This window comes from Providencia sp. PROV210 (assembly GCF_028479445.1).
GTDB lineage: Bacteria > Pseudomonadota > Gammaproteobacteria > Enterobacterales > Enterobacteriaceae > Providencia > Providencia rustigianii.
This window is the reverse complement of sequence record NZ_JAMPNQ010000006.1, coordinates 115,344-173,014: the sequence shown is the minus strand read 5'-3', so window position 1 is coordinate 173,014 and position 57,671 is coordinate 115,344. Positions and strand designations below refer to the sequence as shown.

Genomic DNA, 57,671 nt, shown 5'->3' with positions numbered 1-57,671 from the left:
GGTGAAACAGATAAAGCTATTTTCAATCAAGATGATGATGGCGATCTAAAGCACGTTTAACCCTTCGCAAACACTAACACTCATTGAAACCTGCCCATCAAACGGCAGGTTTTTTTGTGACTAAAACTCGCTAATCGTTTTTTCGTTATTCTCTCTAGTAAAATTGTTCGATTTTAACGCTAAAAATAATTGCCAATATGTGAATTTACGTAACATAATAATATTTGAGTGGCATTTTCTTAGGCTTCCTGCCTGTGTCGCGGATCCCGTTTCCTACGGGAATTATCAACTTCATTACGGTGATTTTTATATGGGTAATATTCATATACTAAAAACTGATCCTTCAAATAACCCTTGTGTCAGCTGTGGTGCATGCTGTTCCTACTTTCGCGTATCGTTTTATTGGGCTGAAGCAGAAGATGGTGGAGGAACTGTTCCTCAGCATTTAACTGAAAAAATCACGCCGTTTGTGAGTTGCATGCAAGGAACAAATCAAAAAATTAATACCCGTTGTACTGCACTAACTGGCACAGTAGGTGAGTGTACGTCTTGTTCTATTTATGAACAAAGACCCACTCCATGTCGAGAATTCGAACAGTCTTGGCACAATGGTATTCATAATGAGGCATGCGACCGTGCTCGTGCTGCCCATGGGCTTCCCCCGCTCGAGCAACAACAACCGCAAATCGCGTGCTAAACGTCAATGACCCAGAGATATTCTGGGTTATCTCTCACTTAATTAGTGTCTGATTTTTGACTATTTTGTTTAAATCAAAAAGAAACAACTTCTGTCTTTTCAAAACTATGAGTAAAGAAAGGACAAAAAGTGCAGGAATTATGAAGCTTCAGTCAATAGAGGTAAAAGCGATTGCCTGTACAACTCAATTGATGAATTATCATCTCATCGCACATATGAGGAGATCGATATGAAAAAATTAAATCAAGGTTTGTTAGCGGCTGTTTTATTAACTGCAGGTTTTGCTGCGATGGCAAATGGTGTAAATAATAAATCACCCCGCCCTTACGCAGGTAATCACCACAATATGGTATACAGCGTAACAGAGCAAACAACCCAACCGAATGAAACAATAAAAAAATTAGTCAATAACGTGCCAAAAATAGAAGATGGTAAACGCTACATGATCCGTGTTTCAGTGGTTGAAATACCGGAACAAGCACCAATGAAACAACCAATGGCTCCCGTGTCGATTCCAGCACCAGCAGCTAAATAAAAGCATCAAATACGTTAAACATAGGTTGTGCCTGTTACAGCGATAACTAAAACCATATCGCATTGTTGGTTAAAAATCAGTATCTTACTCGCACACAATAAAGTTTAGATATATCCCTAATTTTGCCCCTACGCCCTAGGGGCTTTTTTCTTTATAGCGAAAACAATAAACGTAGAAGTGCTGTCACAATTGCAGCAGATAACACAATTACAATGAAAGGCTGACGATACCAAGTCAAAATACCGGCAACAACCACGCCAATCACTTTCGCAATATCTGAGATTTGCTCACCGGAAAATAGCGTTGATGTTATTGCGACCGAGAATAAAATCACAATAGCTGCCGCAGAAAATAAAGCCTTGCTGCTTTCAGTTAAAGCAACTTTCCCTTTCAGGATTGCACCAGATGCGCGCATTAAATATGTTCCAATTGCCAAGATTAAAATACCACTGACAATCAGCCATGGATTCTCCATCATAATTGTTATTTCCTGATGTAAATAACTAAGCTCAATAATGCCAATAACACCGGGATACCCGCTGGTAAATAAGGTGTCGCTGCCACGGCGATCACTGCTCCAATAATCGCGGTTAACCGTAAGCGTTTATCCTTTAATGCAGGAAGTGACAATGCCAGAATAATGGCTGGGAACATCGCATCCATGCCTAATCGATGAGTATCTTGAATAAAACTACCTAATACTTCACCAATAATCACACCAACAGGCCAACAAATCAGTATTCCCAACCCACATAACCAAAATGCCGCTTTTTTCTCGTTTTCATGCTCCTGAGCCAAGCCAAAAACCACACTTTCATCATTCATGATGTGGTAGCCAAGCAATGCGCGAGGACCTTTTCCTGTCAATTCACTCACTGCAAAGCTGAAAGGAATATGTCGAGAGTTCACTAATAAACCAGCTAATGCAGCAGAAATCGGGCTTCCTCCCGTAAAAATAACACCAATAAATAAAAACTCTGACGCCCCAGCCAATACAAGAATGGATAAAGTAAGTGGAACCCACCAGTCAAATCCTTGAGAGTGAGCTAAAGCGCCATAAGAAATACCGACAATTAAGTCTGCAATACACACCAGTGCAATGTTTTTCACTGTGCTATTATTGAGAATAGAAAATTGGAGCTTAGAAGTAAGCATATTTCAACCGTTCGATATAAAAAACATTCGTTCATTATGTCGGTGATTTATGTTCAGTGCAATCAAAACAGGATATTAAAATTGACCCTATTTACGCCGCCTATTGAATTAATATCAAAAGCATTGGCTGCCGAAAGACAAAAGAGTGGGCTTTCTATTTCTGAACTCTCACGTAAAGCGGGTATTGCCAAATCCACACTATCCCAATTAGAGTCTGGAAGTGGCAACCCAAGTATCGAAACCTTGTGGGCGCTGTGTGTCGCTTTAGATATTCCGTTTTCTCGATTAATTGAAGAAAAACGCGCCGCTGTCACCGTTATTCGTCATGGAGAAGGCACGCCGGTTAGCGCGGAGCACGCCAATTATCTGGCTTATTTATTATCATCTGCCCCAGCCAACTCCTTGCGTGACATCTACACCGTCGTCGCACAACCGGGTAGAGATCGTATTTCAGAACCCCATATGCACGATGTGACTGAGCATATTATTTTAATGTCTGGCCGAGCGCTAGTCGGTCCACTGGATAACCCCATTGAATTGAACGTTGGTGATTACATTCATTACCGTGGTGATGAACCCCATATCATGCGAGCTTTAGAGCCGAATACCATGGCCGTCATGGTGATTGATAAACAGAATTAACCACCATAATATTGATACGTTAACCCATTTTGAAATGGAGAAAACTCATGAGCCATTATGATGAAATCGCACAAAAAGTCAGTTTACTATTAGATGAAAACTCCGTTCACAACATGAACGAAATGCTGATGCAGCTTTCCCACGATGAGCAGCTCACCCAAGAACAACGCTTTAAATTACAGCAAAGTCTAAGAGAAGCTATTTTTGTGCATCATAACCAATAAACCGCAGCTAACTAATTTGCTACTGATACCTTACGTACCAGTAGCAAACTCCTTCTCACTTAGAATTTATCCTGTTGTAAATATGACCATGCATATTGCGCATATAACTCTGCCCCTGTCGCCATCGCATCTTCATCGATATTAAAACAGCCATGGTGATGAGCCCATTGCGTATCTTTTTCTGGATTACCCGACCCCAATAATGCAAAACATCCCGGTATATTTTCCATATAGAAACTAAAATCTTCACCGCCTGGTGTTGGCTTTTCGAACATTAATGTTTCTTCGCCAAATGCATCAGTGATCACCGATTGTGCCAGTAACGCGCTGTGCTCTTCATTTATAACGGGTAAGGTTCCATAAATATAATCCACTTCCACGGTCGCACCATACATAGCCGCAGTATGCGCGGCATAACGACGGATAGCGGCTTCAATGCGCGTACGCGTTTCGATATCAAAGCAACGAACCGTTCCATCTAATATCGCATTCTCAGCAATAACATTAAAACGGGTTCCCACATCCATTTTACCAATACTCACAACGGCTGAATCCAGTGACGACGTTTCACGGGAAACAATAGATTGCAAATTCATCACAAAAGATGAGGCAACCACTGCGGCATCAACTGTCGCTTCTGGCATAGAGCCATGACCGCCACGGCCCTTAAATTTCACCACCAATAGATCTGCGGAGGCGAAAGTTCCACCGACATTACACGAGACTTTACCTGATGGTGTCGTGGACCAGATATGCATTCCAAATACATTATCTACATTATCCACTGCACCTTGCTTCACCATCGCTTTTGCACCTTGTGCAATTTCTTCAGCGGGTTGAAATATCAATCGAACATTACCCGAAAGCTGATCACGAATTTCATACAATGCTTTAGATGCTGTCAACAACATGGCAGTATGAGCATCGTGGCCACAGGCATGCATTTTTCCATGTTGAGTAGATTTATACTCTAATGAATCGTTAAGCTCCTGCACCGGTAACGCATCAATATCTGCACGTAATGCAACGGTTTTTCCCGGCTTACCACCTTTAATTTCAGCAATAATGCCGGTCGGTTCAGTAAGTCGATATTCTATGCCAATTTTGGCTAACTCTTCTGCGATACGTTTAGTGGTTCTGACCTCTTCAAAAGGAAGCTCGGGATGAGCATGAAGGTCACGTCGAAATGCAATCATATCTTGAGTATGATGCTTAATTGCTGCTGTAACTGCTTTATTGACCATATTTTTACCTTTGTCCTTTCAATCGGTACTAATGTCCCATTAATCTATTATTTTTTATGTTATATCAATTTGTTATCGTAATATCTGTCGACAATAATTATGCGGGTACCAGATAAGCAACCATAATGCCTGCCAGTACCACCGACACCATTGTGACCGAAATAAAACCACCGACTAACATTGGACCTAACATATGGCTGGTCAGTATTTGACGTTCTTTTTCATCTTTGGTTAACGCATTTATTGCTTCGTTTGTGATGATATAGTCCGCAGGAAAGCCATACAGTGCTGTTAATGAAACCGCAAATGCCATCTCTTTGGAGACGCCTAAAATTTTGCCCATAATCCAAGAAGCAATAAACATCCCGACAACCGCCGCAATTATCAACACAACCATTGGATACACTAACCTCAACAACATATCTGGTGTCGCATGATTTAATGTATCGAAGATAAACAGCATTAACGCCATGATAGCGAAACCAAATCCGTTGGCTTTTTGCAAAGGTTGCCTCTCTAAAAAGCCCAATGACGATGCAATAACTCCGAATAATAAACATAAGACAAACGGGCTAATACTGACGTACGGCGCAGCTACAGAAGAAGCCAAATAGGCTAAATATCCGACAAATGCTAATCGTAAGAATTTGAAATAACTGGTATTATAGTGATTAGGTATTCGCTTAAACATTTTGGGCATAGCATCTTCAGAGGATAATGTTTTCACTTCAACATCGTCTGCCCCTTCAACGGCTAAAGACTCTTTCCATGACCCATTTCGATATTGTTCAAGTACTCGACGCCCTTCTCGTTTCAACATAATGGCTGTTAGCGGATACCCAGCGAAACCTTGCATTACATAAATTAAAATGGCAAAAACAGATAGATCCATTAAGCCAGCTTCCGCCGCACCTTTTGACATAATCAAGGATGAAACAATTCCTCCGACTAACGGTGGGATTGCTACCAACACAGTATTTAAATCAAAGAGCATCATCCCGATAGCATAAATAAAGACAATAATTCCTAGAATCCCGGATAAAGAAATTAAAATTGTTTTCCATTGCCGTAATAATTCTTTTAAAGATAATAATGTTCCCATATTGGTGATCAGTAAATACATCAGTGTTACCGCAACAACTTGAGGAATACCCGCAATACTGACAATATTCTTAGGAAAAAATGTCCAATATCCAAAAAGAAATAACACCGCACAAACAAACACTGATGGGATCCATGCTTTGGTTCTCACCGCAATAGCATCTCCGATATATAATATCGAGACGATCAGAAATAGAGCTAACATCTGCGACATAAGATTTTCCCCGCATTTATTATTCTTAGTAATTTATATTTTAGTTTTTTAAATCAAAAATATTGTATTGTTAGATGGATAATCTTCCGGAAAGGATGGAATATGACCAAATAATAGATAATTTTAGCGCGCGCTACATTTACGCAACAAATTCATCATATCATTGAAAATACTGTTGTATAGATAAGAGAAAGTCTTGAACGCTGAATGGAATGATGGAGAAACAGGCAATTAGATAGTGATAAATCATCTTAATCTTTAATAATTCCTTGTCATCATCTAATAATGACGCAGAAGCTTAATATAAAATAATACTTAGCTTAATTTCTATAATTATAAATTCTTGTGGTTCATAGAAATGAGTATCAAATTATATTCTTTCGACTAGGGATATATTTTTGAAAATTCCCAACACGGTAGCAATCTATTCCCTATAAAAACATTTTCATATCCATCTAGGTAAAATAATCTGCTTTATTGTTTAACATGGATAACTTTCCTGATAAGGCTCGTTGATTCTCTGATATTTTTCTATTTTCATAGTCCTAAAAATCAAAAACCACCCACTAATATAACTAAGTAGGTGGCAGTAGATATCTTATGAGCTCATCACCCTTGAGCCAAAAAGTTATGGCATAACATTCCCAATAATGTAAACAGCAATGCCCCAATAACATGAATAGCGATAGTACTAAATGCAACCATCAGCTTTCCCTCTTGTAGCATAACTAGCACTTCCAGTGAAAAAGTGGAAAACGTGGTAAATGCACCACAAAAACCGGTCACAATAAAGAGTTTATAAGCGGGATTGATATTGGCACTCGCAAAATAAGACACAGCAAAACCGATGATAAAACCACCGATGAGATTAACAAACACCGTACCAAATGGAATATGCGGATGTAGGTTATTCAGTTTTAAACCAATTATCCATCTTAACCAGCCCCCCAAGATGGAGCCTAGCGCAATAGAAAAGAGAGATGCATACATAGCTGCTTTCCTTACCAGTTAGGGGGAATAAATGCAAGGAAAGAGTCCTAACTAGACATTTATGCCCTAAAATTTGGGCACATAAAACCTACGCGCCCATTCTATTGAAAAGGTTTACGTAGGCATCATCAGTCCAATATGGACGGTTTGGGTAGGAGGAATGCCATCTCCCAAATAAATTTCTATTGAAATGATAATCCAACCCTTTTTTCCATGCAAACTCAATTTATATAAAATTACCATTGATAACCTTATGTCAATTTAGGCTAAATTAGCGCATAATAATCGTTATATTAGAATGGAGTTGACCCTGAAATGGATACAAAAAACGTACTTTTACAACTCAAAAATATTGGTTACCAGATTAACCAAAAAACTATTTTAGATAATGTGCAGATTGACCTATATCCTGGAGAATTTAAACTGATTACTGGGCCGTCTGGTTGTGGAAAAAGTACCTTATTAAAAATAGTTTCCTCACTTATCTCACCAACCCAAGGGGAGATTCTCTTTTTAGGGGAGAATATTAATAACATTCCTCCTGAAAAGTATCGCCAACAAGTCTCATACTGCACTCAAACGCCAACTTTGTTTGGATCCACAGTCTATGAAAATCTATTTTTTCCTTATCAAATTCGCAATTTGCCATTCAATAAGGAAAAAATTATCCAAGACTTGGCGTATCTATCATTACCTGAGTCGATTCTGGATAAAAGTATTAATGAGCTTTCTGGGGGGGAGAAACAGCGTATATCCCTAATTCGTAATCTACAGTTTTTACCTCAGATCTTGCTATTAGATGAAATAACCAGTGCTTTAGATGAACAAAATAAACTCAAAGTGAACCAACTTATTCATCAATTAGCAGTAGATAATAAAATTGGTGTGTTATGGGTAACCCATGACCAAGATGAAATTACCCACGCCGATGATATTATTTCCCTGCCCGTTCATCATAGTGAAGAATAGGAATTTAACGTGAATCATCCAACTATTTCTAATGAGTCACTCGCTTTTTCTATCATGCTAGTTTTAGTAGCGATTTTTATTAGTCATAAAGAAAAATTATCCTTAGAAAAAGACATCATCTGGAGTACTTGCCGTGCAATTGTTCAGTTATTAATTGCTGGCTATATCCTCAAATATATTTTCCATTTAGATAATAAAATTCTTACTGTCGCACTCGTTTTATTTATCTGTTTTAATGCTGCCTGGAATGCCAAGAAGAGAAGTAAATACCTCGATAAACTATTCCCGACGGCGCTAATTGCCATTACATCTGGAACATTTATTACTTTATGTGTGCTGATTGTCACTGAAGCCATTGCTTTTACCCCTATGCAAGTGATCCCAATTACTGGCATGATTGCAGGTAATGCGATGATTGCGGTAGGCTTATGTTTCAATAATTTAGGGCAACGATTTAATAGCCAGCAACAACAAATTCAAGAAATGCTGAGTTTGGGAGCAACACCTAAAGTTGCTTCCGCTGCAATTATTCGCGAAAGCATTCGTGCATCATTAATTCCCACCGTAGATTCAGCAAAAACAGTAGGAATAGTTAGTCTACCAGGGATGATGTCCGGATTAATATTTGCTGGAGTTGATCCATTAGAAGCCGTTAAATACCAAATAATGGTGACTTTCATGCTATTAGCTACCGCTAGCCTTTCAACTATTCTGGCCGGTTATCTGACCTATGTTAAATTTTATAACCAGCGTCATCAGTTACGCTTAGAAGCCTTAAATAAATAGTTCTCGCTACGGTTTGAAATATAAATTCAAACCGTATTTTTCTGCACTTGCTATGTAACTTTGTTATTTTATCATTTTGGAGTAAATACCATGGCTATCTTATTGGAAAATAAAGTTGCTGCAATTACCGGAGCCGCTTCTGGTATAGGGCTTGAGTGTGCTAGAACACTCATTAATGCAGGTGCGACGGTAGTTCTGATTGATCGTGATGAAAATAAATTAAACCACGCTGTTGCAGAACTGGGTCAGAATGCAATTTCTCTCGTTATTGATTTAATGGACCCCATTCAAGTTAATGGAATATTAGATGCTATCCTTGAGAAAACAGGTCGTTTAGATATTTTTCATGCTAACGCAGGCGCTCATATTGGTGGTGCCATTGCTGAAGGTGATCCCGATATTTGGGATAGGATATTAAATTTAAATATTAACGCAACCTTCCGTTGTATTCGAACAGTTCTACCTTATTTTATTGAACGAAAATCTGGCGATATTTTATTTACTAGTTCAATTGCTGGCGTAATTCCAATGGATTGGGAACCTATTTATAGCGCCTCTAAATTTGCTGTACAAACTTTTGTGCATGCCACTCGACGCCAAGTTGCTCAGCATGGTATACGTGTTGGTGCAATATTACCCGGTCCCGTTGTAACGGCTGCACTTGATAGTTGGTCAAAAGAAAAAATTGATGCAGAACTGGCCAGTGGAAATATTATGTTGCCTATTGAAGTTGCTGAAGCGGCGCTATTTATGCTAACACGCCCAAGATATATTACTATACGCGATCTGGTTATTTTACCTAATGCTATTGACCTTTAATAAAATATAATAGAATCCCACTCATGATTTATATATTTAAAATGGTGATAGAGATAATTGAAAATAAATTTAAATAAATAGATTTTATTTATTTAAATTTAAAGTATAGATATTAATTAAATAAAGACCCTTACTTGCTTAAATATAAAATTTCTATATTTAAACCAAAAAGTCACTTTCTTATCTAATATTTATATTATTTTTGATAAAGTGGCAAATAGCTCATAAAAATCAACAACTTAATGCATCTTGTTGATTTCATTAAAATTCCTTTAATTTCATCTATTTATGAACATGAATGACATTTTACAATATTTAATTTGGAAATTAAAAAACAAGGTTAATATTATTTATTTTATCTAAAAAGCATATTCTCTTATCTTGACGCTCAAGAATTATGATTATCCGTTAACATAATGATATACTAAGAATTATATTTATAGGGGTAATATAAAAACTAAAATATAAAATTATCCGACTATTTTTGACAAACTGTTTTTTTTAACTCATGTAATATTCAAAAAAACAAAAATAGGATCCAACATGACAAACATCCAACTGCTGCTGCTTGCAACTAATAATATCAAAAATAATACCGAATTAAGCCATTCTCAAGAGTCCTATGTATACCAGTATTACTATACTAATCTTGCAGAAAAACACCCTTCAGTTGAAGTTTTCATGAAGGAATTCATTAAGTTAACATCTACCGCTTTACATAGTGACCCAGAAGTAAAAATGTTAAGTTCGCAAATTTATTCCGCAATTGAATCCTACTTGGAAATAGCTCAAGCTCGCTATATTCAACGCCAAAAATTACTGAAAACAAGCTAGTATATCAAGCTAATATCGAAAATGGTCTTACGATAAGACCATTTTATTCTGAACTTAATTTAGCCACTTTGGCGAGCCTCGAATTTATATGGGAATACTATTTCTTCTTGAATATTCTCATAATTTTCTTCCGTTCCTTCCAGCCACCGCTGTAATCTTCTCGCAGTTTCTCGTGCCATTTTACTGTAATCAATACGAGCAGAAGTTAAAGATGGGTGTATGTGATCACAATTTTCTGACCCTTCTACACAGACCACCGCCAACATTTTAGGAATTTTAATTAATCTCCGCTGACATTCAAAAATGACGCCTAATGCAATCATCTCATGGCTACAAATCACCGCTTCCAATTCTGGTTGGCGAGTTAGCATTTCACTAATTGCTTGTCGACCAAAATCCATTGTCGCCACATAAGGTGTCGTAATACTCTGCTCAGCACTCAAATTGTGACTAAGCAATGCTTTATTCCAACCACTTAGTTGCTGACTTTGCATTTTGCTATCCATTTGCGCACCAATATAGCCGATACGCTGATAGCCTTTTTGCAGAAGATAGTTTGTCAGAAAATTAACCGCTTCACCGCAGTGACTTTTAATATTCAACGTAAACGGATAATTTGACTCCCCCGCAACATTAATCACTGGAATAGCAATATTCTTTAATGTACTCAGCACAGATTCAGAATTGATAGCACCAAAAATTACCAGTGCCGCAGGGCTACTTTGCAGTAACGTTGTCAGAACCTCTGATTCTTTTTTATGCTGGTAATCATGGCTGCCTATAACCACTTGGTAACTATTTTTATTCAATACTTCCTGCAGAGACTGCAAAAAAGCCGAACTTGCATTATCTCTTAATGAGGGAATTAATACAGCAATTGTTCTGCTTTGCCCTGAAGCAAGAATTCCAGCCGCTAAGTTAGGAATATAGCCGAGCTCCTCAACCGCCTCATTAATTTTTTCTCTGAGCTTATCTGAAACAAGTTCTGGGGTTCTTAAGGCTCTTGAAACCGTCATTGACCCGACGCCAGCATATTTTGCTACATCTTGTAATGTCACTCTTCCAGTATTTTTTCTTTTTCGGGTTTTCTGCATGAAGTTATCTGGTTTCATCTAAACTTATTAATCAACGCCTATAACTTACCACAGGTTTAATTTGTTAATTAACCCACAAACAGCCTAAAAAGGATTTAAAGTAGGATTATTAGTCAAAATGATAGCGCTATCACGAAAATGAACAATTCAGCTAGATAGCGCTACCATAGATCACTACTATTCATGCAACTAATAAAATATCTAATATAAATTGTTATTTTTTACCAGGAGCCAAGCCAATGCTAACAACATTACTCACCCCGAATGTGATTCAGGTGGTTGAAAGCGCCACCGACTGGCGTGACGCGATTAAAATCGCCTGTAACCCATTAATTAATAATAAATTCATCGAACCTCGCTATATTGATGCAATCATTCAATCTCATGAAAAAATTGGCCCTTACTATGTATTAGGTCCAGGAATTGCGATGCCTCATGCCCGCCCTGAAGATGGCGTCAACCAACTTTCTCTGGGCTTAACCGTACTCAAGCAAGGTGTAGAATTTGGTTCAGAGGGCAACGACCCTATTAAATTATTGATTGTTCTTGCCGCAACAGATAGTAATAGCCATATTGGTGCTATTGCAAAATTGGCTGAACTATTTGATAACCAAGAAGATATTGATAGCATCATGCAGTCAGAAAACGTAGATGACATCCTTCAAATCATCGCTAAATATAAATAATTCAGTAACAAGGTAAATATTATGAAAATCACTGTTGTTTGTGGAAATGGTTTAGGTACAAGTCTGATGATGGAAATGAGCATCAAGACAATTTTGAAAGATCTTCAAGTCACGGCTGATGTTGACCACGTTGACTTAGGTTCTGCTAAAGGCACTGTGAGTGATATTTTCGTTGGAACAACTGATATTGCGGAGCAATTAGTCGCTCAACAAGTTGGCGGTGAAATTGTTGCTTTAGCAAACATGATCGACAAAGTCGCGATGAAAGAGCGTCTGAGCGCTGCTTTACAAAAACTCGGCGCGCTGTAACCAACCGGAGGCTACATGGAATTCTTTCGTTTTCTGATGCAAGATGTCCTATCCGAACCGGCAGTTCTGGTCGGTCTGATAGCGCTAATTGGCTTAATTGCTCAAAAAAAACCTGTCACTGAATGCATCAAAGGCACCATCAAAACCATTATGGGTTTTGTGATTTTAGGTGCAGGTGCTGGTTTAGTCGTCAGCTCGTTAGGTGATTTTTCGGCGATTTTCCAACACGCGTTTGGTATCAACGGTGTCGTACCAAATAACGAAGCTATTGTGTCTATTGCACAAAAAAGCTTTGGTCGTGAAATGGCGATGATTATGTTTTTTGCGATGTTAATCAATATCTTGATTGCACGCTTAACACCATGGAAATTCATCTTCTTAACAGGTCACCATACTTTATTTATGTCGATGATGATTGCAGTGATCTTATCGACAGCTGGTATGGAAGGAACCATGTTAGTGGCAGTCGGTTCACTGATCGTCGGCTTCTGTATGGTATTTTTCCCTGCCATTGCACATCCATACATGAAGAAAGTGACTGGCTCCGATGACGTGGCAATTGGCCACTTCTCTACTATTTCCTATGTTTTAGCAGGTTTTATCGGTAGTAAATTTGGTAATAAAGAACATTCAACAGAAGATATGAATGTACCAAAAAGCTTGTTATTCCTGCGTGATACACCCGTCGCTATTTCTTTCACTATGTTCATTATTTTCATCATTACCTGCTTATTTGCAGGGGGTGATTATGTTCGTGAAGTCAGTGGTGGCAAAAACTGGTTTATGTTCTCCTTGATGCAATCCATTACCTTCGCTGCGGGTGTCTATATTATCCTGCAAGGTGTACGTATGGTTATTGCTGAGATCGTACCTGCATTTAAAGGTATTTCAGACAAATTAGTCCCTAATGCGAAACCCGCATTAGACTGCCCAGTAGTTTTCCCTTATGCACCAAATGCAGTTTTAGTTGGCTTCTTAAGCAGCTTTGCCGCAGGTGTATTAGGTATGTTCATTCTGTATGCATTAAATATGACCGTGATTATTCCAGGCGTTGTTCCACACTTTTTCGTGGGTGCTGCTGCGGGGGTATTCGGTAATGCGACAGGTGGACGTCGAGGCGCAATCTTAGGTGCATTTGCTCAAGGTTTGTTAATCACATTCTTACCGGTATTCTTACTGCCAGTCCTTGGGGACATCGGTATCGCAAATACCACCTTTAGTGATGCAGACTTTGGCGCTATCGGAATTTTATTAGGGATTATCGTTCGCTAATCTCTCAACCCTCTGAGCTAATCACTCGGAGGGTTTTCTTTTTCGCACTAATTTACTTTCCCAGCCAAGCACCATCCTTAAATAAGAAGTCTTGTAGTAACAGTAAATCATCAGGCGTGACATGAATGACCCCTTCTCCTGGTATATCGATCTCCGCAATCATAAATAATGCCAATGTCGTTAATGACGGTAAGATAACAATTAACCAGTTTTTTCCTTTCGTCCCACGAATATTGTAACCAATTAAGATATTCGAACAGATAGCAAAGAATATCAGTAAGAACCACGCCGCATTTGGAATTTGATGCCGCCAACTTGCCATCGTTTTTTGCTGAGAAACATATAGATCACCAAATGCCGTCAGCACTGAGGACACAACAGGATTCGGTGACTCCTGCGCTTGCTTTACGCCGATTTCCCATAATTGCCCTTGCTTAGCCAATGATGCCATACGCCATTGATTATTTTCATCACTCACTCCAGATCTAAAAAATTCAATACGCGCATCCAGATATTGCTGGATCAAAAGTGAAGCATCCGCTCGCTCATCACCACTGAGTAATTGCGCCCTTTGGTATGCATTACCGATAGCAATCGCTTCATTTTCTTCTGTTTGTTGGCGGTTGTTATATCCATTAATGGAGATCGATAATACAAATCCGATTAGCAAGCCAAGAAGAGAGAGTATGGCACCTAGAATGATTTTTGCTTCGTCATCCGCAATTTCTTCATGAGTGCTACGCCGTTTAAAAATATATTTACCAATATAAGCAGACGTAATTAGAAGAACAAAAGTAATTATAAACAATAAGATAGAGTCAATCGGAGAATCATTAAATAATTCAGAGAGATTAAACATAGATTAGCCTAATAAATTCATTTGCAGATATATAGCACATCCAAAGTGATAATATCTACGGGCTTTCATGTTTTACACACATTAAAGTTTTTGAATCTCACAAATATTTTCCTGCGGGAAACATTATTTGACATCTTAATTCGACTATTTGCTGATTATCTTAGTTACAGTTTGGTTTTTTCCTGCTAAATTATTTATAGATATATTTTAAATTCATTGATTTATTAATAGGTTACTTCTCTAAAATCGATAATTAGCCTTTAACTATCATATTTATCATGTTGAGGGATAAAATGAAAAAATACTTATTGGGTATTAGTATTAGCATCAATATGATTCTCTTAGCTGCACTCATTATAGCTTTAGTTATGTTTTTTGATTTAAAAGCTAAAATTGATACTGTCGTTCAGCAAGTACAAGATGGTGATTACGTTACGCTAGCAACTGAAAATTTAATTCCAGAATCCCTGCAAAATCTATCGAAAATTGATATCTCTGAAAAACCTTGTGATTATTTCTATCAGAATGTTGAGGTCTTTATTGAATATCTTAAAGATAATCCAGATATCGCTGGAGCCGAGATTTATGCAAATCAAATTGATACGTTAAAACGAAAAATAGAAAAAACACCTTCGGTATTTCAAAATACAGCCTGTGAAAAAGGTATTTCAGCACTAAATTTTATGATTGATACAATTTCACCCACCGAAAAATAATCATATATTCAATCACTCATCCCCCAATAAATAGGGGGATCTGTAAATTATTTTCATGACTCAATTAAAATATCAATTTGTACCAACCACTCATATTCACCAATAACAGAGCGCCCATCCAACCAACGCGATAACATATCCAGCATCAACATAACGCTAACTTGCTGTTTTTCTAACTGTGTATGATACCGAGGTAGATAGCTCACTTTTTGAGCATAGCAACTATCTGGTGTATATAACGCCATGGCTAAATGGCCATCTTGATATGTTCCCAGAGCTAAACCGATGGTACAACCTTGCTGTTTCGCAATCTTCGTTGCACTCTGTATTAGGCTGGCTAGATTCTGTTCTTCTGCCGTTTTCTCGATATAGCCATTGACTACTGGAGCATTCGCCGCATCTAATGTCCAATATAGTAAACCCGCACTAAACTGCTCACTCACTGCAACACGATGGTGTTTTTGCTCCAATTTTTTACGTACTAAAGATCCAATTCCTTCCGTACCTTCAAAGACAAGATTATCACCAACTCCCATCTTAATTTTCTGCCATATCTCAGCCATTTCATGGCATTGTTTAGCAGGCCCAGTCAGTTTCAATTCAATAATTGGCATTGACGATCGATAACCTAAAATGCACCCATTTGGTAACGGTAAATCATCAAATTGTGCCGCAAGACTACTTTCACTTCGTCCAAAGCTGGTTAAGCGCATACAAATTGGCGGTTCAGGAAGCGACATTTTTTGACGTAAACGTGGAATAATTTGCTCGTTGACCATCACTTTAAATTCAGATGGGACACCTGGTGTAAAAAAGAACCAGCAATCATTGATATACAAAGCAAAGCCACACGCTGTACCGACTGGATTATCAATTAATTCTGCATTCGCAGGTAACATCGCCTGTTTACGATTTGTTGCAGGCATTTCACGGCCTCTAGCCACAAAATAGCTTTCCATTACCGCTATCCATTCTGGATGCTCAACCAGAGGGACTTTCGCTGCGATTGCGGCCGCCATTGCACTCAAATCATCACTTGTTGGACCTAACCCACCATTAACGATAACCACATCTGCATGCTGACTACGTTCTAGAAATGTTGTGACTAAACTGTCTAAATTATCTCCCACCGTCGTTCGACTGTGGAGTGGTAATCCTTGCTGAAAAAAACAATCCGCAAGCCACGCTGAATTGGTATCGATAATTTGCCCATGCAGTACTTCATCACCTGTACTTAACATTTCCACGATCAACATTTCAATGATCCTCTCTGTATTAATAACAGCCAAGAATAAGTTAGTTAATTAAGACTCTAAATAACAATAAAACAAAACCCCGAGAACCAGTTTTGCTAGTGCTCGGGGTTAATAATAGAGGAACTTAACTCTACTTATCTATTAGACTAATTCGATGACTTCAAAATTAGCTTCGCCGCTTAAGTCAGCTTCGTAATCAACACCGTCTAAGCCAAAGCCGAATAAACGCAGAAATTCTGCTTTATAGCCTTGGTAATCAGTTAAGTCATTGATGTTGTCATCAGTCAGTTGCTTCCAGATTTCACGGCAAGTTTCTTGCACGTCATCACGCAATTCCCAATCATCTAACCGCAGACGATTTTTTTCATCTGTTTCTGGCGTTTCACCATTAAATAACTTGGTTGCGAATAAACGCTGGATTTGCTCGATACAACCTTCGTGAATGCCTTTCTCTTTCATAATTTTGAATACAATAGAGATATACAAAGGCATAACCGGAATAGCTGAAGATGCTTGCGTAACCACAGATTTCAGTACAGCGACATGTGCCGAGCCGCCTTTTTCTGCCATTTTTTCATTGATGGCATGAGCTGCACGGTCTAAATCTTCCTTCGCTTTACCTAATGTACCATGCCAATAGATCGGCCATGTTAAATCAGTACCAATATAGGAATAAGCAACCGCTTGTGCATTATCTGCTAGAACACCCGCATCCGCTAAAGCGTTCATCCACAGTTCCCAATCTTGTCCACCCATAACTTTAATGGTGTCTTCGATTTCCTGTTCATTTGCAGGCTCAACAACAGCTTCGATCAGAATATCTTTGTTAGTATCCAGAGCAACTGATTTGTATGGTTCACCAATAGGTTTCAGTGCTGAACGAACAATTTCACCAGTTTCAGGCATTTTACGCACTGGGGATGCCAGTGAATAAACCACTAAATCGATTTGACCTAAGTCTTTTTTAATCAGATCAATAACGGTTTCTCGGCATTCATTAGAGAATGCATCACCGTTAATACTTTTTGCATACAGACCCGCTTCTTTCGCTGCTTTGTCGAAACCGGCTGCATTATACCAGCCTGCAGAACCTGTTTTGCTCTCACTACCCGGTTTCTCAAAGAAAACGCCGATAGTCGCAGCACCGCTGCCAAAAGCAGCATTAATGCGCGAAGCCAAGCCATAACCAGTGGAGGCACCAATTACCAGAACCTTTTTCGGTCCATTTTTCAGTTCACCACGAGATTTAACATAGGCCATTTGCTCACGAACATGGGCTTCACAGCCGGCAGGATGAGCTGTAGTGCAGATAAAACCACGAATTTTAGGTTTGATAATCATAGTCATTTTTTCTTGGTAGCTAACAATCGACAACTAATATACCTGATATTCGCCACATACTTAAGATGCAGTGGCAATAAACATAGTGAACAGACCAGTTTATTTCGGTTTTTGAGTATTTTCTTGCTGCTTCACTTGAGAAAAAGCGAGTTCTTTCAGCCAATCTGCAAGTAGTGGCTTGGTTTTAATTGCATCTAATAGGGCTCGCTCTTGTTTAGTTAGACGAACCACGACAATTTCAGTTTTCATATTAGACATACCTTTCTCCTTTTTCTAAAAAAAAGATACTGGCATAAAATAAAGTCGGATGGGTCTGACTTACGTGATTTTACCTATAAAAAAGGTAAATTTAGAAAATAAGGGGAAAAATGACAAAACCGCCAATAAACGTAGATTTACTTGATAATAGCTACCTTTGGCTTATTTTTGATGTAAAAAAGCCACCCATTGGGTGGCTCTTTCTTTTACTTGCTTAGCGAATTTTTAATTTATTCAAAAAATCGTTAAGTTTTATATGGTGCCCAGGGCGGGACTTGAACCCGCACAGCCTTACAGCCGAGGGATTTTAAATCCCTTGTGTCTACCGATTTCACCACCTGGGCCAAATTTTTAATACTGCTATTTACTACTTACTAGTAAGAAAAACGATGTTTATCAACTAGCTTAAGACTTAAAGCAAAATGGACCAATTTGGTCCATTCGCTGAATATGGTGCCCAGGGCGGGACTTGAACCCGCACAGCCTTACAGCCGAGGGATTTTAAATCCCTTGTGTCTACCGATTTCACCACCTGGGCCTAAATTTGGAGGCGCGTCCCGGAGTCGAACCGAGCTACACGGATTTGCAATCCGGTGCATAACCGCTTTGCTAACGCGCCTTACACCCTAATCTTTTTCAAGATTGGAGCGGGAAACGAGACTCGAACTCGCGACCCCGACCTTGGCAAGGTCGTGCTCTACCAACTGAGCTATTCCCGCTAAGCTTAACTTTTCAGTTTTGCTTTCAAACTGGCTGATTTACTTATTTATTTTCGTAAACCGTGTTGCCGTTCGATGCGATGCATTCTACTGATTTCAAATATCGAGTCAATACAATTATTGAAAAAATTGGATCGTTCGCTGTTTTTTCAATCATTTCGATCACGCTTCGCTCAAATCGCCCCACGCCGCTTTTAAATATTGATACATAGACCAGAAAGTCAGAATTGCAGCGATATATAAAAGTGCAATCGACAAGTTCTCGATAAGCGGTGTTGGACGCCATAATAAGCCCACCAGCGACATCATTTGAGCCGTAGTTTTGAACTTACCGATCCAAGAAACTGCCACACTACTGCGCTTACCAATTTCTGCCATCCACTCTCTCAGGGACGATATGATAATTTCACGAGCAATCATAGTTGCAGCCGGCAAAGTCACATACCAAACATCAAAACTTTCCGTCACTAAAACTAGTGCTGTAGCCACCATCACTTTGTCAGCGACAGGATCAAGAAATGCGCCAAACTTAGTCGTCTGCTTCCATAAACGCGCTAAAAACCCATCAAACCAATCTGTTACTGCGGCGACAACAAAAATCAACGCACAAACAAAAGGCCCCCAACTGACAGGAAGATAAAACGCTATTACAAAAAACGGTATCAGGATGACACGAAATAGAGTCAACCACGTTGGTATATTTAATTTCATCGCGCTCACTAACGTTTAGTCCAAGACGGATACCTTAGTATGTTGCACTAAGATACCTACTGTTTCAATGCATTATAAATCTTTTCTGCCAGCGCGTATGAGATCGAGGGCACTTTTGCGATTTCTTCTATGCTCGCATTACGTAAAGGTTGTAAGCCCCCCATATACTTTAAAAGCATCTGGCGACGTTTTGGTCCGACGCCTTCGATAGACTCCAATGCGCTGGTATTTTTCACTTTAGCTCGACGCTGACGATGCCCTGTAATCGCATGATTGTGTGATTCATCACGAATATGTTGAATCACATGTAAGGCAGGAGAGTCCGGTGGTAGAGCAAAGCCTTCACCTTCAGGTTTTAAAAACAGGGTTTCTAAACCCGCTTTACGATCGCTTCCCTTTGCCACTCCAATTAGCAATGGATGATTTTTATCCCAATCAACATCGAGAGAATCAAAGACATCTTTGGCTTGCCCAAGCTGCCCTTTTCCTCCATCAATAAAAATGATGTCTGGAATTTTGCTTTCATCAATATGCTTGCCATAACGGCGAGTTAATACCTGATGCATTGCAGCATAATCATCGCCGGGAGTGATCCCAGTAATATTGTAACGACGATATTCCGATTTTACTGGGCCAGTTTTATCAAAAACAACACAGGAGGCCACCGTTTGCTCCCCCATAGTGTGGGAAATATCAAAACATTCCATACGCGAAATATTTTCGATATTCACCACTTTAGATAGCGCCGCCATGCGCTGCTGAATAGTAGATTGCTGAGCTAATTTAGTAGACAACGCTATCGACGCATTAGTTCGAGCTAATTTTAAGTAACGAGCGCGGGTGCCTCTAGGCTGGCTTTGAATATTGATTTTACGCCCTGCTAATTCAGACAGTGAATCCGCCAGCAAAACTTTTTCAGTTAATGGAAAATCAATCAGAATCTCACCCGGTAACGTACGATTTTCGCTACCTTGCAAATAAAATTGCCCTAAGAAGGTTTGTACGACTTCATCCAATAGCGTACCCGATGGAATTTTTGGATAATAACTACGACTTCCCAGTACTTTACCTTGACGAATAAAGAGGACGTGGACACAGGCTAAACCCGATTCAAATGCCACACCAATGACATCAAGGTCATCATGATCCCCTGAAACGTATTGCTCTTCAGTAACTGCTCGCACCGCTTGAATTTGGTCACGAAAACGAGCCGCATCTTCAAAACGCAATTCTTGGCTGGCTTTCTCCATGCGATCCACCAGCCCGGTTAATACCTGCTTATCCTTCCCGGTCAAGAAAAGACGCACGTAATTAACCTGCTGATCATACTCTTCATCAGTCACTAATCCTTGAACACAAGGCCCTAAGCAACGTCCAATTTGGTACTGTAAGCAAGGTCTCGAACGATTTTTATAAACGCTATCTTCGCATTGGCGGATAGGAAACAATTTTTGCATCAATGCTAATGTTTCCCTGACCGCATATGAGCTTGGAAACGGACCAAAGTATTCCCCTTTCGCATGTTTTGCACCACGATGGAGTGAAATTCTTGGATGTGTTTCTTTACTAAGGAAAATATAAGGATAGGATTTATCATCTCGCAACAATACGTTATAGCGTGGTTGATAAAGCTTAATGTAATTATGTTCCAGCAACAAAGCTTCAGTTTCAGTGTGCGTTACAGTCACATCAATGGAAGCGATATGTTTGACGAGTTGCTCTGTTTTGCGGCTACTGACATTTTCACGGAAATAACTCGAAAGCCTTTTTTTAAGGTCTTTTGCTTTTCCTACATAGATAACCGTTCCCCCAGCGTCATACATACGATAGACGCCAGGTTGGTTGGTTACTGTTTTTAAGAAAGCTTTTGGATCAAACTGTTCTGCCACCCGGATAAACCCTGTTTTGCTGTGATTAAATCATAGCTAATTGCTATATGTGTTAATTCTACATCACTACAGATATTAAGTTTACCAAACATTCGATAACGGTAGGTATTTACTGTTTTTGGGCTTAATGACAAACGGTCAGCAACCTGCTTAACGGGTACGCCCTTCGTGATCATCAGCATAATTTCTAATTCCCTTGCTGAGAGTAGCTCATGAATATCAAGTTGGTTTCTCTGATTAACACGTTGCAAAGCAATATGTTGAGCGATATCAGGGGAAATAATCTTCTGTCGTGCGTTTACAATCTGAATGGATTCAATCAACTCATCTTCGTTGATATTTGCGCTTAAAATACCAAAGATACCAATATCTAAGGCCCTTAAAACAAAAGAGTAATTATTTCGGATGTTATAAATAATAATGCCGACATCTGGCTGAGTGCGTCTAATCGTCGCGAGTGTTTTTAATGAACCAAAATGGCAATGCTCACTACTGATTAAAATAATATTCGCCCTATTCTGACGATTCCAAGTGATAACTTGATCAAGATTCGGAAATGACATAACAACTTTATAGCGGGAGTGTCGGGCTAAGATTGCTTCAATACCTCGAATCGAAATATTACTATCATCAATAATTATTATATTAATCAAACATATCTCCTATTATTTACCCACAATAATCGGAAGAATCATAAATGAAAATATCAATAAGTTATATCTTCTTTTAAAATTAAAATAACAACTTATTCCTCCAGTTATGATTCAAATTTAATTATTAATCGCTAGAATAATTCAATAAATAAAAAAATAGCCGCTCTTCAGCGGCTACGACACAGTACATCACTAAAATACGGTTATTTTTGTCCGACTAATCGGCAAATAGTTTCAGTAACTAAATAACTTTTCTCAAATGATGTCATCGGTAAAAATTCAAAACGGGAATGGAAATTATGTGCACCCGTAAAATAATTTGGTGTCACGATCCCACGAGCAGACAGTGCCGAACCGTCGGTACCCCCACGCATTGGAATAATATTTGGCTCAATGTTATGAATTTTTAGCGCTTCTAGAATAATATCTACCGCCGTACGATCTTCACCAATAGAGTCGCTAATATTGCTATAGACATCATCAACTTTGAACTCGATTTTTGCTCGCGGATGGCGTGTTCTAATCAGTTCAATACTCTCAGCAATAAAACGTTTACGAGCTTCAAAACTTGGGCGGTCAAAATCACGGATCGCCATTTTGATTTTTGCTTCATTTGGGTTTGCTGCCAAGTCTGTGATGTAGAAATAACCTTCACGATGTTCAGTGTGTTCTGGTGTATCAAAGCGGTCGAAACAACCAATAAAATCATGAGCAACACGGATTGGATTCAATAATACATTTTTCGCCGACATTGGGTGCGCAGTGATCCCTTTAATTTCCACCTCAATAGAAGCGGCGTTAAAGGTTTCAAATACTACTTCACCTAATGCACAACAGTCGATCGTATAGGCAAAATCCACTTTAAAGCGCGATAGATCCATGATTTTCGAACCACGAAGACCGATTTCTTCATCTGGTACAAATGCCACATAGATATCACCACAATCAAAATCTGCATTTTGTAGCTTGTTCATCAGCTCCATGACCACAGTGATTGCCGCTTTGTCATCAGCACCAAGAACACTGGTCCCATCACTGAAAATGATATTTTCACCGATATAAGCCGTCGCTTCTGGGTGCTCTGCCGTTTTAAACCACACATCTTCCTGAGTATTCAGGCACAGATCTTTACCTTCATACTTCAATGTTTGTGGTTTAATCACCGGAGATAAACCTACATCCACCGTATCTAAGTGAGCCACAAAACCGATTTTCGGTGCTTTCGGTTTATTTCCGGGACGCATAGCATACAAAATGGCATGCTCATCTACATATACATCTTTCAAGCCATAGCTTTCTAACTCTTTAGCAAGTAAATGTGCCAACTCACGCTGCCCTTCTGTACTTGGTACAACCGAGCTTGATGCATTACTTTGACTTTCAATCGCCACATAGCGATAAAAACGTTCTTCTAGCTGTTTACCTAATTCGTTCATTTCACATACCTTTTACTTATGGCGCAGGCTGCCATGTATAACCGCTATCAAAACCAATTGGAATATCGAATGCCCAGAACAGATATAAAGTCGCTGTTAAGGTGATTAATAACCCTATAGTGAATGGGATCATCATTGAGCACAATGTACCGATACCCGCATTTTTATAGTATTTTTGGCAATACATTAAGATCAGCGGATAAAATGGGAACATTGGGGTACTCACGTTCATCGCGGAATCGCTCACACGGAATGCTGCTTGAGTTAATTCTGGTGAAATACCCACTGCCATTAACATTGGAACCAAAACTGGCGCCATAATCGCCCATTTAGACGTCGCTGAGGTGATCATGATATTTAACACTGCGGTCAGCAAAATCACGCCAAATACGGTCATTCCTGATGGCATATCTAAGGTACGTAATAACTCCGCACCTGATAATGCTAATAATGTTCCTAAGTTAGAGTGTTGGAACGAATACAGGAATTGAGCTGCAAAGAAAGCAAATACAATAAATGGAATCAAAGATTTAGTGATGTTTTCCATCGCCTTAACCACATCTTTGGTTGAGGTGAAGGACTTCGTCATATAACCATACACAATGCCGGGTAATGCGAAGAAAATAAACAGTAACGGCACGATGATTTGCATTATTGGCGCTTTTGGGCTCGTTAAGCTACCATCGGGGCCTCTTAATGGCGAGTTTTCTGGCCATAATAGTGCAAATAAACCAATAGCAAGTCCTATCACAAACAACCCTGCAACACGAAACGCACGGTGTTCTTGAGGCGTAATTTTACCTAAATCCTGCTCAGCATCGATATCTACGTCAGACTGTGTAATTGGTGCATTTTTATTTAACCACGGCTCTACGATTTTTTCAGTAATAAACCAGCAAGTGAAAATAACACCAAAAGTACCACCAAGACTGAAAAAATAGTTACACAGCACATTAACGCTATATCCCGGTGCTAGCATCTGTGCCGCATCTTGTGTAAAACTTTGCATGATGGGGTCGATGATTGATGGCGTATAGCTTGCTGTAAATCCACCCGCTAAACCTGCAAATGCTGCCGCAATCCCAGCTAAAGGATGACGTCCACTTGCGTAGAACATCATTGCTGCAACTGGCATTAAGATGACATAAGCAGAATCAGAAGCTACGTGGGAAACAATCCCAACAAAGACGACAGTTGGCGTCAGCATCTTTGGTGAAATGAAAGACAGCATTTTTTTCAGCGCAGTGTTAATAAATCCACTGCTTTCCGCAATACCAATGCCCAGCGTTGCGACAATGGTTATCCCTAGAGGTGGGAAACTGATAAAATTTTTAACCGCGGTTGTCACAAATAATATGATTTCCTCATATTGAAACATATTCACAACTGCGATTTTTTCTTTAGAGATAGGATGGTAATAACTAAAATCTACAAATGAAAGTAGATAAGATAAAAACCAACATATTACTAGGGCGTAAACAAATAGCATTGTTACATCCGGCATAGCATTGCCGATACGCTCAACACGATTTAAAAACCCTTTTTTCCTAGGTAGTGTTTTCGTTGTCATAGTTTGCAAGTTACTTATGTTATTAGAATAGAAACATTATCACAGTAAATAACCCATTTAGAAAAGTAAAACACTTTCTGACTTTATTTCAACAGAATAAGAACTACTAAACATTCCCTTTCAGCAATACTTATATTATTGGTTTTCATCTAAAATAATTTACCTTTAATTTTATTTTAATCTCGATTTACAATCGGATTATATTACTTAGGTAGTGATTTTATTTATTTCAAAATCGCGCCAAGAAGAATGATTATTATTATCCTTGACGTGACCGATAAATTAATTTGAAGTGTATTATTCGCGTTTAAGTTTCTCAGTATTGGAAATATAAAGTGCGACCACTAGAACTAAGATTGCCCCCGCATGCAGGAGTGTCGTCATTGGATCACTATGGTCAACAATGATTAAGCGGATAATCGCGGTTATTCCAATATAGATAAAATAGCGTAGTGGAAAATGGAAACCTGACATAAAATACTTAATTATCAATGCAATGAACTCAAAATACAGAAAGTAAATCACAATAGCTTCTAACAATTCATACGCTTTAGCTTCTTGGGTACTCCCAAACATCAAGGAGGCCATTGTGAATGTTTCTTTGGCTAAAAAGAAAACCAATACTGCCGCTAAAGCGATCAAACCGATATTAAGAACCCATTGAAGTACCCAAGCAATATTACTCGCATGCTTCATACCCTTCATACTATTCATTAATTGTTCCTCAAATTACTCTCTCTGCGTTTAAAAACTCTAAGTTATATTGTTTATTTAACTTAGTGGGAATATAAAAAACCCAGAGGGGAATAAACAGATTAAAATCGAATAGATTAATTATAATTGAATTTTACGACACTGACATTACAAATGAAGGTTTAAATTAACTTAAGATAAATAGCAGGTATAATACCTGCCAATCAGTTAACTCGTTGAATTATTATTAAATAGGCTTAATACATCTTGCTCAGTAAGCATTATTGTCTTTTCAACAAAATTATAGTAGTTAGGTTTACAGTCAATATAGATCTGTGTTCCCATCTAGGCATGATTACTTTCACTGAATAGTGCCGCAGAGGCGTAATACAGCGATGGAGTATGCAAATGATAAAACAAATGGGTACCACACTGTTGACAAAATGCCCTCTCCGCCCATTCAGAAGAAGCAAAATACCTGACAAACTCTTCACCTTCGATATTCAGATTATCTCCACACTCTACGGTCATTCCGGGGCCACCATTCCATGTCTGACACATACCACAGTGGCAAACATGAATTTTTTCAATAGGTTTATCAATCAGTAATTTAACAGAACCGCATAAACATTGCCCTTCGCACATAGCCTTACCCTTATAATTTATCGTTTATAAAAGTTAAATTGACGACCTGTAAAACGCTTGTCGTTAGTAATTTCACTAAGCTCTTGACGACTTACTTCATGGTTCTCACGTCGAGATTCAAGATCCGCATCATCATTATGAATGATGCGATCCAGAGATAATTCGTAATAGCTGCTATTCGCGCCATCAAAATCTGCAACTAAGGTCGTATCCGCTGATTGTGCAAAAACCGAGGCACTCGTCAGTAATGCAATCGCTATAAAGAAAGGGGTAAATAGGCATTTTTTCATTATCTTCTCCTCATGTTCTCCTAATGTTTTAACGCAATTAGCTGTCAAATAATACAGAGGAAAAGTAAGTGTTTTATAGGATTAGTAAAGGTGAATGATGAAAGCCACCAAATCTATACACTCTATAATTTGGTCAATAAAAAAGGAGCTAATGCTCCTTTTTACATCACTTATTTATCTTTCAGAATTCGTTCCATTTGATGAATTCACTTGTTTGAGCAAATACCAGCAAAGATAAAGCAGCCCGACAATTCCCATAAATAGCAGAGCCCACAGAGCAATCACCATCCAATTAAAGTTATCTTGAACCATTTCCGTCTGGGTTCTTTTTTCAACACCACCTAATGTCAGTAATTTACCTTCTGTGGTTATTTCAGGATAGCGAGACATTACCTCTTCAACATTATAAGCATGGCCTATTAATTGGGTATAACTGGCTTTATCTAAAGGAACTTGTTTATTTCCCCAAACAAGTAAGAATGGTTCAGCGCCTTGCATGTTTACCACCAAGTTTATAGCATCCCGCATACCATAAATAGTTGGTGGTAGCTCATCCCAACTGCCTTTTAATGCCGTAATTCTTAATCCCTTGATTATTTTATTATCAATCATTAAGTTCGGATTACTTGCCCTTTCACCATCCGTAATTTGGTTGAATACCATTATATTTTTCAATGGCTTCCACTCATCATTGCTGCTTGAAATATATTCAATTTTCAATGGGATCACACGATTTGATTGCTGTAATTTAATGCTTAGTTCAGAAATAGGCTGAGGCATAGGTAGACGATAAATGACCTGCTCCCTTGAATTTCCATCATTCGTAACCTCAAATAAAAATGATTCCTGACGATGGAATAACGTAGCCACATTCTCAAAGCCTGAGACTGTTTTTAGATCGGGGATCTCGGTATCCTGCGGACTCACTATCACCAACATTAAATACGGTGTTGCCAATTCAGTCGGCGTTCCTCTCAATAACTCGATCGTATTACTTGAAACTACCCCTGAATCTAATTTCAAACTCATTACAGGCTGATTAGCCGCAATATTCATCCACTCTTTTTTATCTGAACTGGCATACACGAAAATTTTCGCCTGCCAATCTTGTTGGCTATTAGCCCAGGCTAAATTTAAACTGGTTAACAAACCTTCTTTGGATTGCTGCTCGCGAGATAACAAATAGGCTTGGTAGGTAGTTTTATCCTTTCTTTGCATATTGGGTAATTCAATACGATTCACTTTTCCTGGTACTGATTCCACCAATATATATTGGCTGTCTGAACGATCATCCTCTTGAGAATTCACATTATCGGCACGAGTGACTAAGCGTTGGGAAGTAAAATTAACCGTCGATGTTGCCTGTGACTTATTCGTATCGAAAAATAGCGCCGATGGAACTTCATCTCCCGTTCCATTAAATACACGAACATCTTGCAGAGTATCTGGATAGGCTGATTGCATATAAGCATTAGCGGGTAACTCCAACCAATAAAATGCGCTATTCCTATTCGGTGAACTTAACTCTATTCCTTGATAAAAGTCGTAAGGCGTTATTTCTTTAGATTCATTCGCATAACTTCCATGGGATAATGGCAACATAAAGGAGAAAATCGCCAACAGTCCGCCAAGTTTAATTATTTTTTTGGCTTTCATGCTTGAGTTTCCTTTTCTACAATTTCTGTTTTATCTTTTGGTGGAAGCGGTGAGAAATAACCAACCACTAATATGAGTACTGCAACGGCAATAAACGAAACGGCTCTGGAAATACCATCCTGCCCATAGATATCAATAAGGAACAGTTTTGCAATAACACAAGCGAATATCACCGCACCAGCGACCCACCAAGCACGACTTTTTTGCAGTGCAGCAATCACCATACAAACTAATGCAGCCGCAGCCCAGCTAATCGATAATACTGTTTGAATTAATCGTGAATCATACAAGACATAACGATTCCACATTAAATCAGCAAAATCTGCCGTCGCTCGAAGAATAATGCCGTTGTACCAAATCACAGACAATCCAATAATCACGAACAATAACCCCTGAGTAATGATCGAGTTTATTGCTGTCACCTTTTTGATTTTTTCCATCAACCCTTTACGCATTAAAAGGATCGTAGCGATACTAAATAAACCAGCTTCATCTAACGGGTTAATTAATGGGATATAACTCCAGTAAGTCAATTTCCCATCTTCCATGTTCGACCAACACGAAAGCGCTGTCAGGCCGGCCATTAATGGTAATAGACTATACCAATACAGCGCACCATGACGGCGCATTGGCGCAAATTTATGGTTTTGCAGCCAATATAGCACCAACACCAATAACGTTATCGCCATAATATAGATAAAATAGCCTAATTCGCTCATACCCCACGGTAAGATCACTACAAACCAGTTCACCTGTGTAAGGCCAAAAATAATAATCAACCATAAGTTAGCAATATGAGTCATACGCTGAATTAATAAATTTCGAATTTTATAGGCGTATAAAACAGAGAGGATTGAACTACCTAAAATTACAGGCCAAATCAGTGAACCTTCACCACGCCCCATCGGGTTAATATCAAAATAGAAATCAATACTGAGATAATAATAGGCAACAATCCACAAGAAAAATTGGCAGAGTAATAGCGGAGTCCAATTAATACGTAATGCAAATAAACGCCAACACCATGATGATATTAGCACTAACGCCAGAATGATCAGGCTTTCTGTTTCGCTATTCCATGACAATAGAGTGGAAAGTTCAGGAACCCAAATAAACCAAATGAGTAAACCTAAAACCAATAGCCCGTAACTCATCATACTGAAATAGTTTTCTTCTTGGCGACGCAGATGGAATAACCCTCCCGCGCAAATACAAGCAGCAATCAGGCCTGGCATCATATAGATGTGACTGTCATCCCAATAAAAATAAGGATAATCACTTAACACCATCACCGCACTCACGATGATAAGTAAGGATGCCCCAAGCGCCATTTTTTGATGCCCTTGTCGTAAGGCAAACCACAGCAGTAATAATCCCTCTACTGACCATATGATCGAGGTCCACGTAAAGGATAAAGCAAGGGGAATGGCCGCCGTCACAAAACCGGTTCCAATCACCATATTTGCCAATGCCATATTTTTACCTGATGCTTGATAACGTTTATGAAGACGTAACCCCACAAGTAAATATAGCAACCCAAGAAATAGAGAGATAAAGGCAGGTATAAATCCGAGCCCATCAGAGATAAAGAACTGCATCCCAATGCTCATCAATGGAGGGAAAAATAATAGCGTATTATCCACCACCAATTGTTTACTATGGTCAAAACGTAATGCAAACAGTTGAGTCAGCAAATTAAAGATAAATAAATTGGCAATAATAAAGATTTAGCAAGAGAGATAATAATCATCAATGTAGTTATCTAATCCCCATAATACGGCAACCCCGTATGTCATGAACATTCCAACTAAATTGAGAGGCCGCCATGCCTGCCAACCACTAATAATTAAAATACCGGTCGACAACATTAAATAGTATGAGAATAAAATAATATGACTGCCCCCACCAGTAGAGAGCAGAATTGGGGCTAAATATCCTCCAAGAGAGGCTAAAATAGCCAAACTTATCGTGCGTTGTAATAATGCCAAGGCAATGCTTGCAGCGCAGATAACCAACATGGCGACAAAAGCAAAACCATAGGGGATCATCGTATATAATTTAAAGGCCGCGAATATCGTAATATATAAACAGCCGATTGCCCCACCTTGTAATATCAAACCAAATAAGGCTTTTTTAGTACGTACCCACCAACCTATACCTAATAGAACTAAACACCCTACCGCACTCATGACCAGTCTTAATTCTGGGGAAATAATGTCATTTTGTACACTGTAACTCAGTAGATAGGCCACCCCCAAAAACAGCAGTAAAATGCCAATTTTAGCCAATGGGTTTCCGGTCACTAACCACGTGAAGAAATGTGAGAATAGGGATTTATTATCCGATGAGTCTTGATTTTCGACGGATTTATCGAAACGATTAGGATTGACATTTTGAGTGGCTTTTATACTCGCTGATGTTGGTATCACCATGACAGGCGATTGAGTCGATATTGCAGCGATAGGTTGAGGGAGAATTTCTTGGATTTCACTCGGTATAACAATCACACTAGGTTGTGGTTCAATATTGGGGGTCAGTTTATGGGATTCAGACTGAATTTTTGATTGAGCGAGTGAAGATAGATTTTCTTGGGAAACTTGATTTTCTAAAATAATAATTTTTTGATTTAACTGATCAATTTGGTACTGCATTTTGGTAGTGCGATTCATAGCAATCATCGCAAGTATTGGCGCTAAAATAACCAAGATGATTAAGATGAGCCCTACGAGTATCCATGTATCCACAAATAGGTTTCCTTCTTGAACCCAATGTTAGCAACCCAAAATATGTTGAAAGTCGATTTTAGGTGATAAATTAAACGCCGAAATAGACGTCATCGTTGCAACAATTTGAGGTAATAACCAATCAATCAATGCAAAAAATAATCCATAAAATATCAATGTGCCCTAGTGTAGAGACGAATATCTCACTTGCCAACAGTAGGTAACAATATGTTACAAAATAACTCCCCTTGCGAGTTATTCCCACATAAACCTCAAAACGCATTAATAGCTTATTTATCAGTACTCATAATACGAGTTTGGCAATCCAAAGTAACTCGGATAATACTTAATAATCATTTAAAGAGCATCCAAAACTTACAACTAATAATAATAGCAAATTATTTTATTTTTTCGACATTCTATTTTCGATAGTTATTTTAATATCCATCTAAATATACTAAATATACAGATAATAGATGTATTTTTACGTAGTTATGTTATTTATATATTTAAACCAACTATTACCCTACTTAACAAATCGCTATTATCTTTTATCGACTTGTTTTAGATATTATTTGGTTCTAAATAAGTTATATGTCAGAGCTTTAATTTATTACAGTTAGCCCTAAATTATTCGAATTGTAGCTAGGAAAAACCAATGACGTAGCTGTACGAAGAATAATCGTAGAAAGGAGAAAAAATGCTACTACACATTATTTTAGAAGCCCTCAGCCCCATCATTTTAGGTCTTGCTGTCGGCTGGTTATCGGGGAAATATGGTTTTGTTAAACGGGAATACTCCCAAGCTTTCGCCGATTTTGTTGTCAAAATTGCGTTACCCTTCGCCTTGTTCCTTGCGGCTGTACAAGCACCGCCATCGGTTCTCTTAAACGTAGACTATCTACTAGCCTTAGCGGTCGGTCTAATTGCCTCTTATGTTATTGGTTTCTTTGTCGGTAAAGTTTTCTTCCGTCACAATAAAACTGATGCTGCGATGCAAGCATTATCCGTGTCATTTCCGGATATGGCGTACTGTGGGCCACCAGTTTTACTTGCAACGGTAGGCTCATCCGGTCTTATTGCCATGGTACTGGGTAACTTAATTTATACCGTTGTGATTATTCCGTTTACATTACTGATGATCAGCGGCACATCTAAAGGAAATGGGATCCTAAAATCTGTAGGTAAAGCCGTTGCACAGCCGTTAGTTTTCTTACCAGTTTTAGGTGCTGTGCTCGCAATTTGTGGCGTCAAGTTACCAGAAATTCTACAAAACTCAGTGAATGAGCTAGGTAAAACTGCGGGTGGTGTTGCCCTATTCTTCCTCGGTTTATTACTTTCTGGCATTAAACTCACCATCAGTAAAGAAATTATCTTTAACGTTTTTGTAAAAAACTTTGTGCAGGCTGCCTTAATTCTAGGAACCGGTCTTGCTCTAGGTTTAGAACGTGATTTACTAAAAGCGGCCTTTATTATTGGGGTTCTACCGACAGCAACCGCTGTTCCAGCTCTCGCAATCAGTAATAAAGCGTATACGGAAACCTCCGCAGCGACAGTACTCTTAAGTACCATAGCCGCTTTAATCTCCATCATTGGCGGTATTACTATCGTCGAAATGCTGTAACTCTTAAGGGTGGGAGAAATCCTACCCTTTCCTCGTTATTCTCAATTCTCATCGCTGTTTTCCTCGCCAATCATTTGCTATGCCAATCACAATAAAAGTATCATAAGTACAGTTATCTCTTTTTTTAGATTTGTAGGAATAAAATAAACAATGAAAATCAGCGATGAATTAGCATCCGCTATCGCGTCTGTCACCGAAGTTGCGGCAATTGCCGCTTTTGAATGGGTTGGGAAACAAGATAAAAATGCGGCGGATAATGCCGCTGTTGAAGCGATGAGAAACCGACTCAATCAAATTGATTTCCATGGGAAAATTGTGATTGGTGAAGGTGAGATCGATGAAGCACCGATGCTGTATATCGGTGAACAAGTGGGTAAACAAAGTAGTGAGCATCATTTAGATATTGCTGTAGACCCAATTGATGGGACTCGAATGGTCGCTTGCAATGAACACAATGCTATTGCAGTCCTTGCTGCTGCTCCAACAGGAACGCTGTTACAAGCACCTGATATGTATATGGAGAAAATGGTTGTTGGCCCCGCAGCTAAAGGCGTTGTTCATCTTAAAAACCCCATCGAAAAGAACTTAGAATTTCTCTCTGCTGCACTAGATAAACCGATTTCGATGTTAAATGTGGCAATATTAGATAAACCTCGCCACCAGCATATTATCAAAATTATCCGAAATTTTGGCGCTAACGTCATTACCATCCCTGATGGCGATGTACTGGCTTCGTTACTCACTATCTTACCAGAGCATTCCATCGATATGATGTACGGCACGGGTGGCGCACCTGAAGGCATTATCAGTGCAGCGATTGCACGTGCATTAGGGGGCGATATGCAAGCGCGCTTAGTGCCACGTAATAAAGCCAAGGATGATACTAAACAGAATCAGCTATTAGCTGCTCAGGAAGCCATTCGTTGCCAACAGATGGGTATTGAGATTGGTGAGATCTTAACACTCGATTCAATGGTAAGTACCTCGGATGTGATTTTCTCTGCTACTGCTATCACACCAAGCGTGTTGATGAATGGGATTTCTAATGATCCCCACAGTTGCAGTGCCAGTACCATTCTGGTCAATGGTAATAACCGCTCAATGAAAATCATTAATAATCGATATTTTAAATAACCGATTCATATAAAAACAAAAAGGGCGATATTTCTATCGCCCTTTTTTATCACTCTTTCAGAACTATTTATGTTCTAACGTCATACGATTTAAGAGTGGAGCAGTCAGTACCATCACAATCGCGATAGCCCCTGTCACTAAACCAATCTTCATAAACACATCGCTGTACACAGCCAGTGATTCTGCTTTGCTCGTAATAACCCCTTCAGGAACCGCTGCCAGTGAAGCAACAGAACCCGCGATAAATGCTGCGGCAGAGTTAGTTAAGAACCATGCACCCATGATGAAGCCCATTAGACGCTGTGGAACTAACTGAGCCACCATCGCCAGACCTAAGCCTGAAATCATCAGTTCACCAATACTTTGGAAGCCATAGCAGATAATCAGCCATTCAACAGAAACAATACCAGCTTCATTGGCAAATTTAGCACCAATTGGCAATACGAGGAATGCCGCTGAACACAACAACATACCAATGGCAAACTTGTGCGGCATTGGTAAGTTATCGCCCATTTTATTATAGACAGCAGCCAAAATTGGGCTACCAATCATAATCCATAATGGGTTCAACGCTTGATACTGCGCAGGTTCGATGGCGAAGCCTAACACTTCATGCTCAACGTTATGCAGAGCAAAGAAGTTCAGAGACGTTGGCATCTGGCTATACAGAACAAAGAAGACAATCGCTTCAAGCATTAAGATAAGCGCCACAACCATACGACGACGAGCAATCCCTTTTAATGCGAGCATCTCTTTGACAAAGATAACTAAGATACCGACCGAAACTAAGCCTAATACCGCACGAGCAATGCCTAAGTTATGGAGTAACCAGTTAGAGATGACGACCAGTGCAACAACACCAATAATCGTCGCGAATAATTTAGACAACACAACTGGCTCAAAGTCAGGTTTAGAACCGTGATCCGAAACCCATCTTTTACACATGTAGAAGTTAACAAGTGTAATGATCAAGCCCACAACGCTGAGGGAGAATGCCACATCCCAGCCGTAGTGTTTTGCTAACCATGGCGTTGCCAACATTGAGAAGAATGAGCCGATGTTAACGGACATATAGTACATGGTAAATGCACCGTCCAAACGAGGGTCATCTTTGTCATAACAGGTAGACAACAAGGAGGATGGGTTAGCTTTAAATAGACCGTTACCCACGGCAATTGTTGCTAAACCAAGATACACCATGGAAACGTCATGCCCAGAGTAGGCAACAAACGCATAACCAACAATCAGAACGAGTGTCCCAAGGACAATGGCTCGTTTGGTTCCAAGAACTTTATCTCCTAACCAACCCCCAATGGCAACAAACCCATAGACCAATGCAGAGAATGCAGCAAACAGCGTGATTGATTCCGCTTCTGACATTCCAAGCACTTGGCTAAGGTAGATTGGGAGTATCCCCTGAAGACCGTAGTAACCAAAACGTTCCCAGAGTTCGATAGAAAAGATTAGATAGAATGAACGAGGTTGCTTAAACGCGTTAAGACTGACTTCCTCTTTATTGTTGTTTGTTGTGGACACAAGTTACCTCTAGTACAACCTGTACATATGCAAAAAAAACCACGGAGCGCTATCTGCGCCCTCGCATTGTTATTGTCTCAAGAATTTAAGCCTTAAAAGATTCAATCTCGGTTGGAGGAGTATCAATCCCTGACCTCAAAGCAAACAAAACTGTGTGTAAATATTGTTTATGAATCGTGCAGATAAAATTCAATGAGTTAAAGCATATTTGATTATTTATTCAACATTATTACGAATATATGCCGATTAAAATAGAATAACCAATTATGCCATATACACTATTTATGCACCAAAACTATATAATATGCTAGTATTAATTACTGAATTAATAGTTACTCATCGTGATTCACTTCAATTTTTTGAAATTATCTGGAATTATTGCCGACCGTTATTTAACCGTTTGTTTATTACATGTTAAGCATAATGTTCTAATTTTAAGCAACCAATAAATCATGCAACATAAAAGAATCATTTATGAAATAAACATATTTAAGTTAAATTATCGGGGTTGAGGCTACAGAGGAAGGAAATAAGGTCAGATTTTGCGCAAAAAAAAGCCCAGTAAAAATTACACTGGGCATAATGCATTCTATTAAGGATCGTGCTACTACTTCAAACTACACTACATAGATGCATTATTGCATTACTTCATGTAAAGAAATGAATGTTGAGGGTAAATATATGAATGTTTGCGCAAACAAACAGTAATATAGATATTAATAAGACCCACAGCTTGTCAGAAAGGTTCCATTTATTTTTGAATATTTTTAAAATTTTTTACAACCCTATGATTTGAAATCATAATTAGAATATAAATATTGGCAATTGCATCCACCATAGCAACCAGATACCCTGTCCTTAGGAATAAATGGCGAAAATTCATCCCAAGGATAACGCGTGAAACGGTTTGCACTCTCTTTACTCTTTGTCAGTTACCTATTCGTTAATTTCAGTTACGCTAAAACGGTTGCTACTCCTGCTGAAACACCAAAAATTGATGAAAAAAGTCTGCTTAAATTAGTAGAAACAGGGCAAGCAGAAGCTCAATTCAATTTAGCTATGTTCTATCAATCCCATGGTCAGCTCGATAAAGCATTACACTGGTATCGCCTATCCGCTACACAAGGCTTTAGTAAGGCACAAATTAATCTCGCGTTGATGTATCAACAAGGCATTGGTGTCCCTAAAGATGAACAAGAGATGTTGCGGTGGATGGAAGCCGCTGCCAAGTCAGGAGACCCCATCGGTCAAATGAATATGGCAGAGTACACTTTGCAAGGCATCCCAAAACTTCTCGAAAAAAATCCACAGCAAGCCCTTGATTGGTTAGAAAAAGCGGCGGAGCAACAATTTCCAGCAGCACAACTAACGCTTGCCTATTGGTATGAAAAAGGCGTTGTAGGCGAAAAAGAACCCCAAAAAGCACATCAGCTTTACCTTGCATTAGCCGAAAAAAATCATCCACAGGCCCTTTATTTATTGGGATATCAAGCCGCGACGGGCATGTATAAAAAAATCGACTACCCCCTCGCCTTTCACTATTTTACTCGCTCCGCTGAACTGGGGTTTTCCCCTGCCCAAAATAGTCTTGGGATGCTCTATTTATCAGGGCAAGGTGTAAAACGCGATATTCCCTCCGCCATTAAATGGCTCACCCTTGCGGCCCAGCAAGGCGAAGTTTCAGCCCAATTTAACCTTGCTCTAATTTATGCGCGAGGTGATGGAATACCAGCGGATCAAGCGAAAGCCTGTCAGTGGTTTATCAAGGCCGCCAACCAACGCAGCCCTGATGCTCAATATGCCAGCGGAGCTTGTTATCAGTATGGAATGGGCGTACCGCAAGATGATACGAAAGCCTTATATTGGTATCGCCTTGCCGCCAAGCAAGGGGACGAACGCGCCCAGAAGAAGGTATTGATCTTAGAAAATGATTTACAAAATTCTGGGAAAGGGAAATAGCCTAAGACTGTCTGCATAAAATAGGCTTTATTCGTTAGCTCACACTTGAGCTAACGGGGTTGGTGGTTTATGCAATCGTCTCTGCCGTATATTCCGCATCAGGTACGACAAATAACGCGAGTACTTTCTCTGCAGCCATATTCCGTGCAACTATTTAAAGCCGGAAACAGAACTGCCGCTCCTCAAACGTTAGCGGCTTACCATTTTCAAGTAATTGCCGAATGCTCGGCCCAAGTAGATCCTGCTCACCATCCACTGGCGTGACAGGCACTTCTTGAAAACGTAGTTTATTGGTACTGACTTTCTCCAATATCTGCCTGTCTTGGCGGAGGATCACGCGGAATAACCGGCTCAATACGTAACGCTTGATCATTGCAGGAAGTCTGCCGCGCCGAGTGGCTATTCGGGCAAACACACGTAACTGACCATTTCCACAAGGTACTAGCCAAGCGCTGACAAGCAGATTGAGCTTATCACTGCGGTCGCGGTACTCAATTTCTGCCAGACACGGCAGACGAAAGCGCCCCATACTGACTCCGCGCTCACGCTCAAACAGTCGTGAAATAAGCCCTGACTGCTTCCCTTCTTCGCTATACACCGCTTCGACGCCATCCGCCAGTGGGCGAACTCGGGCACTGATTTGTTGCCGCTGCCTGTCGTGACGGATCCAGCCTGAGTGGACGAAATGAGTGTGGAAACCATCAAGAAAATTCTCAGCAGCGTCCTGCAACGAACACTGCACTTGATCGGTGACCCAAAACGTATCTAACTGCTCACTCTGTTGAGCAGGTGCAACCGGCGAAATTAACGGCATTTCAGTGCTCAAACTGACCCACACCAGCCCGTGAGATTCACAACAGGGCAAACTCTCAAGCAACGGCTTGCTTCCTAAAACTCGGTTACTACCGGGTACTCGAGTACAACGCCCGTCGGCGGAAAATCGCCAGCCATGATAAGGACATTCAATCTGTCCATCGCATATTTTGCCTGCGCTCAATGGCGCAAAACGGTGTGGACAACGATCTGGCAGCGCAGCAGCACGCCCATCACTATCACGAAACAGTACCAACGGAGAGTCATATAACTGGCAAGCTACCGGTTTGCCTCGCAATTTGTCGCTGAGGGCCACGGGCCACCATTGATGATCAAATAGATTCACAGTTTGAACTTCCTCATGATAGGCACACCAATCGCATGTAACAGATAACTAAGAACTCGCCATACAAGCCGTCGCCCCCAAGACAGATGAGCGATGTAGAGCAGACTGTATTCGATCTGTGGCTGACCACCCCGCAAGCGTTTGAATTCGGCAGCACCAGAGCTAAAATTTAGCACCTGACGACGCTCAACAGCTTCTTGCAGGCACAGGCGGGTCAATTGTCGATACAATCCAAGCCGTTGGGGTAACGCAGTGTCATAACCCACTATTGGGGTGCTGATCACAGTGGAAGATGAGAACCAACCCAACGCGCCGTCAATACGTCCATCAGGGGCACGCAAAGCACGGATTTCTAGCCAACCCTCACGCTGTCCCTGCTGCAACCATTGTGCATTATAGTGTGGATTCAGTGTGCAATATTTATCCAAATAAAGCAGGTTATAAAGATGCTCTATTCTTTTGAAATCCGTATCATTCAATTCGCTACCGGATACGACGGTATACGGGCTTCGCCGTAATAAAGTGGCATCCAGCCGAGTATTATGGTGCTTAAGAAATGGTGCTTGCCCCCCTGCCCGACCATCAAATAAATAGACTTGCCGACTAGGAATACTCAGGTATCCGCGGTTTTTCAAGCATTGGCGCAACTCACGGTTGCTAAAATCATTAAGCGAGCGAAAGCCGATTCCGTGCTCAGGGAACTCTTTTCGTAGCAGTGCCGTGATCGCGGGTAACTCCGAGATATCCCAATCAGTAGGATAAAGATTGGTCGATAGCAGCCAGTTATTTACTTGTACCAATTTGTTAACCTTACCCGCACGCAATAGGCGGTCAACACCGTAAATAAGGAACGTCAACGGCCACGTCAGATAAGGCCGGCCGAGGCGCTTGATTTCTTCGCGGGCATAACCACTGTAGGCAGTTTGCGGGGACACAACATAGCAGTTGTCATCGGGTTCGTTGCCATCTGTGATACTGACAGGAAACTGCTGCGTTTCCGTATCGAGCAGCCCCATTTTCGTGCTCACATTGCCTATCAAGCACTTGCTAGCACAGGCGCGGACATAACGCCGAGCCAAGCTGTCATTCGAGCTGGCACTCTCACTAAGAATTTGATCTTCGGACAATAATTTCATGGCGTACGCTCATTTAGCGGCTGGCCGTTCCATTCGATATCAGCCGTAGACGCCGTTAATAATCCACAGCGTCGAGATACAGCCCGAGCAATGATTTCCGAGAGGCTTCCAACTTGTGCTATCAATGGCCACCAGTCACCTTTTTGCACGATAACATCACGGGCTGCGGCATAATCACGCCAGAAAGGCGGGCTCAGGGCTCGTCGTGGTGCTGTAAATAGCAGCATCGCCAATGCGATCATTCGAGGCTCTAATGTTGGTTCAAGTGTCCGCTCGAGTGGATGACTCAAACTATTCACTAATAACTGTCGCTGATTGTCGAACAGATGCACACCACTGGTCGCTCTTGGATTGCATTCCAAGACATAGAAACGGCCATTTTTGTCCTGAATAAAATCGAAACCCACCTGTCCGCTATAACCCGTTTCTCGGCCAAAATGCTCAAGAAACTGGCGTACGGGTTCCGGTGCGCTCGGCTGGAAATAGATCCCTGAGCCACGACCGACTCGATAACGCGGGTGATAACAGCTGTGAGCGCGTAAGTCACCGTCAACTAAAACACTAAAACTGCAAAACTCCCGCCCCTCAATAAATCGCTGTGCAACCCATGGCTCGGCTTGAGTAGGCTGCACGTTATTCAGCTGTTGGCTAGATGGTCGGATTAAGGTTTGTGAGGCAAAGCGTGAATACGCGGGTTTGAATACCCAGCTTGCAGCATCGTCCGCGAATGTGAGCAATGCATGGCTGTCTTTCAGTAGATGGGTTTCAGGAGCAGCTAAAGACCAGCCATCCGTCATGGCCGCAAAGTGCCCTTTATGGTGCAACTGGTGTAACAGCGAAAAGTCACTGATTAATACCTGACACAGCGGTGATAGGCGTTCTAGGCCGTGAGCTAAGTAAAACACTTCTTCACACGTTGGCAGCAGAAGGTCAATACGTTGATTTACGATCACTGTCGCAAGAGCTTCAATCCAAGCTTCTGGGTCCTGTCGAGGTTCTGGCAAGCGGGCATAGTGCTGCACTGAGCAACTAAAGCGGGTAAGTGGCTGGCTTAATGAATCACCGACACTAACTGTCCATCCTGCCTCATCAAAAGCTCGCGCCCATTCTAGGCAGGCAGGCGCACGTGCACCAAGAATCAGTACGTTCATAACAACCTTATGGAAAATTGGCGCAAATATGAGGTTATACAAGCCTTTTTAATGAAAAATGACTTACAAAATTCCGGAAAAGGGAAATAGCCTCAGACTGTCTGCATAAAATAGGCTTTATTCGTTAGCTCACATTTGAGCTAACGAATTTATCGGTACAGCACACGTAGAGTTAATCGTTGGTTTTGAGTGAAAAGCTAGAATTCCCCTTTCTCAAAGAATTCACTGTCAAAAGCACTCTACAATTAATGACTAGAATTTCTGAGAACTTAAATTTTAAGTGCCGCAACAATTGCCGCTTCTATTTTTTCTGGGGCAGTAAACGGAGCAAAGCGCTTGAGCGGTTTACCGTCGCGACCGATCAAAAACTTCGTGAAATTCCACTTGATCCGCCCGCCTAGCAAACCGGGTAACTCGCTTTTTAGATAACGAAATACTGGGTGTGTTGCAGCGCCGTTGACTTCGACTTTATCAAACATCGGAAAGCTCACGCCGTAGTTAATGTAGCAGGTCTGCGCGATTTCCTCAGCGCCGCCGGGTTCCTGTTTTCCAAACTGATTGCAGGGAAAACCAAGCACCACAAAACCCTGATCCGCGTATTTTTTGTAGAGTGCTTCAAGACTGCCGTATTGTGGTGTAAAACCACAATGGCTAGCGGTATTAACGACGAGAACCACCTTACCCGTATAGTCAGCCATCGAGACAGGATGGCCGCCAAGACTTGTCGCGGTCAATTGATAAAAGGTGGTCATATTAGGATCCTTAAAACAGAGCCAGTCGATAGTGCTATGTATTTGCTAACTAGGCTTACCACGATAAATTCGCTGAGGGCGGCCAACCTTACCATATTCAATTTCAGCTTCGATTTTACCTTGGGCTAAACAATATTCTAAATAACGACGAGCGGTAGTTCGGCTAAGTTTAATGGTTTCGGCGATACTTTCCGCCGTGTATTCCGTATCCGAACTGGCAAATAATGCCAACACTTTATCCAGTGTTAACCCGTCAATTCCCGTCGGTAATTCTTCTTTCATTTCACCGCGAGCATAAGTATTGAACATATCATCAATCTGGCTCTGGCTGGTTCTTTGCTTGCCTTGAACAACCGCTTTGCGTTGAATATAACGATCTAATGTTTGCCCCAAACGTTCATAGGCAATCGGTTTTACTAAATAATCAAAAACCCCCAGACGGATTGCCTCGGAGACGGTTTCCATATCACTGGCCGCAGTCGTAAACACGATATCTGCACTATTTCGTTCATGTAACAGCTCATGCACCAAATCAATGCCTTTACCGTCAGGTAAATAGTTATCGAGTAAGATCAAGTCAGGCTTCATGTACTCAATCATTCTTCTTGCTTCGGCAAGATTCCCGGCAAGCCAGACCTTGTCACAAGCAGGATAAGTTTTTATATACTCGGCATGCATTTCTGCAAGGAGCAGTTCATCTTCGACAATGAGGATTTTTATCTTAACCATGTTGAGTCTTCACTTTCGGTATAAATATTGAGAACACAGTACCATGCGGTTGATTTTCTTCAATTATCACCGCCCCATTACATCGATTAATATAGGATGCCACTAAAAATAGTCCTATACCATGCCCATCGACAGCATCCGTTTTCGTTGTTGTTCCTCGCTCGAACCACTTATCACGCAGCTCTGGAGGAAAACCGCATCCTTGGTCAGCAACTTCAATCACAATCTCTTTTCCTTCATCTGAGAGATATAATTCAACCCGCTTATTGCTCGCCTCATTTTTCAAGCTAGCTTCAAAGGCATTATCCAATAAGTTACCCAACACTGCGCAGAATTCTGTGCTATTTAATGACTCTGGTAATTCATGCAACTGACAGCCAGGGACAAAAACCAATCGTAAGCCTAACTCTCTGGCTCGATGATATTTACCAAACAACAATCCTGCGACCTGTTTATCAGCAAATTGTTCTCTCAAGGAGTCAATTAACTGTTGGCGGGATTCAGATTCCCCCTTAATTAAAGCTAGCGCTTGGTCATATTCTTTCATTTGTAGTAGACCGCTCAGCGTGGAGATCCAATTAAGGTGTTCATGGCGTAAGGTTCGCAAATTATCCACATACTGGCGTACTTGGGATAGCTGGGAGTTTAAGGATTCTATATCATTTTGGCTACGAAAGCTGATGACGGCGCCGGCTAAAGAGTCACCATCCATAATGGCTACTCGACTAGCAATGACATTTAAGCCATTAAACTCACAAACAATATCATGCTGATTCTTCAATATATCTTTGGTGAAAAATCCTGATGGTGAAATATAATCAGCAACGGGTTTACCCATAATTTGCTTCGATGACTCACTAAGTGCCAGCATTTTCCTTGCATTGTGGTTGATACTGATGATTTTGCCATAGTAGTCAACCGCAATAATCCCCTCAAAAACCGCATCAAAAATACCTTTTTGAACCAAAACGAGTTGCGTAATTTCTTCAGGTTCCATCCCCAACATCTCTCGCTGAATCAATCGAGTAAATGCCCATGATAAAAACAGCAAAATCACTAAAATACCCAAAAAGGTGGCGGAGGTTTGAACAAATAACTCGGATAAAGACGTGTCAATTTTTTGAGTCAAATAGCCGATGGAGACAACCCCAATTACCTGACCATTCGTATCAAAGATAGGTGTTTTAGCGCGAACCGCATTCCCCATGGAACCTTCACCTTTAATAAAATAGCTTTCGCCATTCTCCAAGGCTCCGGGTTTATTCCACTGCATTTTATAACCAATTTTCTCACCATTAGGATGATACAAACGAATGGAATTCTCATCTCCGATCACCACATAGTCATAACTCGAATCTTGGTTTAATTTATCCGCAATAATTTTGAGCTTAAGAATATCTTTATCTTTAACGGCGCTGACAACCCCATCAATCGATGCAATCAATTTAGCTTGGCTCATCGCCAGCGACCGAATATTCGCCATCAAGCGGTTTTCAGCCGTATCCGTAAAATACTTCCCTAAACCTACCGTGAGTAATAGAGAGGCCAATAACAATAAAAGAAATACTCGCCCAGAAAATGAAAGGAGATTTCCTTTTTTAAATGCAATTTTCGGATAGTCTGCTTTCATCTTGCCTCTCGTTACCGATTGAAAAGTAAAATTATTGTTACAAAAAAACACCGCTACATCGTGGATTACTGTAGTTTAAACGCGATGAATAATAAACATATTATTAATTAAACACATTAAAACCACGGAATAAAGTTCATATCCATTAATTAAAAACTTTAAAACCATTAAACAAATACAAACTCATATTAGAAGTATGAAATAGGTCAAACATATTAAATACAGTCTATTTAATATAAATATTGAAAAGGATAATTAAATAAGAATTGAGTGCTTGGCTAATATAAAAGATGTGAAAAATATTTATTTAATTAACTTTAACATTAGCAACATTTTAAATACATCTCTAAATGAGATGCAGGATACCATTATGTTCGAACACATAACGTTTAACCAAGTAAAACGTCATGAGAACAGAAAACTCAATGAAATCACTCAATTTTTAAAAGAGAATGATTTAGACATTGATGCCAGCGTTGATGTTTTCATTACAATAACACGCAATGAAAAATTAATTGCTTGCGGTGGACTTGCTAAAAATGTCATTAAATGTGTCGCCATCAGTGATGAGGTTCGTGGTGAGGGTTTAGCATTAAAACTCGCTACTGAATTAGTCAATTTGGCTTACGAAAATAATACAACTCATTTATTTATCTACACCAAATTTCAGAATGAAGATTTATTTCATCAGTGTGGTTTTCATACCATCGCATCCGTGCCGAATGTCATGGTATTAATGGAAAATAGTTGCTGCTACTTAACTCGCTATATTAAAAGCTTAAAAAACTTACGCCAACCGGGTAAAAAAATTGGCTCGATTGTCATGAATGCCAACCCTTTTACGCTGGGTCATCGTTATTTAATTGAGCAAGCAGCAAAACAATGTGATTGGCTGCATCTGTTTGTAGTAAAAGAAGATACTTCGCGTTTTCCCTATAAAGTCAGACTCAAACTGATTGAGGAAGGCACTAAAGGTATCGACAACTTAACCATCCACAAAGGTTCTGAATACATTATTTCACGGGCGACCTTTCCTTGTTACTTCATTAAAGACATTACGGTCGCCAATAACTGTTATACCGAAATCGATATTAAGATTTTTCGTCAATATATCGCACCTGCACTGGGAATTACCCATCGATTTGTTGGTTCTGAGCCATTTTGCCAAGTCACTAATCAATATAACCAAGACATGCGCTACTGGTTGGAAACTGATGAGATGCCATTCCCACCCATTGAGTTAGTTGAATTTCCGCGAACAGTGATCGACGGCACGGCAGTTTCCGCGTCGCAAGTCCGAAAACTGCTCGCTAAAAAAGATCTTGCGGCGATCAAGCCGATTGTGCCTCCTGCTACCTATCAATATTTGCAAGAAATGTTGGCAGCACAAGCACAATCAGCCTCCGTCCGCACTACAAGTTCTGAATTAGCTATAGGTGAATTATGAAGATATTACATGCAGCGGTTGCGGGCACACTCGAATCGAGCGATGTCATGATACGAATCGAACCTTTAGAGGATACCAGCGAGGTTTCATTGCAAATAACCAGTAGCGTAGAAAAGCAATTTGGTGATGCTATCCGCGCTATCGTACTGGAAATGATTGAAAAATATGAAATCCAAGGCGCTGAGATCGTGGTGGATGATAAAGGGGCATTAGAGTGTGTATTACGCGCCCGCCTCGAAGCATTATTAGCCCGTGCTTGTGACTTAGAAGCCCTGCCATGGGAGGATAAATAATGACACCGGAAAGAAAAAAACGCACACGTAGAAGCATGCTGTTTGTACCCGGTTCAAATGCCGCAATGCTCAGCAACTCTTTTATTTATAAAGCCGATGCGCTGATGTTTGACCTAGAAGACTCAGTGACAATCAGAGAAAAAGACACAGCACGTCGTTTGGTGTATCACGCATTACAGCATCCGCTGTATCAAGATATTGAAACGATTGTGCGGGTTAACGCCCTTGATTCCGCTTACGGTGTCGCCGACCTCGAAGCCGTGGTTCGCGGTGGTGCAGATATTGTTCGCTTACCAAAAACCGATACTGCACAAGATATCATTGATATCGAAAGTGAAATTTTACGTATTGAAAAAAGCTGCGGGCGCGAAGAAGGCAGCACCGGATTACTGGCTGCTATTGAGTCCCCGATGGGAATAACCCAAGTGGTGAACATCGCCCACGCCTCCCCAAGATTAATAGGCATCGCATTAGGTGCCGAGGACTATGTCCGCAATTTGCGTACCGAGCGGTCTCCAGACGGCATTGAACTCCTCTATGCTCGGTGCGCCATTTTACAAGCTGCACGCTCAGCCGGTATTCAAGCGTTTGATACCGTCTATTCTGATGCAAATAATGAAGAAGGCTTCCTCAACGAAGCCACATTAATTAAGCAGCTTGGATTTGATGGCAAATCGTTAATTAACCCAAGACAAATTGAGTTACTCCATAATCTGTATGCGCCAACTCAGAAAGAAGTCGATCATGCCCAGCGCGTTGTAGATGCCGCTGAAGCCGCTGAACGGGAAGGTAAAGGAGTTGTTTCCCTCAACGGTAAAATGGTGGATAGCCCTGTAATTGAAAGAGCCCTCGTCGTGTTGTCACGCGCGGCATTATCAGGTATTCGGGAAGAGTGAGGCAGAAGAAAATGACAAATAATACATTGCGTCAGGCTCGCGTATCAGCCTACTTAGCACCAAGCGACAGCCAATTACCGCGTGAATTTAAAGACATCGGTAAAGTTCAGCAACAGGTGCAAAAACCAAGAAACCGTAAACTGTGTGAAGATTTACACGTTGCTATTCGCCGCTCAGGCTTAAAAGACGGGATGACTATCTCATTTCATCACGCATTTCGTGGGGGCGATTTAACCCTCAATCTGGTCATGCAAGTGATTGCCGAAATGGGTTTTCGTAATCTTACCCTCGCCTCTAGCTCGTTAAGTGCTTGCCACTCACCGTTAGTCGAACATATTCGCCATGGGGTCGTCAGCAAAATATACACTTCCGGTGTTCGCGGTGCTTTAGCTGAAGCGATTTCTCGTGGAGAACTCGATGAGCCAGTACAAATCCATTCTCACGGTGGACGTGTAAATTTAGTACATAGTGGCGAATTGAATATTGATGTCGCATTCCTCGGAGTGCCTTCATGTGATGAATACGGTAATGCCAATGGCTACACAGGCAATGCCAGCTGTGGTTCCCTCGGTTATGCGAAAGTCGACGCAGAAAATGCGCGTAAAGTCGTGATGTTAACCGAAGAATTACTCACTTATCCTCATAATCCATCAAGCATTAAGCAAGATGAAGTTGATTACATAGTCAAAGTTAAACGCGTCGGTGACGCAGACAAAATTGGCGCAGATGCCACTCGCATGACCTCCAATCCCCGCGAATTACTCATCGCGCGTACTGCGGCCGATGTGATTGAAAAATCGGGTTTCTTCAAAGAAGGATTTTCACTACAAACTGGTACTGGCGGCGCTTCTCTGGCAGTGACTCGCTTCCTTGAAGATAAAATGCGTCGCCACAATATCCATGCGGGATTTGCACTGGGCGGGATCACCTCAACGATTGTGGATCTCCATGAAAAAGGGTTGATTCGTAAATTGCTCGATGTGCAAAGCTTTGACCGTGCTGCTGCCGAATCTTTAGTACGCAACCCAAATCACATTGAAATTAGTGCTAACCAGTACGCCTGTTTTGATTCCAAAGGTGCTTCCGTTGATATGTTGGATGTGGTGGTATTAAGTGCATTAGAAATTGATACTCGCTTTAATGTCAACGTATTAACCGGTTCTGATGGCGTCATCCGTGGTGCATCTGGTGGTCATAGTGATACGGCGGTGGCAGCCAAATTATCTATCATTGTCGCCCCCTTAGTACGAGGACGTATCCCAACATTGGTTGATGAAGTCCTTACCTGTGTCACTCCCGGTTCTAGCATCGATATTTTGGTGACCGACCACGGTATCGCCGTTAACCCTGCTCGCCCTGAACTGAAACAACAATTAGAGAGCCAAGGCATTAAAACTGTGTCAATTCAGTGGCTACGTGAACGAGCTCAACTACTAACAGGTAAACCTAATCCAATAGAGTTTACCGATAAAGTGGTTGCGGTCGTCCGTTACCGTGATGGTTCAGTCATTGATGTTGTCCATCAAGTGAAGGAGTAGGTCATGTTTTACCCACTGCCTGATACCCAAGAGCAACTTGAGATTTCCTTACCTGACTTATTGGCGAGTCGTGATGCCCGTCAGGCTCGCCAGCAAGAATGGATTGGTCTCCATCAGGTAACCTTGATTTCATTTACTGTCGTCTTTCCTGGTCCGGTTAAAGATAACCATTTGGTTAGACAGATTTTTAATCAAGGGTTGAATGCGCTTAAGCAAGTTGCTTCATGCAGGCAGTGGGTACTTTTATCACAACAATCTTTTCCATTAGTTACGGGTCCTGAGTGTTTAGTTGCAGTAAACGCCGATGCATTAGACGTCAAAAAAGCCTTAATCGATGCAGAAGAATTATCACCAATTGGCAGACTTTGGGACTTTGATGTCTTTGATTCTCAAGGAAAGCTATATTCTCGCAGCCAATTTGACCTACCAACAAGACGTTGTTTGGTCTGTGATAAGGAAGCCAAAGTGTGTGCCCGCTTGCGTAGCCACTCACTTGACCAAATTTTATGCCGTATCAAGGAGTTAGCGTATGTTCCAGCAACGAATTGATCAGCAAACTGGGTTAACGGATGATGTGGTTAACCATTATAGTCACCTTGCTTGGCAAGCTATGCTGGCTGAAGTGAATTTAACCCCGAAACCGGGTTTAGTAGATGGACACAATACGGGTGCTCATAAAGATATGGCGCTCACCGATTTTCATTTAAGTGCCAATGCAATTGCTCAATTTTTCCCACAATTTTTACGGGCGGGTGACCAATATAAAACCTTACCTATTGAGCGTGTATTAGGCCAAATTCGTGGAATTGGTATTGAATGTGAAAAAGCGATGTTCAGGGCAACTCAAGGCGTCAATACCCATAAAGGTTCTATTTTTTCACTGGGTTTAATACTCACCGCCATGGGTAGGCTGATGGGATTAGGGGAAAAAGTGACCCCATCAACAATTAGCCAAACCGTTTCTGCCATGTGCCAAGGGATCACCGCCGAGTTAAAACAACCTGCCGATAATCTAACCGCAGGGCAACGTTTATACCAAGCTTACGGTTTAACTGGCGCAAGAGGCGAAGCTGAAAATGGCTATCAATTAGTGACGGAGCACGCACTGCCATATTATCTACAGCAGTTAGCTTCCGGAAAAAATGCCGATATCGCCCTACTCAGTACCTTAATTTTGTTAGTGAAAATTAATGATGATACCAACGTGGCAAATCGCGGGGGCATGGCGGGGCTAAATTGGATAAAACAGCAAGCGGCTCAGCTGTTACAACATGATTTTCACGACAAGCATGATTTACACAAGATCCAACAGTTTGACCAACAATGCATCCAAAAAAATCTCAGCCCAGGAGGTAGTGCAGACTTATTAATTCTGACTTGGTTTTTTGCCCGATTACCTTATCACCCTATGAATTATTAATATGAAAAAATAAAAACCAATGAATATAAAAATTCAAAGTCTGTATTTAAAAATAAAAGTAACAAAATAAAAAAACGTTTTTAAGCAAATTACACATCAGTACCGTTAAACAGTTTATAACATTTCTGAAATAGTACGATTTTCAATAGATTTATTACTCTATTCAAGATACCGCTATACCCAGAAATAGGTTTCCACACATTTTAGATATTCGTTTTATGTGATTTAAGAAATTTAAAGTTTTATATTCTTGAAGGATTAGCCTATGCAAAAAGATAAAATATGGAAGCTATTAGTTCTTATAGCCATTCCAATAATTATAGCCTTAATACCGACGCCAGAGGGGTTACCCAGTATCGCGTGGTTATTATTTGGTTTATACCTTGCCGCTATTGTGGGTCTGGTACTCAAACCTTATTCTGAGCCCGTGATTTTATTAGCCACGATTGCAGCCAGTGCGGTTGTTATTGGTATCACAGGCACTAAAGATGTGAAAGCAGGTGAAGTACTCAGCGGTTATGCTTCGGGGACCACATGGTTAGTCTTCGCCGCATTTACCTTGAGCGCCGCATTTGTGATCACCGGTTTGGGGAAACGCCTCTCTTATATCTTGATTGGTAAATTGGGTGGAACAACATTAGGACTGGGCTATGTAACGGCGATCCTTGACCTGATTATTGCCCCTGCGACGCCATCTAATACGGCGCGAGCAGGCGGAATTGTCTTCCCAATCATCAACAGTGTGGCGGTGGCACTCGGTTCAGATCCAGAAAAAAGCCCGCGTAAAGCCGGTCACTATTTGCTAGTGAACGTGTATATGGTGACCAAAACCACCAGCTATATGTTCTTAACAGCCATGGCACCAAATGCACTGGCACTGGCAATGATGACCGATATTATGGGCATCCATTTAAGTTGGGGTGGATGGGCATTGGCCGCAGCAGTGCCAGGTTTGATTATGTTAATCCTGACACCACTGATTATCTACAAGCTGTATCCACCTGAATTGAAAAAGGTGAATAACAAAGAGATCGCAGCAAAAGGGTTAGAAGACTTAGGTCCAATGACCATGCGCGAGAAACTGCTCAGTGTCATCTTTGTTCTCGCATTATCAGGCTGGATATTTGCAGATAAAATCGGCGTTAGTGCATCAAGTGTTGCTATCGCAGTGATGGCATTGACCTTAATCCTCGGTGTAGTCACTTGGGATGATGTTCTGAAAAACAAAGGTGGCTGGAACACGCTGATTTGGTACGGTGGTATTATCGGGATGTCCGGTGTACTGACCAAAGCGGGCTTCTTCAAGTGGTTAGCAGATGTAATGAGTGAGCACCTCTCCTTTGGCGACCAAGCGATGTTAGCGTTCTTTGTCATCATGTTTATCAGTGTTGCAATTCGCTATCTGTTTGCTTCCGGCGGTGCGTATGTGGCAGCGATGGTCCCTGTATTTGCGACTGTCGGAATGGTTGCAGGTGCGCCACCAATGCTGTTAGCGCTGGGTCTGCTATTCTCCAACGCCTACGGCGGCAGCTTAACCCACTACGGAGGCGCGGCAGCTCCAATCGTCTTTGGTGCAGGTTATAACGATATTCGTTCTTGGTGGATCATTGGTGGGATTGTGGCGTTCTTAAGTTTGTTAGTCCACATGACTATCGGTCTAGGTTGGTGGGAAATCCTGATCAACATGGGTCTCATTTAATCCCCCAGCTTGTCTTAGTTAATCGATGGAGCCCATGAAAATGGCGCTCCATTTTTTAACCTTATCGATATTCAAATAGGAATCAAGATGAAACAGATCCCTTGTGTATTAATGCGCGGTGGTACTTCAAAAGGTGTATTTTTATTAGCTGACGATCTCCCAACGAATATTCAACAACGTGACGAACTCATTTTAGGTATCATGGGCTCCGGTCACCCCTTACAGATTGATGGTATTGGCGGCGGCAGCCCTCAAACCAGCAAAGTTGCGATTATCAGCCCATCCACGCATCCCGATGCTGATGTTGACTATTTATTTGCCCAAGTATCGATAACTGAACCAATTGTGGATACCGCGCCAAACTGTGGCAATATTCTGTGTGCCGTCGGCCCGTTTTCACTGGAAAAAGGATTAGTTCCCATCACTGGCGACGTCACCACGGTTCGCATTCGCAACGTCAATACCAATACGTTTATCAATGCCACCATCCAAACCCCTAATGGGAAAGTGCAGTACGAAGGTAATACCACCATTGCCAGTGTTCCCGGTCATGCCGCCCCCGTCGCGCTAACGTTTTTAAATGCGAGCGGAACTAAAACAGGAAAATTATTACCGACCGGTAATGTGATCGATGTGATTGATGGCGTTGAGGTCACTTGTCTTGATATGGCTACGCCAGTTGTGCTGATTGATGCTTCTCAGCTCAACAAAACTGGCTATGAAACGGCTGACCAATTAGAGCATGATTTAGAATTTATGCAGCGACTAGAAACTATTCGACTGTTAGCGGGTGAAGCCATAGGGCTCGGCGATGTGACCCACAAAGTGATCCCTAAACCGATTTTAGTCTCCCCAGCACTTCATGGGGGCACGATTAATGTACGTTATTTTATGCCTCATAAATGCCATGGCGCTTTAGCCGTGACGGGCGCAATTGCCATTGCTACAGGCGCAATATTACCGGGAACGGTGATTGAACCTTACCTTCACGGTGCTGTGGATATGCAGAAAATTGCAATTGAGCATTTGAGCGGCAAATTTGAGGTTGCGCTACATAATCAAACCAATGCGCCTGAAGGGCTACAAGCGTCAATTATTCGTACCGCTAGAAAATTATTTGAAGGAAATGTCTTTGTGCCTTGATGGCAAGAAACATTCCTGCCTCAAACATTGAGGCAGGAATGTGGTGCTTATTTCAAAAATTCGCCGTTAATAAAATAGGAAACCTGATGAGCTTCATCGGGGGTCGGTATTTCCAGTTTCCTCGACATTCTTTCCAGCACATTATCAGGTACTACATGTTTACGCTGGCGATTTTGTTGCTGCCACTGTTTGCAAGGAACCTCGAGATAAATCAGATGGATTTTCGCTTGGTAACGAGCAAATAAGCTGATCAAGCTTTCTCGCAAAGAACCATTCAGTGAAGTCGCATTCCAGATGAAATTTTGCTTATTTCGTAGGTACACTTTTGCCTGTTCTTTGGCTTGCTGCGCCACCCAACCTTGGGCATTACGATCCGCTGGGTCAATGTTATGCTCACGGCGAATATTGTCGAGGCTCACCACTGCCGTCTGCGGGTAGAATCGTTGGATAAAGTGATCTTTCCCCATTCCCGGTAAACCACACAACATAATGACCTCGCTACCGTCCTCATCAAAAGGCTGGTAATCCGGTGTTCCACGCTGAGTATGGAAATAGTGAAAACGTCCTGCCAGTGAAGCAAACTGTTTCGGTTGGTTCCAACATTCATGTTCACGACAAAATAGCTCAAACAGCTCAATTCGTGTGAGTAAATCCGTTTGATCTTCACAAACCCGCCCAAGTGCATCGGCGTTCGCCAGCATGCATAACAGAGACATATCCACCCGCAGCGAGGCGGCATATAACGCACGCTCAGGATCTGGCTTTTCCATTAACCATAAGGGTAAACCGTGAAAACGGACTAATGCCGCAATTTGCTCGCGAATAGCAAACGGCGTGTCCACACTGCGAAATAGAATATTTCGGGCAGAAAGCTCCCCTTTTCTCGCGTGTCCGGGAGAGATAATTCGCCCCTCTTCTTCACGCGTGGTGCTGCGCTTTTCCACGTCATGAAGTAGTGCCGCAGTCCACACAATCTGTTGTTGCTGCTCAGGTAGCCGCTGGTATTCCGGCAAGCCTTCTAATGCCGCCAGTACCATTTGGGTATGAATAGCCACATTGCCCTCAGCGTGATGCCGAGAATCTTGTGGTACAGCGGCCATATCCCGTACAAATTCAAATTGCTTTTCCAACTGTGACCATTCGCGATTTTGCGTTAGTTGCCAATTCATCGGGCACCCCCTTGTCGTTCAAATGCCAGTAGCGCTCGCTGCCAATTTCGCTTCCAGTGAATGTCCGTTTTGACATGATTTTTACGCACATATTTGAAAATATGCTGCATAAAGTCATCCACATGAAAGCCTTGGCTATCTCGGGTCACGATGCCTTCCATACTGCACGCTTTTCCCGTATGGGTGTCCCGTGCAATGAAGTGGCTATCGGCAGATGCCGCGGTCATTAACGCGTCACGGTATTGTTGCGGTGATAGGGATTTATCAATCTCAAGATTAAGCTGTGGCACAGTGGGGAAATCAAACAGAGAAGCATAAAATTTCACCTCTTCCCAGCTTAGCCAATAGTCTCCTTGCCTCACCGCAAACACATAAAAGTAATCTTCGATATGTTGATATTCAATCGAATGAACCGCATATAAATTTTCACCGAACAGTTCAATATCCCCAAGATCGTCTTTAATTAATTGCCAACGTTGACGAATCTGTTGAGTCCATGCGGATTGTGTTGGCGCGCCATGGGAACGAGCAAACACGCCGTAGCGGCTCAAGCAGTTATTTTCACCATCGAGTTTTTCGGTATGAACTAATTGTTCAATATTTTGGATGTGCGCCCACCAATCGCTATTAATACGATCGTCGCTGGTGGTGCCCGGGGAGAACGGATAGTGATACGTTCTACCATACTTCCTTGATTGCATATTCATCATGCTTTCTCTACAGAAATAACAAAACACAACAAATCTTGAGCAAGATTTGCCTCTGTGAAAATTGAGAAATCAAGAGTTGGTATTACATATCTGTTCCGCGAGACGGCCTCATTAAAAAGTGTTTTTACTATAAAAACAATAAGAAATAATCAGTACGCGGGGATTCTAAACTAACAGTCAAGACAAAAGCCACCGATATAGTCCTAATTATGTAAAAAAACATGTTCCACTTAGCAACTATTTTTATTCTCGATATTTCATTCAGTTTTAAAATTTTTAATTGTTTTTGATTTTGACTTTTCAACTTCCAAACATTGGCTCTATGGATTTTGTGCTGTAGTAAGGCGACAAGTGCTGCTAATCCCTAGGAGCATACATAAGTATGTGACTAGGGTTAGTAAGCGCAGTTAACGCAGCTACAGTGCAAAAGACGACGAGCAGATCAATAAAGACCTAAAAGCCCCCCAATACCTAGAGTAAAAAAGCTAAATAGCCAAATCCACCCGAACGAATAACGCAAATGCCGTCCCATATCAATGCCCGCTAAGCCCATCGCCAACCATGCAGCCGGAGAAAATGGACTCACAAACGTCCCTGCGTTATTACCAATCGCCATCGCGTAGACCACTGCTGATGGGTCAATCCCTGCTGTTCCCGCAATTTGTTGAATAATTGGTAACAGTGCAAAATAATACGCATCAGTACTGGTGAAGATATCCATCGGTACACCGAGGATACCCACAAATATATGAATTTTTGATACCCATTCTGTTGGCAGGATCGCAGTTAAATCAACAGCAATAGATTTCAACATTCCGCCGTCAGACAAAATACCAAGAAATGCTCCAGCAGCTAAAATAATCGCCACCATTCCTAATGCCTGTGGGGCATGCTGAGAAATCACTTTCATTTGGTCTTTCGGATTTGGGAAGTTAATCAGTAACGCTAAGGATAATGCAATCATAAAGACATAAGGGGCGGACAGCAGACCAAATGCCAAGCAAATAATGGAGATTAAGATCAATCCGCCATTAATCCACGGCTTCTTAGGTTTGTTAATCGTTTCAACGACATCGTCCATTTGTTCTTCTGCCGTCAGCAGTGAATCCATTTGGTATGGAGTCGTACCTTGTAATTCAGCAGCAGCAATACGGCGTTTTTCACGCATTCCCATAATGACAGCAAACACCACTGCGCCGACCATACCAATTAATTGAACAGGAATGAGTCCTTGCCATAGTGTAGACGCATCGATACCCGTCACCGCAGAAGCTCGACCTAAAGGGCCACCCCATGGAACCATATTCATAATCCCCATACTGGTACACATTAATAACAGCATCAGGTAGGGACTCATTCCCAATTGGCGGTATAACGGTAACAATGCAGGAATGATGATTAAGAAAGTCGCCGCGCCAGAGCCATCTAAGTGGACAACCCCCGCAATCAGGGTGGTCATAATGCAGACCACAATCACGTTACCGCGTGTCATTTTGACCATTGCGCGGATCAGTGGATCAAAAATATGTAAATCTTTCATCAAGCTAAAGAATAAAATAGCGAACAAAAACATGGCCGCAACTTTAGAGACTTTATGAATCCCGCTTTCAAAGAACACAGAAATTTCAGCGATTGAATACCCTGCTAGCAAGGCTCCAATAAAAGGGATACAGGACATTGCAATAATCGGGCTTGCTTTCCCCATCATCAATAAAGTGACTATCGATACGATGATTAAAATACCAATAATTGTTAACACATTTATCTTCCTTCTTAGAATTATATTTTTTGCAGGTGAAAATACTCAGTAAAATAATTTCATTAAACTTTTAAATTATTAATAGTATTAAAGTATCAATTTATTAAACTGGTTATCGGTAACTTATTGCTTATATAAACCCCGCTATTTTCTTGCAAGTTAAAATTTGTTTTTTTGCGGTGATAAATGTGATTTTAAATTTACTAAAACCATTTTTAATATAAAAAATCAGGTAAAGATTCTATTAGCACCATTAAAACCATTAATGGGAATTAACGTTTTTTATTGTTGAAATAAATAATCTTCTGGGCTAAACCACTGGTCTTTACGCGGTTATCGTACGGTATAAAACCATGATTGAGCTCATTGATAGAATCGAAAATAATCAATGTGGTCATGTTCAAGCAGAAATTTATACTTTTTGTCTTTTTTTTCAAATATTTCTCTATTGTGGTGCTTTTTTATCTCATAGCGTGTGAAAAAATATCTATTGGATATACGTAATTCCCGCTTTATCACAAGAAAAATAGATGCAATCTTTTATACTGTGAACATAATTTTCATAATGTATAAGGAATAAATAATGAGTCATTTGTTTTCTCCTGCAACAATCGGTTCCGTACATTTAAACAACCGCATTATTATCCCTCCGATGTGCCAATACTCTGCTAATGATGGAGTGGTGAGCCCATGGCATCATGCCCATTATATGAATCTTGCCTTATCTGGGGCTGCCTTAGTCATTGTTGAAGCAAGCGCGGTCACTCCATCAGGTCGTATCACCTATAAGGATTTAGGGATCTGGAACGAAAGCCAGATGCAAGCATTTAAGAAAATGTTGGCAGAGATTAGACCGTTTGCGAATGCACGCTTTGGTATCCAAATCGCCCATGCGGGTAGGAAAGCCGCTTGTGATTTACCTTGGCTAGGCGGTAATAATTTACCCGCTAACCATGAACATGGCTGGCAAACAGTTGCCCCCTCCGCACAACCCTTTGCTGATAGCTTCCCGCCAAAAGCATTAACGAAAGATGAGATCCTTGAGATTAAGCGGCAGTTTGTGGATGCAGCCAAACGAGCAGAACAAGCGGGTTTTGATGTCATTGAAATTCATGCAGCGCACGGCTATTTACTCCATTCTTTCTTGTCCCCTAACTCAAACCTTCGCCAAGATGAATATGGTGGCAGCTTTGCTAACCGCTCCCGCTTATTAGTAGAAACGTTTAAGGAAATTCGTGAAGCGGTTAGCCCAGATATCGCGGTAGGTGTCAGAATATCTGCAACAGATTGGATTGAAGGCGGATGGGATTTAACGGAGTCCATTGAGTTAACACAAATTCTCGAGGAACTGGGCAGCAGCTATATCCACGTTTCTTCTGGTGGGTTATCCGATAAACAGCAAATCCCAGTGGGTCCCAACTATCAAGTTCCATTAGCTCAAGAAATTCATAACCAAACTCAGCTCCCTGTGATTGCCGTTGGCTTAATTACGGAACCGCTGCAAGCAGAGGCAATTTTAGCCACGGGACAGGCTGATTTCATTGCTATCGGTCGAGGGATCCTTTATGAACCTCGTTGGCCATGGCGTGCTGCCAGTGTATTGAATGAACAAATTTCGGTCGCACCACAATATTTGCGCTGTGCTCCACATCAGTTCAAACATTTGTTTAAATAAAAAATAAAGCCTCGACATTACAGAAATATTTGTCAATTAAGCTTTGAGAGTGGTCGTAGCGCATAGCGTTACGGCCTTTTTATTTATCCTCTGTAAATAATATTTTTCGGTAATACAAAACCCAAT

At 40.9% G+C, this 57,671-nt stretch carries 54 protein-coding genes, 4 tRNA genes, 1 pseudogene and 1 riboswitch (1 of these 60 only partly in view); of the genes and pseudogenes, 25 read left to right on the top strand and 34 right to left on the bottom strand.

Annotated elements, in window-relative coordinates; translation table 11 throughout:
- The 3 genes from PR761_RS06130 to PR761_RS06120 form a co-directional block, all read left to right on the top strand.
- Window positions 1–60: the 3' end of an L-cystine transporter gene (locus tag PR761_RS06130; RefSeq protein ID WP_006813310.1), read on the top strand. Its footprint begins 1,332 nt before the window's first position; 60 of the gene's 1,392 nt are visible here — the last part of the coding sequence; its start codon lies off the left edge, out of view; the stop codon is at window positions 58–60.
- 250 nt (window positions 61–310) lie between these two features.
- On the top strand, window positions 311–697 hold the full coding sequence (locus tag PR761_RS06125) for a YkgJ family cysteine cluster protein (RefSeq protein ID WP_039854191.1): 387 nt from the start codon (window positions 311–313) through the stop codon (window positions 695–697).
- 229 nt (window positions 698–926) lie between these two features.
- Window positions 927–1,232 carry a hypothetical protein gene (locus PR761_RS06120; protein WP_006813313.1) on the top strand — a complete coding sequence of 102 codons (306 nt, stop codon included), beginning with the start codon at window positions 927–929 and terminating at the stop codon, window positions 1,230–1,232.
- Between the two features lie 151 nt (window positions 1,233–1,383).
- Here PR761_RS06120 and PR761_RS06115 read toward each other — a convergent pair whose 3' ends face one another.
- Window positions 1,384–1,710, bottom strand: a complete 327-nt coding sequence (locus PR761_RS06115; RefSeq protein ID WP_006813314.1) for an AzlD domain-containing protein — start codon at window positions 1,708–1,710, stop codon at window positions 1,384–1,386.
- A 5-nt stretch (window positions 1,711–1,715) separates the two neighbouring features.
- Window positions 1,716–2,387, bottom strand: coding sequence for an AzlC family ABC transporter permease (locus tag PR761_RS06110; RefSeq protein WP_006813315.1), 672 nt, complete (start codon window positions 2,385–2,387; stop codon window positions 1,716–1,718).
- 81 nt (window positions 2,388–2,468) lie between these two features.
- Between PR761_RS06110 and PR761_RS06105 the strand changes: the two genes are divergently transcribed.
- Entirely contained in the window at window positions 2,469–3,029 is a 561-nt protein-coding gene (locus PR761_RS06105) for a helix-turn-helix domain-containing protein (protein WP_039854194.1), read from the top strand.
- A gap of 47 nt (window positions 3,030–3,076) precedes the next feature.
- A complete protein-coding gene (locus tag PR761_RS06100) occupies window positions 3,077–3,253 on the top strand; it encodes a DUF2526 family protein (protein WP_006813317.1) in 177 nt (58 codons plus the stop codon).
- Window positions 3,254–3,312: 59 nt separating this feature from the next.
- Here the strand turns inward: PR761_RS06100 and PR761_RS06095 are convergent, their stop codons facing one another.
- From PR761_RS06095 to crcB, 3 genes are all read right to left on the bottom strand, one after another.
- A complete protein-coding gene (locus tag PR761_RS06095; protein ID WP_006813318.1) occupies window positions 3,313–4,497 on the bottom strand; it encodes a M20 family metallopeptidase in 1,185 nt (394 codons plus the stop codon).
- A 97-nt stretch (window positions 4,498–4,594) separates the two neighbouring features.
- Window positions 4,595–5,812: a hypothetical protein gene (locus tag PR761_RS06090; protein WP_006813319.1), complete on the bottom strand. Its 1,218-nt coding sequence runs from the start codon at window positions 5,810–5,812 to the stop codon at window positions 4,595–4,597.
- Window positions 5,813–6,421: 609 nt separating this feature from the next.
- The gene (gene crcB / locus PR761_RS06085; RefSeq protein WP_006813320.1) at window positions 6,422–6,802 is read right to left on the bottom strand and encodes a fluoride efflux transporter CrcB; all 381 of its coding nucleotides are present in this window, start codon (window positions 6,800–6,802) and stop codon (window positions 6,422–6,424) included.
- 112 nt (window positions 6,803–6,914) lie between these two features.
- A riboswitch (Fluoride riboswitch) is annotated at window positions 6,915–6,982 on the bottom strand.
- A gap of 135 nt (window positions 6,983–7,117) precedes the next feature.
- On the opposite strand from crcB, the gene fetA reads away from it, so the two are divergent.
- From fetA to PR761_RS06065, 4 genes are all read left to right on the top strand, one after another.
- Window positions 7,118–7,771 (top strand): iron efflux ABC transporter ATP-binding subunit FetA, encoded by a 654-nt coding sequence (fetA, locus tag PR761_RS06080; RefSeq protein ID WP_006813321.1) that lies wholly within the window; start codon window positions 7,118–7,120, stop codon window positions 7,769–7,771.
- A 9-nt stretch (window positions 7,772–7,780) separates the two neighbouring features.
- Window positions 7,781–8,557, top strand: coding sequence for an iron efflux ABC transporter permease subunit FetB (gene fetB, locus PR761_RS06075; protein ID WP_039854196.1), 777 nt, complete (start codon window positions 7,781–7,783; stop codon window positions 8,555–8,557).
- Between the two features lie 90 nt (window positions 8,558–8,647).
- Complete coding sequence (locus PR761_RS06070; RefSeq protein WP_112836598.1) at window positions 8,648–9,376, top strand: SDR family oxidoreductase; 729 nt, start codon at window positions 8,648–8,650, stop codon at window positions 9,374–9,376.
- Window positions 9,377–9,919: 543 nt separating this feature from the next.
- Window positions 9,920–10,210, top strand: coding sequence for a hypothetical protein (locus PR761_RS06065; RefSeq protein WP_006813324.1), 291 nt, complete (start codon window positions 9,920–9,922; stop codon window positions 10,208–10,210).
- 59 nt (window positions 10,211–10,269) lie between these two features.
- Here PR761_RS06065 and PR761_RS06060 read toward each other — a convergent pair whose 3' ends face one another.
- Window positions 10,270–11,304, bottom strand: a complete 1,035-nt coding sequence (locus PR761_RS06060; RefSeq protein ID WP_039854419.1) for a LacI family DNA-binding transcriptional regulator — start codon at window positions 11,302–11,304, stop codon at window positions 10,270–10,272.
- A gap of 239 nt (window positions 11,305–11,543) precedes the next feature.
- On the opposite strand from PR761_RS06060, the gene PR761_RS06055 reads away from it, so the two are divergent.
- The 3 genes from PR761_RS06055 to PR761_RS06045 are packed head-to-tail and all read left to right on the top strand — an operon-like array spanning window position 11,544 to window position 13,571.
- Window positions 11,544–11,990 carry a PTS sugar transporter subunit IIA gene (locus PR761_RS06055; RefSeq protein ID WP_006813326.1) on the top strand — a complete coding sequence of 149 codons (447 nt, stop codon included), beginning with the start codon at window positions 11,544–11,546 and terminating at the stop codon, window positions 11,988–11,990.
- 21 nt (window positions 11,991–12,011) lie between these two features.
- Entirely contained in the window at window positions 12,012–12,299 is a 288-nt protein-coding gene (locus PR761_RS06050; protein ID WP_006813327.1) for a PTS sugar transporter subunit IIB, read from the top strand.
- A 15-nt stretch (window positions 12,300–12,314) separates the two neighbouring features.
- Window positions 12,315–13,571 (top strand): PTS ascorbate transporter subunit IIC, encoded by a 1,257-nt coding sequence (locus PR761_RS06045; protein WP_006813328.1) that lies wholly within the window; start codon window positions 12,315–12,317, stop codon window positions 13,569–13,571.
- A gap of 52 nt (window positions 13,572–13,623) precedes the next feature.
- On the opposite strand, the gene PR761_RS06040 is transcribed toward PR761_RS06045, so the two are convergent.
- Entirely contained in the window at window positions 13,624–14,430 is an 807-nt protein-coding gene (locus PR761_RS06040) for a bestrophin-like domain (protein ID WP_006813329.1), read from the bottom strand.
- 293 nt (window positions 14,431–14,723) lie between these two features.
- Between PR761_RS06040 and PR761_RS06035 the strand changes: the two genes are divergently transcribed.
- A complete protein-coding gene (locus PR761_RS06035; RefSeq protein ID WP_039854200.1) occupies window positions 14,724–15,146 on the top strand; it encodes a hypothetical protein in 423 nt (140 codons plus the stop codon).
- 53 nt (window positions 15,147–15,199) lie between these two features.
- On the opposite strand, the gene PR761_RS06030 is transcribed toward PR761_RS06035, so the two are convergent.
- From PR761_RS06030 to PR761_RS05950, 17 genes and pseudogenes are all read right to left on the bottom strand, one after another.
- Window positions 15,200–16,402: a nicotinamide mononucleotide deamidase-related protein YfaY gene (locus tag PR761_RS06030; protein ID WP_006813331.1), complete on the bottom strand. Its 1,203-nt coding sequence runs from the start codon at window positions 16,400–16,402 to the stop codon at window positions 15,200–15,202.
- A 141-nt stretch (window positions 16,403–16,543) separates the two neighbouring features.
- Window positions 16,544–17,743 (bottom strand): enoyl-ACP reductase FabV, encoded by a 1,200-nt coding sequence (gene fabV / locus PR761_RS06025; protein ID WP_154611044.1) that lies wholly within the window; start codon window positions 17,741–17,743, stop codon window positions 16,544–16,546.
- Window positions 17,744–17,842: 99 nt separating this feature from the next.
- Complete coding sequence (locus PR761_RS06020) at window positions 17,843–18,001, bottom strand: hypothetical protein (protein ID WP_006813333.1); 159 nt, start codon at window positions 17,999–18,001, stop codon at window positions 17,843–17,845.
- Between the two features lie 257 nt (window positions 18,002–18,258).
- A tRNA-Leu gene (locus PR761_RS06015) sits at window positions 18,259–18,345 on the bottom strand.
- Window positions 18,346–18,452: 107 nt separating this feature from the next.
- A tRNA-Leu gene (locus PR761_RS06010) sits at window positions 18,453–18,539 on the bottom strand.
- Window positions 18,540–18,546: 7 nt separating this feature from the next.
- Window positions 18,547–18,620, bottom strand: a tRNA-Cys gene (locus PR761_RS06005).
- Between the two features lie 24 nt (window positions 18,621–18,644).
- Window positions 18,645–18,720, bottom strand: a tRNA-Gly gene (locus PR761_RS06000).
- A 162-nt stretch (window positions 18,721–18,882) separates the two neighbouring features.
- Entirely contained in the window at window positions 18,883–19,431 is a 549-nt protein-coding gene (gene pgsA / locus PR761_RS05995) for a CDP-diacylglycerol--glycerol-3-phosphate 3-phosphatidyltransferase (protein WP_006813334.1), read from the bottom strand.
- Window positions 19,432–19,487: 56 nt separating this feature from the next.
- Window positions 19,488–21,320 carry an excinuclease ABC subunit UvrC gene (gene uvrC, locus PR761_RS05990; RefSeq protein ID WP_006813335.1) on the bottom strand — a complete coding sequence of 611 codons (1,833 nt, stop codon included), beginning with the start codon at window positions 21,318–21,320 and terminating at the stop codon, window positions 19,488–19,490.
- Window positions 21,287–21,973: a LuxR C-terminal-related transcriptional regulator gene (locus PR761_RS05985; RefSeq protein ID WP_039854204.1), complete on the bottom strand. Its 687-nt coding sequence runs from the start codon at window positions 21,971–21,973 to the stop codon at window positions 21,287–21,289. The genes uvrC and PR761_RS05985 overlap by 34 nt, the downstream gene beginning before the upstream one ends.
- Before the next feature lie 203 nt (window positions 21,974–22,176).
- Window positions 22,177–23,409: a peptidase T gene (pepT, locus tag PR761_RS05980; protein ID WP_006813337.1), complete on the bottom strand. Its 1,233-nt coding sequence runs from the start codon at window positions 23,407–23,409 to the stop codon at window positions 22,177–22,179.
- A gap of 16 nt (window positions 23,410–23,425) precedes the next feature.
- Window positions 23,426–24,979: an AbgT family transporter gene (locus PR761_RS05975; RefSeq protein WP_006813338.1), complete on the bottom strand. Its 1,554-nt coding sequence runs from the start codon at window positions 24,977–24,979 to the stop codon at window positions 23,426–23,428.
- Window positions 24,980–25,276: 297 nt separating this feature from the next.
- Window positions 25,277–25,684, bottom strand: a complete 408-nt coding sequence (gene psiE / locus PR761_RS05970; protein WP_172459984.1) for a phosphate-starvation-inducible protein PsiE — start codon at window positions 25,682–25,684, stop codon at window positions 25,277–25,279.
- 333 nt (window positions 25,685–26,017) lie between these two features.
- On the bottom strand, window positions 26,018–26,317 hold the full coding sequence (locus tag PR761_RS05965; RefSeq protein ID WP_326832400.1) for a GFA family protein: 300 nt from the start codon (window positions 26,315–26,317) through the stop codon (window positions 26,018–26,020).
- 17 nt (window positions 26,318–26,334) lie between these two features.
- Complete coding sequence (locus tag PR761_RS05960; RefSeq protein WP_006813341.1) at window positions 26,335–26,607, bottom strand: hypothetical protein; 273 nt, start codon at window positions 26,605–26,607, stop codon at window positions 26,335–26,337.
- A 174-nt stretch (window positions 26,608–26,781) separates the two neighbouring features.
- Complete coding sequence (locus tag PR761_RS05955) at window positions 26,782–28,263, bottom strand: DUF3999 family protein (RefSeq protein ID WP_154611043.1); 1,482 nt, start codon at window positions 28,261–28,263, stop codon at window positions 26,782–26,784.
- Window positions 28,260–30,695 (bottom strand): annotated as a pseudogene (locus tag PR761_RS05950) (DUF2339 domain-containing protein). The gene PR761_RS05955 and the pseudogene PR761_RS05950 overlap by 4 nt, the downstream one beginning before the upstream one ends.
- Before the next feature lie 991 nt (window positions 30,696–31,686).
- On the opposite strand from PR761_RS05950, the gene PR761_RS05945 reads away from it, so the two are divergent.
- Together PR761_RS05945 and glpX are read left to right on the top strand one after the other, a co-directional pair.
- Window positions 31,687–32,610: an AEC family transporter gene (locus tag PR761_RS05945; protein WP_006813345.1), complete on the top strand. Its 924-nt coding sequence runs from the start codon at window positions 31,687–31,689 to the stop codon at window positions 32,608–32,610.
- A gap of 156 nt (window positions 32,611–32,766) precedes the next feature.
- Window positions 32,767–33,744, top strand: a complete 978-nt coding sequence (gene glpX / locus PR761_RS05940) for a class II fructose-bisphosphatase (RefSeq protein WP_265524824.1) — start codon at window positions 32,767–32,769, stop codon at window positions 33,742–33,744.
- 63 nt (window positions 33,745–33,807) lie between these two features.
- Here the strand turns inward: glpX and dtpA are convergent, their stop codons facing one another.
- Window positions 33,808–35,280, bottom strand: coding sequence for a dipeptide/tripeptide permease DtpA (gene dtpA / locus PR761_RS05935; protein WP_006813347.1), 1,473 nt, complete (start codon window positions 35,278–35,280; stop codon window positions 33,808–33,810).
- Between the two features lie 897 nt (window positions 35,281–36,177).
- On the opposite strand from dtpA, the gene PR761_RS05930 reads away from it, so the two are divergent.
- Window positions 36,178–37,239, top strand: a complete 1,062-nt coding sequence (locus PR761_RS05930; RefSeq protein ID WP_115164193.1) for a tetratricopeptide repeat protein — start codon at window positions 36,178–36,180, stop codon at window positions 37,237–37,239.
- A 154-nt stretch (window positions 37,240–37,393) separates the two neighbouring features.
- Here the strand turns inward: PR761_RS05930 and PR761_RS05925 are convergent, their stop codons facing one another.
- From PR761_RS05925 to dpiB, 6 genes are all read right to left on the bottom strand, one after another.
- The gene (locus PR761_RS05925) at window positions 37,394–38,368 is read right to left on the bottom strand and encodes an aromatic ring-hydroxylating dioxygenase subunit alpha (protein ID WP_195848293.1); all 975 of its coding nucleotides are present in this window, start codon (window positions 38,366–38,368) and stop codon (window positions 37,394–37,396) included.
- A 26-nt stretch (window positions 38,369–38,394) separates the two neighbouring features.
- Window positions 38,395–39,333: a GNAT family N-acetyltransferase gene (locus tag PR761_RS05920; RefSeq protein ID WP_230083590.1), complete on the bottom strand. Its 939-nt coding sequence runs from the start codon at window positions 39,331–39,333 to the stop codon at window positions 38,395–38,397.
- Window positions 39,334–39,530: 197 nt separating this feature from the next.
- On the bottom strand, window positions 39,531–40,685 hold the full coding sequence (locus PR761_RS05915; protein ID WP_115164190.1) for an ATP-grasp domain-containing protein: 1,155 nt from the start codon (window positions 40,683–40,685) through the stop codon (window positions 39,531–39,533).
- Window positions 40,686–40,954: 269 nt separating this feature from the next.
- Window positions 40,955–41,437: a glutathione peroxidase gene (locus PR761_RS05910; RefSeq protein WP_154611041.1), complete on the bottom strand. Its 483-nt coding sequence runs from the start codon at window positions 41,435–41,437 to the stop codon at window positions 40,955–40,957.
- Window positions 41,438–41,482: 45 nt separating this feature from the next.
- Complete coding sequence (dpiA, locus tag PR761_RS05905) at window positions 41,483–42,166, bottom strand: two-component response regulator DpiA (protein ID WP_006813351.1); 684 nt, start codon at window positions 42,164–42,166, stop codon at window positions 41,483–41,485.
- Window positions 42,159–43,796 carry a sensor histidine kinase DpiB gene (dpiB, locus tag PR761_RS05900; RefSeq protein ID WP_154611040.1) on the bottom strand — a complete coding sequence of 546 codons (1,638 nt, stop codon included), beginning with the start codon at window positions 43,794–43,796 and terminating at the stop codon, window positions 42,159–42,161. Before dpiB ends, dpiA begins: the two co-directional genes overlap by 8 nt.
- 370 nt (window positions 43,797–44,166) lie before the next feature.
- On the opposite strand from dpiB, the gene citC reads away from it, so the two are divergent.
- The 8 genes from citC to PR761_RS05860 all read left to right on the top strand — a co-directional run bounded on the left by citC (window position 44,167) and on the right by PR761_RS05860 (window position 52,232).
- Window positions 44,167–45,243: a [citrate (pro-3S)-lyase] ligase gene (gene citC / locus PR761_RS05895; protein ID WP_115164187.1), complete on the top strand. Its 1,077-nt coding sequence runs from the start codon at window positions 44,167–44,169 to the stop codon at window positions 45,241–45,243.
- Window positions 45,240–45,536, top strand: a complete 297-nt coding sequence (gene citD, locus PR761_RS05890) for a citrate lyase acyl carrier protein (protein ID WP_112836579.1) — start codon at window positions 45,240–45,242, stop codon at window positions 45,534–45,536. The genes citC and citD overlap by 4 nt, the downstream gene beginning before the upstream one ends.
- A complete protein-coding gene (citE, locus tag PR761_RS05885; protein ID WP_006813357.1) occupies window positions 45,536–46,432 on the top strand; it encodes a citrate (pro-3S)-lyase subunit beta in 897 nt (298 codons plus the stop codon). The genes citD and citE overlap by 1 nt, the downstream gene beginning before the upstream one ends.
- Before the next feature lie 11 nt (window positions 46,433–46,443).
- Complete coding sequence (gene citF, locus PR761_RS05880) at window positions 46,444–47,970, top strand: citrate lyase subunit alpha (RefSeq protein WP_039854210.1); 1,527 nt, start codon at window positions 46,444–46,446, stop codon at window positions 47,968–47,970.
- A 3-nt stretch (window positions 47,971–47,973) separates the two neighbouring features.
- On the top strand, window positions 47,974–48,519 hold the full coding sequence (citX, locus tag PR761_RS05875; RefSeq protein WP_154611039.1) for a citrate lyase holo-[acyl-carrier protein] synthase: 546 nt from the start codon (window positions 47,974–47,976) through the stop codon (window positions 48,517–48,519).
- On the top strand, window positions 48,500–49,390 hold the full coding sequence (gene citG, locus PR761_RS05870; protein ID WP_154611038.1) for a triphosphoribosyl-dephospho-CoA synthase CitG: 891 nt from the start codon (window positions 48,500–48,502) through the stop codon (window positions 49,388–49,390). Before citX ends, citG begins: the two co-directional genes overlap by 20 nt.
- A 265-nt stretch (window positions 49,391–49,655) precedes the next feature.
- On the top strand, window positions 49,656–51,089 hold the full coding sequence (locus tag PR761_RS05865; RefSeq protein WP_006813361.1) for an anion permease: 1,434 nt from the start codon (window positions 49,656–49,658) through the stop codon (window positions 51,087–51,089).
- An 87-nt stretch (window positions 51,090–51,176) separates the two neighbouring features.
- A complete protein-coding gene (locus PR761_RS05860) occupies window positions 51,177–52,232 on the top strand; it encodes a 4-oxalomesaconate tautomerase (RefSeq protein WP_006813362.1) in 1,056 nt (351 codons plus the stop codon).
- A 47-nt stretch (window positions 52,233–52,279) separates the two neighbouring features.
- On the opposite strand, the gene PR761_RS05855 is transcribed toward PR761_RS05860, so the two are convergent.
- The 3 genes from PR761_RS05855 to PR761_RS05845 form a co-directional block, all read right to left on the bottom strand.
- Window positions 52,280–53,401 carry an AAA family ATPase gene (locus PR761_RS05855; protein ID WP_006813363.1) on the bottom strand — a complete coding sequence of 374 codons (1,122 nt, stop codon included), beginning with the start codon at window positions 53,399–53,401 and terminating at the stop codon, window positions 52,280–52,282.
- Entirely contained in the window at window positions 53,398–54,108 is a 711-nt protein-coding gene (locus PR761_RS05850; protein WP_039854425.1) for an RNA ligase family protein, read from the bottom strand. Before PR761_RS05850 ends, PR761_RS05855 begins: the two co-directional genes overlap by 4 nt.
- Window positions 54,109–54,553: 445 nt before the next feature.
- A complete protein-coding gene (locus tag PR761_RS05845; RefSeq protein WP_039854214.1) occupies window positions 54,554–55,870 on the bottom strand; it encodes a CitMHS family transporter in 1,317 nt (438 codons plus the stop codon).
- Between the two features lie 583 nt (window positions 55,871–56,453).
- Between PR761_RS05845 and PR761_RS05840 the strand changes: the two genes are divergently transcribed.
- Window positions 56,454–57,545, top strand: a complete 1,092-nt coding sequence (locus PR761_RS05840) for an NADH:flavin oxidoreductase/NADH oxidase (protein ID WP_112836565.1) — start codon at window positions 56,454–56,456, stop codon at window positions 57,543–57,545.
- The last annotated feature ends 126 nt before the right edge of the window (window positions 57,546–57,671 follow it).

Bases quoted from the DNA above. Each gene is read 5' to 3' on its own strand.
- PR761_RS06125 (WP_039854191.1), top strand. From the start codon at position 311: ATGGGTAATATTCATATACTAAAAACTGATCCTTCAAATAACCCTTGT.
- PR761_RS06120 (WP_006813313.1), top strand. From the start codon at position 927: ATGAAAAAATTAAATCAAGGTTTGTTAGCGGCTGTTTTATTAACTGCA.
- PR761_RS06115 (WP_006813314.1), bottom strand. From the start codon at position 1,710: ATGATGGAGAATCCATGGCTGATTGTCAGTGGTATTTTAATCTTGGCA.
- PR761_RS06110 (WP_006813315.1), bottom strand. From the start codon at position 2,387: ATGCTTACTTCTAAGCTCCAATTTTCTATTCTCAATAATAGCACAGTG.
- PR761_RS06100 (WP_006813317.1), top strand. From the start codon at position 3,077: ATGAGCCATTATGATGAAATCGCACAAAAAGTCAGTTTACTATTAGAT.
- PR761_RS06095 (WP_006813318.1), bottom strand. From the start codon at position 4,497: ATGGTCAATAAAGCAGTTACAGCAGCAATTAAGCATCATACTCAAGAT.
- PR761_RS06090 (WP_006813319.1), bottom strand. From the start codon at position 5,812: ATGTCGCAGATGTTAGCTCTATTTCTGATCGTCTCGATATTATATATC.
- crcB (WP_006813320.1), bottom strand. From the start codon at position 6,802: ATGTATGCATCTCTCTTTTCTATTGCGCTAGGCTCCATCTTGGGGGGC.
- fetA (WP_006813321.1), top strand. From the start codon at position 7,118: ATGGATACAAAAAACGTACTTTTACAACTCAAAAATATTGGTTACCAG.
- PR761_RS06070 (WP_112836598.1), top strand. From the start codon at position 8,648: ATGGCTATCTTATTGGAAAATAAAGTTGCTGCAATTACCGGAGCCGCT.
- PR761_RS06065 (WP_006813324.1), top strand. From the start codon at position 9,920: ATGACAAACATCCAACTGCTGCTGCTTGCAACTAATAATATCAAAAAT.
- PR761_RS06060 (WP_039854419.1), bottom strand. From the start codon at position 11,304: ATGCAGAAAACCCGAAAAAGAAAAAATACTGGAAGAGTGACATTACAA.
- PR761_RS06055 (WP_006813326.1), top strand. From the start codon at position 11,544: ATGCTAACAACATTACTCACCCCGAATGTGATTCAGGTGGTTGAAAGC.
- PR761_RS06050 (WP_006813327.1), top strand. From the start codon at position 12,012: ATGAAAATCACTGTTGTTTGTGGAAATGGTTTAGGTACAAGTCTGATG.
- PR761_RS06045 (WP_006813328.1), top strand. From the start codon at position 12,315: ATGGAATTCTTTCGTTTTCTGATGCAAGATGTCCTATCCGAACCGGCA.
- PR761_RS06040 (WP_006813329.1), bottom strand. From the start codon at position 14,430: ATGTTTAATCTCTCTGAATTATTTAATGATTCTCCGATTGACTCTATC.
- PR761_RS06035 (WP_039854200.1), top strand. From the start codon at position 14,724: ATGAAAAAATACTTATTGGGTATTAGTATTAGCATCAATATGATTCTC.
- PR761_RS06030 (WP_006813331.1), bottom strand. From the start codon at position 16,402: ATGTTGATCGTGGAAATGTTAAGTACAGGTGATGAAGTACTGCATGGG.
- fabV (WP_154611044.1), bottom strand. From the start codon at position 17,743: ATGATTATCAAACCTAAAATTCGTGGTTTTATCTGCACTACAGCTCAT.
- PR761_RS06020 (WP_006813333.1), bottom strand. From the start codon at position 18,001: ATGTCTAATATGAAAACTGAAATTGTCGTGGTTCGTCTAACTAAACAA.
- pgsA (WP_006813334.1), bottom strand. From the start codon at position 19,431: ATGAAATTAAATATACCAACGTGGTTGACTCTATTTCGTGTCATCCTG.
- pepT (WP_006813337.1), bottom strand. From the start codon at position 23,409: ATGAACGAATTAGGTAAACAGCTAGAAGAACGTTTTTATCGCTATGTG.
- PR761_RS05975 (WP_006813338.1), bottom strand. From the start codon at position 24,979: ATGACAACGAAAACACTACCTAGGAAAAAAGGGTTTTTAAATCGTGTT.
- psiE (WP_172459984.1), bottom strand. From the start codon at position 25,684: ATGAAGGGTATGAAGCATGCGAGTAATATTGCTTGGGTACTTCAATGG.
- PR761_RS05965 (WP_326832400.1), bottom strand. From the start codon at position 26,317: ATGTGCGAAGGGCAATGTTTATGCGGTTCTGTTAAATTACTGATTGAT.
- PR761_RS05960 (WP_006813341.1), bottom strand. From the start codon at position 26,607: ATGAAAAAATGCCTATTTACCCCTTTCTTTATAGCGATTGCATTACTG.
- PR761_RS05955 (WP_154611043.1), bottom strand. From the start codon at position 28,263: ATGAAAGCCAAAAAAATAATTAAACTTGGCGGACTGTTGGCGATTTTC.
- PR761_RS05945 (WP_006813345.1), top strand. From the start codon at position 31,687: ATGCTACTACACATTATTTTAGAAGCCCTCAGCCCCATCATTTTAGGT.
- PR761_RS05915 (WP_115164190.1), bottom strand. From the start codon at position 40,685: ATGAACGTACTGATTCTTGGTGCACGTGCGCCTGCCTGCCTAGAATGG.
- PR761_RS05910 (WP_154611041.1), bottom strand. From the start codon at position 41,437: ATGACCACCTTTTATCAATTGACCGCGACAAGTCTTGGCGGCCATCCT.
- dpiA (WP_006813351.1), bottom strand. From the start codon at position 42,166: ATGGTTAAGATAAAAATCCTCATTGTCGAAGATGAACTGCTCCTTGCA.
- dpiB (WP_154611040.1), bottom strand. From the start codon at position 43,796: ATGAAAGCAGACTATCCGAAAATTGCATTTAAAAAAGGAAATCTCCTT.
- citC (WP_115164187.1), top strand. From the start codon at position 44,167: ATGTTCGAACACATAACGTTTAACCAAGTAAAACGTCATGAGAACAGA.
- citD (WP_112836579.1), top strand. From the start codon at position 45,240: ATGAAGATATTACATGCAGCGGTTGCGGGCACACTCGAATCGAGCGAT.
- citE (WP_006813357.1), top strand. From the start codon at position 45,536: ATGACACCGGAAAGAAAAAAACGCACACGTAGAAGCATGCTGTTTGTA.
- citF (WP_039854210.1), top strand. From the start codon at position 46,444: ATGACAAATAATACATTGCGTCAGGCTCGCGTATCAGCCTACTTAGCA.
- citX (WP_154611039.1), top strand. From the start codon at position 47,974: ATGTTTTACCCACTGCCTGATACCCAAGAGCAACTTGAGATTTCCTTA.
- citG (WP_154611038.1), top strand. From the start codon at position 48,500: ATGTTCCAGCAACGAATTGATCAGCAAACTGGGTTAACGGATGATGTG.
- PR761_RS05865 (WP_006813361.1), top strand. From the start codon at position 49,656: ATGCAAAAAGATAAAATATGGAAGCTATTAGTTCTTATAGCCATTCCA.
- PR761_RS05860 (WP_006813362.1), top strand. From the start codon at position 51,177: ATGAAACAGATCCCTTGTGTATTAATGCGCGGTGGTACTTCAAAAGGT.
- PR761_RS05855 (WP_006813363.1), bottom strand. From the start codon at position 53,401: ATGAATTGGCAACTAACGCAAAATCGCGAATGGTCACAGTTGGAAAAG.
- PR761_RS05850 (WP_039854425.1), bottom strand. From the start codon at position 54,108: ATGAATATGCAATCAAGGAAGTATGGTAGAACGTATCACTATCCGTTC.
- PR761_RS05840 (WP_112836565.1), top strand. From the start codon at position 56,454: ATGAGTCATTTGTTTTCTCCTGCAACAATCGGTTCCGTACATTTAAAC.